Here is a 57671-nt window from a genome sequence, read left to right on the forward strand (position 1 = left end):
CTGGCCATTGAGGCAACCAAACCAGACAGCGCATTTTCCGGCCTTGGCGATCACCAGAGTGAGCGGGCTTACAACCAATCCCGGTGCCAAGGCCTTTGCACCCCACCTGCTAAAAACTCACGAATGCCGGGCCAATAACGCTTGCAGCATGCGCGCTTACGGAATGGAGCCGAAGGCGCAATGTAGTGGGTGTCGCCGTGCCTGCACTGGTTATGTTCTTCTTCGTGTTAGCAGCGCCTGCCCAGCCACCCCGAAGAATCAATGTGGATAAAATAACCGAAGTCCTCAGAGGACATGACGGATCGCGCATCAGTGAGCCCAACACCACAATACGGACAACACTTAATTTCGACTGCTGTAGTCCAGAGCGTATCACCCACTTCCTCAAGATATTGATTTTCCTGTAAGTCATCCTCTGTTGCTACCCGCTCAATAACCAAACACCAACCAAGGTCTTCAGAGCCAAAACGGGCTGGCCCCCAACAGATTGAAACGCCATCACTCGGCATCTCGTCACAACAGTGTATGAGATTTGACAGGCTATCCATTTATTTCATCCACAAATATCTGGTCCTCTACGGCATCTGCAATGGCGCGATCCAATCGTGTAAGCAAATCTTCGAATGACTCTTCAGGCCGGCGGACTAACATTGCAAGGCATTGATCTTCATCAGATGCAGTCGCCGCACAGCTAACCGGGCCAACCCTACCAATAGTGATTTCGCCTGAGCCATCAATCAGCAGTTCAATATTCTCGAGTTTCATATGACGAAACCTGACTCTTTGTGAACATAACGCTGAGGTAACCGGCGCCGGAGCGCAGCGGAGGGAACCAAAAGCGGTACGCTTTTGGCGTCCGGTTGACCGCCTGGTTAATGGCCGTTCACCACCGCGGTTGAGTCTGGAATCAAAAGCCGCATGCCCTCTCCCGGACAACTTGCACCAACTCAACGGATGCGACAGGGACCAGAACGCAAAAGCCGCCGGCCCGATTACCGTTTGAGACGGACGGCCCCGAGACTGGGGCACGCCATGAATACCAATACCGCAGACTATTTTGGCAACCAAACCCGACAGCGAATTTTCCGGCCTTGGCGATCATCAGCATGAGCGGGCTTTGCACCAAACCTGATGCCAAGGCCTTTGCACCGCACCCGCCAAAAACCCACAAAAGCCGGGCCATTAACGCCATTGTTTAGCGGCGCCCCGACAGGGGCGTCCGGTGGAGGCCGAAGGCCGGAACGAACTACAACTACTGGTTATGTGGTGCGCGGCCCAAACATGATGATTGCCATACCCAACAACGCAACACCTGAGCCAACCAAGTCCCATGCCGTTGGCCTTACTCCGTCGACGGCCCACAGCCAAAGTATCGCCATAAAAATATAAACACCACCATACGCAGCATAGACTCTGCCAGCGGCGGTGGGATGCAGCGACAGCAGCCACGCGAATGCCGCAAGACTTAGCGCGCCTGGCACCAAAAGCCAAATAGTTTTGCCCTCGCGAAGCCAGAGATAAGGCAAATAACAGCCGACAATTTCTGCCAATGCAGTAACAAGGAAAAGGCCAACAGTTTTCAGCTCAGGCAAAAGAACCTACTCCTTGGCAGTAACACATAACGCTTTTGTTCAGCGGCGACCTTTTTGCAGCGAAGCGGAGAAAAAGGGCGTCCGGTGGAGGGCCCTCAGGCCCGGAACGAACTGGAACTACTGGTTAGGCAGGGCTAAGCCAGCCATGCAACTCAGGAGCCACCGTACTTAAGAAAATACCCAGGGTCAGCCAAGCCAACCCCACAAGCGATGTCAGTAGATCTGCTGTATGTAAAGACTCCAAATCCGACCGCAACGTCCTTTCCAATCGTTCGGTACTCTCTGCAACCTCTTTTCTATGTTTTTCATGATTGTCTTTGAGCTCTTTCAGAGCTGTGCTTTGTTGTGACTGCGTAGCCTTGAGACGGTCGAGATTATCGACTATTGCTTGAACTCTTTTTTCAATTGAGTGTTCGGGATTGTCGGGGGTCCAAACCGTTGCATCGGCGCTCATTGTCGCCCTTGCCGCAATCGAAACACCACCTAGATTCACAGTGCGACCTTTCCATCTAGGGAAGCGCTTAAGCCATCCAATAAAGAGATCTCGAAGTAATGTTTGGCCGAAGTGTGCTCGAATTTGCAACAGCCCTCTTGCGGCGAACACCATGCCTATAAATTGAAGGGCGAAACCCGAAATTCTTATAGATGCTTCACTCTGCCACGTAACCATACCCAACAGCAGCGTGGCCACGACGACTAGCAGCCCCATTAAGACGACTTTGCCTTCGGCTAACCAAGCCCATAGTGCGCGCAGCCACCTTACCAATCTGAACCCTCCCAATTTCCTCGTCTAGTATTGCCTAACGCCAGCAATAAACGGCGCCCTGACAAGGGCGTCCGGTGGAGGCCGCAGGCCGGAACGTATTTGATTGCCTTGTTAGCTGCGAACAGCCGAACCGGAATGAAACCCGATCTTTGGCAACCAACATGACAGCCTGCACCGGCGCCCCTCTGGCACCAGCAACCGCTGATGCACTGTGATTAAAACCACCGCCTGCGATGCGGTGAATGAACCTGAACTTCAGAGTAGCAGGTAAGCAAGGAACCAGGTTTCGACGGACAGCCCCGCAACGCAAACACCTACCTTTATACCAACACCAAAACACGCTGAGCTACCAGCAAGACGACGAACTTTGACGGCCTTGGCAGAACACCATTGATTCGGGTTTTGCTGCCAGATTTCGGCCGAGGCCCAATGGCACCCCAGCCAACAAAACGGATCGAGGCACTACCAGCTAACAGCTAATTATACGAACGAGTTCGTATATCCCGCGTTCGTATAACTCCACACCAAACGCGCCCAAAATCTCATACTTTCCCAAACAAAAACAAAGGATTAACCATAATCACCACGGCTACCGCCGGAGTTATACGCCCTCTTTCGAGCCACCCCCTGCTCCAATCCCGGGGCGTATAACTCCGCCCATCAAAATCCTACTTTCCAACCATATCAGAAGGTTACATATATTTCCCATGCAAATTTCCGGAGTTTTGCGAACGCGTTCGTATAACTACAGCCCTAACCAAGGATTGACAAATTTTCACACCAATATACTGTATATCCATACATGCCAAGAGAGAGCTCAGGATATGGATATCCGCACCCCTATTTCACCGCAATCTACCCGTTTTCTTGATCAACTCAGGAATTTTATCCGGCTCCGGGGCCTGGCCTACAAAACCGAGATAACCTACGTATTCTGGATCAAACGCTTTATACGGTTTCATGGTCGAAAACACCCGGAAACCATGGGCACTGCGGAGGTAGAGGCATTTTTGTCTCACCTGGTACTGCAGGCGAATGTCAGCGTGGCTACCCAGCGAGTTGCACTGAATGCTCTGATTTTCCTGTACCGGGAGTTTCTGGGCACCCCCTTGGAAGAGCTCCAGTATGAGGCAGCCAGAAAACCCAAGAAGCTGCCAGTGGTATTCAGTCCGGATGAGGCCAGGCGGGTAATTGCTTGCCTGGAAGGCGAGTACAAACTGATCGCTATGCTGCTTTACGGTGCCGGTTTACGGATCAGTGAAGCGCTTCGGTTACGGGTCAAAGACATCGATTTCGGGATGCAGCAGTTAATTATCCGCGAAGGTAAAGGCGGTAAAGACAGGATCACACTGCTACCAGACCGGCTGATTGAGCCTCTTCAGAAACAGATCCACTCAGCCTTGCTGCAGCACAAGGTAGATATCGCCCGTGGCTGTGGCTCAGTGTATATGCCGGCTGGCCTGGCCAGAAAATACCCCAGTGCCAGCCAGGAACCAGACTGGCAGTATGTATTTCCGGCACCGGATCTTTCTATTGATCCGCGTTCTGGAAGACGGCGGCGCCACCACATGCTTGATCGAACGGTACAGAAGCACTTCAAGATCGCCATTCGCGCTGCGGGCATTCACAAGCCCGCCGGGAGCCACACCTTCAGGCACAGTTTTGCTACGCGGCTTCTGGAAGCGGGCTACGATTTACGCACCATCCAGAAGCTACTCGGCCATTCCGATGTCCGTACCACCGAAATCTACACCCATGTTGTTCGTAAAGGCGGCTTTGGTGTGCGCAGCCCGGTGGACGAGGCCTTTTAATAAAGCTCGTCTGTTCTCGCAGCCATAACAAAGTCATTTTTATGCAAACCGCCGATTTTGTGGGTCCACCAGCGCACGGTGGCTTTGCCCCACTCCAGCAGAATCGCAGGATGATGGTTTTCAGCTTCGGCCAGGTCTGCCACTTTGTTGGTGAAGGCCTGCGCTTCCACAAAGTTTTTGAAGGTGAAGAGCCGGCGTAACTGTTCCTCTCCATCTACCATCACATCTTCCCAGTCGGGGATGGCGCTCAGCAGCTCCTGTTTCTCCTGGCCGGTCACTTTGGGCGCATCTGCGCGGCAGGCCTCACAGGCGTGTTGGCTTAGTTTTGTCATGGCTGGTCCTCCTATCGGGTTGCTGTGTTCAGCGTGGGTGGCGTGAGAGGTTTTATCAAGTGGGGAGTTGAAATTTCGCCCCCACAAGAATACTGTATATATAAACAGTATTCGGATATTTCCCATGAGCGAAATACTCAGCAGCCTTCTGCAAGACGCCCGTATCTGGCAGGGCCACAAGCACAGAAAGACCACCCAGCCGGCGGAGTCGACAGGCTATCAGGTGCTGGATAACCAGCTGGGTGGTCTGGGCTGGCCGCGGGGTGCGTTGAGTGAGTGCCTGCTCGACACCTGCGGCATTGGCGAGTTGCACCTGGTACTGCCGCTGATGCAACGGATATCAGCCGCCAGCAAAACCATTTTCTGGCTGAACCCGCCGCACACGCCTTACGCTCCCGCACTCGCCCGTGAAGGGGTAGGTCTGGGCCACCTGGTGATGATCAACACCCGGGATCAGGGGGACTTTTTATGGACCATGGAAAACTGCCTGCGCTCCCCGGTTACCGGGCTGGTGCTGGCCTGGCCGGGCAAGCTCGCCAGCCGGGATGTCCGGCGTCTGCAACTGGCGTCAGAAGCCGGCGGCAATGTGTGTGTGTTATTCCGTAGCCGCCGGCTTTCAGACCAGAACTCTCCGGCAGCCTTACGGCTGGAACTGGCCCCCGGTGAACATCAGGAACTCAAGGTAAACATTATCAAACGCCGCGGTAGCTGGCCGGGGCAGCGTTGTTCCATTGCTCTCGGGCACCGGGCCAACATTGCTGTTCAGGATTCCTCCCGCGTCGTTCAGGGGCCCTGGCCCGAGGCCCGGGGGTAGCCCTGTGCTCTGGCTTTACCTGCACTTCCCTCACCTGTTGCTGGACCACGTCCGCCGCAGCCAGGATGCCACGGGCGCCCTGGCGATTGTAGACGGTGCCGGGCAAGGCGTTGTTCAGGCCTGCCCCACCGCCCGGGACCTGGGTATTACCCCGGGTATGCGCCTGAAAACAGCTCTCGGCCTGGCTCCGGATCTCAACATACTGCGGGGAGATGCAAAACAGGAGGCCTGGTTGCTGGAGGACCAGGCCCGCTGGCTGTATCACTATGCCGCACACATCACCCTGGCAGCACCGGATGGCCTCTGGGCAGAAGTCAGCAGCCTGCAGAAGCTGTACGGCGGTTTGCCGGCCATCTGGCAAACGGTGGAACAGGCGTTAACCGAACGCCAGCTCACCGCTTGGGTGGCTATTGGCCACACGCCGCTGGCCGCCCGGTTACTGGCCCACACCGGCAAGGGCGAATGCACCACAGACAAGGGCCATATCCTGACGGCGCTTGGCAATCTGCCATTACAGGCTGCGGGCTTTGACAAGAAATCCTGCACCCGCCTGCAGCGCCTTGGTCTGAACACCCTGGGTGAGGTATTTGCCCTGCCTGCTCCGGAACTGGCTCGGCGGTTATCGCCGGAGCTGCTGGCCATTATCCAGAAAATACAGGGCACCCGGGCCGATCCAAAGGCACCCTGGCAGCCACCCCACACGTTCCGGCAGCGGGCGGATTTTATCCAGGAGGTGGAGCACGCTCAGGGGCTGCTGTTCTCGCTGCAGCGGATACTGGCAGAGCTGGAAGAAGACCTGTGCTGGCGCCAGCAGGATACCGACACCCTGCTGTTGGTGTTGCAGCACCGGCATGAAGAGCCCACCCGTTTACGTATCCGCACCACCGGGCCAGAGCACCGGGCCGAGGTTTTTCTGAAACTGATACAGCTGAAGCTGGACCAGCAACCGCTGCGGGCTCCGGTCACCGGCCTTGTTCTGGCGGTTAAACGCTTTACCGGCCGAGAGGCGCCGGGGGGCCAGGACCTGCTGGGCGAAACCCAGGATCTGAACGAGGCCTGGCACACACTGATCAGCCGCCTGCAGGCCCGACTGGGTGAACAGGCCCTCAAGCAACTGGCGCCAATGGACGATCACCGGCCGGAACATGCCTGGTCTGCCAGCGAAGTACGCAAACCCGGAAAGCGCCAGGACAGCGCTTCGGCGATACTTCCCCACCGCCCCTTGTGGTTGCTGAAAGGCCCCCGGCCACTGGAACAAACGCCGGTAGCCTGGCATTCCGGCCCGGAACGCATCAGCGGTGGCTGGTGGGATGGCCAGCGGGTACACCGGGATTACTACATCGCCCGGTTACCGGGCGGCGAGTTGGCCTGGGTGTTCCGGGATGTTAACGATGGCTGGTTCATACATGGATGGTTTGGTTAATGGCAGGCAGCTACGCAGAACTCTTCTGTTTCAGCAATTTCACCTTCCTCACCGGGGCCTCACACCCCCATGAGTTGGCGGAACGGGCCCTGGAGCTTGGCTATCACGCCATCGCCATCACCGACGCCTGCTCGGTGGCGGGTATTCCCAGGGCCTGGGCCGCTTTAAAAGACAGCCCGGTAAAGCTGATTACCGGCAGCTGGTTTGAATTGGAAGATGCCCCCGCCGGCGCGGCCACGCCCCGCTTCATCCTGCTGGCCCAGTCCCGCAAGGGCTACGGCCAGCTGTGCCAACTGATCACCACCGGCCGGCGCCGGGCAGAAAAAGGCCAGTACCAGCTGTTTGCCCGGGATATTGAAACCCACGAGCTGAATCACTGCCTGTGCCTGTGGCAACCACCTTCCACGGCGGCGGCCAGCTACAAACAAGCCGTGGCGTGTGGTGAATGGTTGCAGCGGTTGTTTGAACAACGCCTGCGCATTGGCGCTACCCGCACCCTGGAGGCAGGTGAGGAGCAACAGCTGGCCCGGGTACGCGCGCTGGCTGAACACTTGCAGCTAGCCGTTGCAGCAACCGGCGAAGTGCACATGCACGCCAGGGAACGCCAGCCCCTGCAAGATGTACTCACCGCCCTGCGCCACCACGCCACGGTCGAAAACGCCGGCCACTGCCTGTTCCAGAACGGCGAACGCTACCTGCGCCCACTCCTGGTGCTGCAACGCCTGTTTCCGCAGGCCTGGCTTCAGGAAACCGTAAACATTGCCAACAGCTGCAGCTTCGAGCCCGGCAGCCTGCGCTATGAGTACCCGCCTGATCTTGTACCGGAAGGCGAATCCCCGGCGGCCTATCTCAAGCGCCTGACCCGGGAAGGCGAACGCCGCCGCTACCCCGAAGGTACGCCGATGAAGGTGCAGGCGTTAATCCGCAAAGAACTAGGGATGATCTCGGAGTTCAACTACGAGCACTACTTCCTCACCATCCACGACATCGTGGCCTTTGCCCGCAGCCGGGGCATTTTATGCCAGGGGCGCGGGTCGGCCGCCAACTCGGCCGTCTGTTACTGCCTGGGCATTACCGAGGTGAACCCGGCCAAGGTCGAGCTGCTGTTTGAACGCTTCATCTCGAAAGACCGGGACGAGCCACCGGATATCGATGTGGATTTCGAGCACCAGCGGCGGGAAGAGGTCATCCAGTACATCTACCAGCGCTACGGCCGGGAACGGGCGGCGCTGGCCGCCACGGTTATCCGCTACCGCTACCGCAGCGCCATCCGGGATGTGGGCAAGGCACTTGGCTTTGATGCCGCCCTGGTGGAGAAACTGCTGGATGGCATCGACTGGCGCGACAAAACCACCAACTGGCGCCAGCAGATACTGGACAAGGGGCTCACCCGCAACCCGAAAGTGGCGGAGCAGTTCTTTACCCTGGTGAACACCTTACTGGGCTTTCCCCGCCACCTGTCTCAGCACGTAGGCGGTTTTGTTATCAGCGCAGGGCCACTGGCGGAACTGGTGCCGGTGGAAAACGCCGCCATGGAAGGCCGCACGGTCATCCAGTGGGATAAGGACGACCTGGAAAGCCTGGGCCTGATGAAAGTGGATGTACTGGCTCTGGGCATGCTCACCGCCATCCGCAAGGCACTGGAGCTGATCAGCGAAGAAAAAGGCCAGGCCTTCACCATGCAGGACGTGCCCCAGGAAGACCCGGACACCTACGCCATGCTGCAAAAAGGCGACAGCATCGGCGTATTCCAGGTGGAATCCCGGGCCCAGATCAACATGCTCCCGCGCCTGAAACCGGAAACCTTCTACGACCTGGTGATCGAAGTCGCCATCGTGCGCCCCGGCCCCATTCAAGGCGATATGGTGCACCCCTATTTGCGCCGCAAACACGGCCTGGAACCCGTCAAATTCCCCAACGATGCCGTCCGGCAGGTACTGGAGCGCACATTGGGCGTGCCCATCTTCCAGGAACAGGTGATCAAACTGGCCATGGTCGCCGCCGGCTTTACCGGAGGCGAGGCCGACAAACTGCGCCGGGCCATGGCCGCATGGAAATCCCACGGGGACTTAACCCCGTTCCGGGACAAACTCATCACCGGCATGCTCGAACGGGGCCATGATCCGGACTTTGCCGAGCGCCTGTACCAACAGATCTGCGGTTTCGGCGGCTACGGCTTCCCGGAATCCCACGCCGCCAGCTTCGCTTTACTGGTCTACGTCTCTGCCTGGATAAAACGCCACCATCCGGCCGCCTTCTACTGCGCCCTGCTCAACAGCCAGCCCATGGGCTTCTACTCCCCCAGCCAACTGGTGCAGGATGCCCAACGCCATAACGTCACCGTACTGGCACCAGACGTAAACCACAGCCACCGTGAACACACCCTGCAAGGCCCGGAAAAACACCTGCGCCTTGGCCTCCGGATTATTCAGGGACTGTCTTCCAGCGGCGCCGACCGTATCCACCAGAACCGCCCGAAAAACGGCTACCAAAGCGCCGCCGAACTGCGCACCCGCGCCGGCCTCAACCAACGCGACATGGAACTCCTCGCCGGCGCCAACGCCATGCCCGGCTTTACCAGCAACCGCCACCAGGCCTACTGGCAACTGCTCGAACACGAAAAACCGGCAGAACTCTTCGCCAACGAAACCATGGCAGACTACCAACCCGAACCCTGCCACCTGCTCCCGGAACCCACCGAAGGCCAGAACGTCCTCGCAGACTACAGCAGCCAAGGCTTAACACTACAAAGACACCCCCTCGCCCTGCTCCGCGAACAAGGCCACCTGAGCTACTGCCTCACCGCCGACCAACTAAAAACCACACGCCCCGGCATCCCCGTACAAGTCGCCGGCCTGGTAACCGGCCGCCAACGCCCCGGCACCGCCTCCGGCGTAACCTTCGTCACCCTCGAAGACGAAACCGGCAACATCAACGTCGTCGTCTGGCTCGAAACCGCCCGCCGCCAACGCAAACCGTTACTCACTGCCCGCTTGTTACACGTAAAAGGCGTTATCGAAAAAGAGGGAGACATCGTGCATGTCATGGCCGGAAAACTGTCTGACCTGAGCCACCTGATTAACTCGTTACCAGTTAGCTCCAGAGATTTTCACTGATCACCCGAGAACGAACACCACAAGGCAAATTTTTCTGCACTCTTATGGCTTACAGTTCGGAGTTCAGAAGCATCGGGGTGCGGGGCCTTCCAAAAATGTGCGGAGCCATCGATGGCGGAGCAGAAGCGCCACACGGATGTGCCGCAGGAGCGGTTTTTGGAAGGCCCCGCCACCCCGGTGCCAGCCCCCAAACTAGCAGGCTACAAAAAAGAAAACCCCGCCGAAGCAGGGTTCTCTATAACTACAGCAGTGAAAACAATCAGCTCAGAAGCTTGATCATCACACCCGCTGCAACCGCAGAGCCGATAACACCGGCCACGTTCGGGCCCATTGCATGCATCAGCAGGAAGTTCTGCGGGTTGGCTTCCAGGCCCACCTTGTTGGAGACCCGCGCCGCCATGGGTACCGCGGATACACCCGCGGAGCCTATCAACGGGTTGATCGGTTCCTTGGTGAACTTGTTCATCAGTTTCGCCATCAGTACACCAGAAGCGGTGCCCACACCGAAAGCCACGATACCCAAGCCCAGGATACCCAGGGTCTGGCCATCCAGGAACTTGTCCGCCATCAGCTTGGAGCCAACGGACAGACCCAGGAAAATGGTCACGATGTTGATCAGCGCGTTCTGGGCAGTATCGCTCAAACGCTCTACCACGCCACACTCACGCATCAGGTTACCGAAGCAGAACATACCCAGCAGCGGAGCCGCATCGGGCAGGAACAGAACCACGGCAATCAGCACCACCAGCGGGAAGATGATCTTCTCTTTCTTGCTCACCGGGCGCAGCTGACTCATCTTGATCTTGCGTTCCTGCTCGGAGGTCAGCGCCTTCATGATGGGTGGCTGGATCATCGGCACCAGCGCCATGTAGGCGTAGGCCGAGACCGCAATCGCGCCCAGAAGGTGGGGAGCCAGAACACTGGATACATAGATGGACGTCGGGCCGTCAGCACCACCGATGATACCGATGGCCGCCGCTTCCAGAATGGTAAATTCCAGAACGCCGGTCCAGTCCAGCAGGGCTGCACCCAGAACCGTACCGAAGATACCGAACTGAGCCGCTGCACCCAGCAGCAGAGTCTTGGGGTTTGCCAGCAGCGGGCCGAAGTCGGTCATCGCGCCTACACCCATGAAGATCAACAGCGGGCCAACGGTACTGCCGATTACCACGGAGTAGAAGTTGTACAGCATACCGTTGCCGTAGCCGTAATCCTGGGCGATGGAATTGGCCATGGCCATTTCGGAGTAGCTGGCTTCCTTGACCGCTTCCTTGAAGATATCTTTCAGCTCCGGGGTCACCGCCTGGCCGGCCTGGTAGGCCACGTCCAGGGGCGCCGCCAGGGCCGCCAGAATCTCCGTGGAGCCATTCTTCAATGCGAAGTGGATGGCATTCTCCGCCGCAGTCAGGGCCAGCCCTGCCTCCGGAATATTCGCCAGGATACCGCCGAACCCGATGGGGACCAGCAGCAGTGGCTCGAACTTCTTGTTGATCGCAAGATAGAGGAGCAGCAGGCCGATGGCGATCATCACCACCTGGCCGAGCTCGATATTGAACAGGCCACTACCTGTCCACAGTGTCATCATTTTATCCATGGAATGCTGGCCCTTATGCGATTGTCAGCATTTCATCATCAACGGAGACGGCATCCCCCTCCTTGATGAAGACTTCACCGATGGTACCGGCCTTGGGTGCGCGCACCTCGGTTTCCATTTTCATGGCTTCGAGGATAATCATCACATCGCCCTCTTCCACGGTGTCACCCGGAGAAACGTGCACTTTCCAGATGTTGCCGCCCAGAGGGGCCAGTACAGGCTCGCCTTCGCCAGCGGCCGGAGCAGCGGCCGCCGGTGCAGAAGACGCACCGCCCTGGCCTTCGATCTGGCTGATTTCGCCACCTTCGTTCACGGCCACCACATACTTCTGGCCATTCACTTCCACGGTGTAGGTCTCAGGACCTGCGGCTTTCTTGGCCGGTGCTACGTCGTCAGCACTCGGTACCGGCTCGAACGCATCCGGGTTGCCACGGTTTTCCAGGAACTTCAGGCCAATCTGCGGGAACAGGGCGTAGGTCAGAACGTCGTCCACTTCCTGCTCGGCCAGCTTGATGCCCTTTTCCTTGGCGATGTCTTTCAGCTCGGCGGTCAGCTTGTCCATTTCCGGCTCGATTTTGTCAGCCGGGCGGCAAGTGATCGCTTCTTTGCCATCCAGAACCCGCTCCTGCAGTTCCTTGTTGAACGGCGCCGGTGCGGAACCGTACTCGCCCTTCAGGATGGCGGCGGTTTCCTTGGAGATCGACTTGTAGCGCTCGCCGGTCAGTACGTTCAGTACCGCCTGGGTGCCCACAATCTGGGAGGTCGGGGTTACCAGCGGGATATAGCCCAGGTCTTCACGTACCTTGGGAATCTCGGCCAGCACCTGGTCGAACTTGTCGCTGGCGTTCTGCTCTTTCAGCTGGCTTTCCATGTTGGTCAGCATGCCGCCAGGAACCTGGGCAATCAGGATGCGGGAATCGACGCCTTTCAGGCTGCCTTCGAACTTGGCGTACTTCTTACGCACTTCGCGGAAGTAAGACGCGATTTCTTCCAGCAGGTTCAGGTCCAGGCCGGTATCGCGGTCGGTCCCTTCCAGGATCGCCACAATCGCCTCGGTGGGCGAATGGCCGTAGGTCATACTCATGGAGGAGATGGCCGCATCCACGTTATCAATGCCGGCTTCGGCGGCTTTGATTGCTGTGGCGGTGGACATGCCGGTGGTGGCATGACACTGCATGTGAATGGGGATATCCAGCTCTTTCTTCAGACGGCTGACCAGGTCGTAAGCCACGTAAGGCTTCAGCAGACCGGCCATGTCCTTGATGGCGATGGAATCGGCACCCATGTCGGCGATTTCCTTGGCCAGCTCAACCCAGTTCTCGATGGTGTGTACCGGGCTGGTGGTGTAGGAAATCGTACCCTGGGCGTGCTTGCCGGTCTGGCGAACAGCCTTGATGGCGGTGGCCAGGTTGCGGGGGTCGTTCATCGCATCAAAAATACGGAACACGTCTACGCCGTTTTCGGCGGCACGGTCTACAAACCGCTCTACCACGTCATCCGCATAGTGACGGTAGCCCAGAAGGTTCTGGCCGCGCAGCAGCATTTGCTGGGGCGTGTTGGGCATGGCTTTTTTCAGCTCGCGGATGCGATCCCAGGGGTCTTCACCCAGGTAACGGATACAGGAATCAAAGGTAGCACCACCCCAGGATTCGAGGGACCAGAAACCGACTTTGTCGAGTTTCTCGGCAATCGGCAGCATGTCATCCAGCCGCATGCGGGTGGCCAGCAGGGATTGGTGGGCGTCACGCAGAATTACGTCCGTAATCCCAAGCGGTTTTTTCGTGTCAGTCATCGTGTCAGCCTTCTGTTAAAAGGTTCTAATCTGTACCAGGGTCACTTCTTGTGGCGTGCCCGGTATTGTGCAATCGCCTTCTTGATGGCCTCGGCGGTGTCAGGGTCAACCGACGTGGGCGCCTTCGGCTTGGCACGTGGCGTTCTGGCCGGGGTTGCCGGCTCTGGCGGCGCAAACCGCAGAATGATTTTGGACATCAGGCCGGTCGCGAATACCAGGATAACCAGGAACACGAACACGAAACCCATGCCGGCGATCATCAGCTCAACGGCTTGTGACATCAGGTCATTCATAGCGAACAGCTACCTGTATTGGTTTGTGTGATTTCCCCGGATTACTACTAGCCCAAACAAGACCAAAGTCTTATGGCCTGAAAAAGCAAAACGGGAGGCAAAATCCTGCGTAATTTACCGGTTTCATTGATCAGGAGCAACCTAAAGGACACATTTCTATAGGGAGTTTCCGAGCGCTCCGGCCTGAAAAGACAACTGAAGCGCCACTTTATTCAAAGCGCGATTACGCGAAGCGAACGCGTATTTTCCTGCCTTTCACCTTACCTGCTTCAAGCCTGGCGAGCGCCTTATCTGCCCACTCTACCTGCACCGCAACAAAGCACTGGAAATCGAACAGATCAATTTTGCCTACCGCAGAGCCGGGAATGCCTGCGTCACCGGTGAGCGCTCCCAGAACATCACCGGGGCGAACCTTTTCTTTGCGGCCTCCGGCCAGGCACAGCGTTTTCATTGGCGGGCGTACCGGGCGCACCCGTTCTGCCAACAGCCCGGCCGTATCACCCCACTCCGCGGACTTTGCCCGATCAGCTTCCAGACGGGTTATCTTGTGCCCCTGCTTCGGCGTGCACAGCGTAATCGCATGGCCTTGCTCCCCCGCCCGGCCGGTACGCCCGATTCGGTGGGTATAAACTTCCGGATCCCGCGCAGGCTCGGCATTGATCACCAGCGGCAGGCCTTTGATGTCCAGCCCCCGGGCCGCCACATCCGTAGCTACCAGCACGGTGCAGCTTTGGTTAGCAAACTTCACCAGCGTGCCATCCCGGTCTTTCTGGTCGAGGTCACCGTGTAAAGACAAGGCAGCAAATCCCAACCGGGAAAGCTCGTCGGCCAGCTCATCACAGTCGCGCTTGGTGGTACAGAACACCAGGCTGGCCGATGGTTGGAAACGCGAAAGCAAGGCCGCCACTGCAGCAACCTGCTGATCCGGCGCGATTTCATAGAACAGCTCTTCAATATCCGGCCCGGATTCCTGCGCCTCAACCCGCACATCTTCCGGCTCGGACTGGAAGCGTTCACTGATGGTACGGATCGCGTCTGGCCAGGTAGCCGAAAACAACAGTGTCTGGCGATTACGTGGCGTCTGCGAAAGAATTGAAGTCATCACTTCTTCAAAACCCATGTCCAGCATCCGGTCTGCTTCATCCAGCACCAGGGTTTTCAGGCGGTCCAGGTTCAAGGTGCCCTTGCGAAGGTGGTCCTCCACCCTGCCCGGTGTGCCCACCACAATATGGGCACCGTGGCTAAGCGAACCAATCTGCGGGCCGATGGGCACACCGCCACACAGGGTAAGCACCTTTACATTTTCCTTTGCCCGAGCCAGCTCCCGAAGGGCCTTGGCCACCTGGTCTGCCAGCTCCCGGGTAGGACACAGCACCAGCGCCTGTACCGCGAACTGCTTCGGCTGCAGCTTTTCGATCAGCGGTATGCCGAAGGCCGCGGTCTTGCCGCTGCCGGTCTGGGCCATGGCAATCACATCCCGACCAGCCATGGCCGGCGGCATGGCTTTTACCTGAATACCGGTTGGCTGCGTGTAATTCAGCCGGTCAAGGTTGGCCTGCATTGCAGGCGACAGGCCCAGCTCTTTGAAAGAAGACATAAAAAATCCGTGAGGTGAGGTAAACGTGGGTTATTGAGTGCGCACTGACGGCGTATACTGAACAGATAATTGCTGAAGTTTATCACGAATCCACGGAGTCACTGATGGCGTCTTTGCAGGAACAACTTATGAAAGCCGGGCTGGCTGACGAGAAAAAGGCCCGGGCCATTCGCAGCGAAAAGCGTAAACAGCGGAAACAACAGCCGAAAGGCGCTGCCCAGGTGAATGAAGCCGAAGAGCGCGCACGCAAGGCGAGGCAGGAACAGGCCGAAAGGGATCGTCAGCTGAACCTGGAACGGCAGAAAGAAGCCGAGAAAAAAGCCATCCAGGCCCAGATTCGCCAGCTGATCGAAACTAACCGACTGGATCGCAGCCGGGGCGAGACGTCTTACCAGTTTGTTGACGGCAAGAAGATCAAGAAAATCCTGGTGGACGACAAGATGGTTGACCAGCTTTCGAGGGGGCGGCTGGCCATCGTCGCCCTTTGCGAAAACTACGAAGTTGTCCCGGACAAGGTGGCACGCAAGATTATGGAACGGGATGAAGCTGCCATTATCTCAATGCATGAGCGGAAACAGGACGACGCCGGCGAGGACGATCCGTACGCGGGTTATGAGATCCCTGACGATTTGATGTGGTAACAGAAACAAAAAGCCCCGCACTTGGCGGGGCTTTTTGTTTAATATGGCGCGGCTGGGAGGATTCGAACCTCCGACCGCCTGGTTCGTAGCCAGGTACTCTATCCAGCTGAGCTACAGCCGCTTGAAACTGATTGGCGAAAATTGGCGCGGCTGGGAGGATTCGAACCTCCGACCGCCTGGTTCGTAGCCAGGTACTCTATCCAGCTGAGCTACAGCCGCACAATCTTTCGCAGTGGTTGAATGCTACTTCAACCGGTTCTCGCCTTTCCGCTAGGAAATGGCGGAGAGGGAGGGATTCGAACCCTCGGTACGATTGCTCGTACGGTTCCTTAGCAGGGAACTGGTTTCAGCCACTCACCCACCTCTCCTTGAGAACGGGGCGTATACTACCATAATTTTTCTGTTTTCATAGGGTTGACACGATATTTTTCTAACCGATTTTCCCTATTATTAAAAAAGCCGCTCAGGTTTCCCTTGAGCGGCTTTCTTTCTGATCAACGATTGCCCGGTTCCGGCTCGTCAGAGCCTTTTTCGGACTGAATCCGCTGATAGATTTCTTCGCGGTGAACGGCAACATCTTTAGGTGCGTTAACACCGATGCGAACCTGGTTCCCCTTCACTCCGAGAACGGTAACGGTAATTTCGTCACCGATCATCAGAGTTTCGCCAACGCGGCGAGTCAAAATCAACATATCCCTTTCTCCCTATTCCAAAGCTACCTGTTCCGACTACATTTCTATGTACTTATTGCTTTTATAATGAGATCACCGCGAAGTCTAAAGGCGGAATAATACTTATACAATCTCCAACCTCTATAGATTTCCTCAATGACCTTCAGGAGGAAGCAAAGGGCACCCTGCCCTCACATTCCTTCTTCTACTACCCCGGACTTGTCCAGCTCGAAGGCACTGTGCAGTGCGCGAACGGCCAGTTCGAGATATTTCTCGTCGATCACCACGGAAATCTTGATTTCCGATGTGGAGATCATCTGAATATTGATGCCTTCGTTAGACAGCGCTTCGAACATTTTAGTTGCAACGCCGGCATGGGAACGCATGCCAACACCCACAATGCTCACCTTCGCAATCTTGGTGTCGCCGCCCACTTCACCGGCACCGATTTCGGTGCTGATGCCGCGCAGAACGTCCTGGGCACGCTTGAAATCATTACGGTGAACCGTGAAGGTGAATGCGGTTTTGTTATCCTCACCCACGTTCTGGACAATCATGTCCACCTCGATGTTGGCATCGCTCACCGGCTTGAGAATTCGCAGGGCGCTGCCCGGGGTGTCAGGCACTCCGGAGATAGTCAGTTTGGCTTCATCACGGTTAAAGGCAATGCCGGAAACAACCGGTTGTTCCATGGCGTTCTCATCCTCAAAAGTAATCAGGGTACCCTCGCCTTCTGCGAAGCTGGACAGCACCCTTAATGGAACATTGTATTTACCTGCAAATTCGACGGCCCGTATCTGGAGCACTTTCGAGCCCAGGCTGGCCATCTCAAGCATTTCTTCGAACGTAATTCGCTCAAGCCGGCGCGCGCTGTCTACTACCCGCGGGTCGGTCGTATAAACGCCGTCAACATCGGTGTAAATCTGGCACTCGTCCGCCTTCAGCGCCGCCGCCAAGGCAACGGCTGTGGTATCGGAACCACCGCGGCCCAGCGTGGTGATATTGCCGTGCTCATCAACACCCTGGAAACCGGCAACCACAACAACCCGGCCTGCATCCAGATCCGCGCGCATGTTCTGCTCGTCGATATCTTTAATGCGTGCCTTGGTATGGCTGCTGTCCGTCAGTATCCGCACCTGGGAGCCGGTATAAGACCGGGCATCACAGCCGCGCTTCTGCAGCGCCATAGACAACAGGGCGATAGTGACCTGCTCACCGGTGGAAACCAGCACGTCCATTTCGCGGGGCGTGGGCTCTTCCATAATGTCGTTGGCCAGGGCAATCAGGCGATTGGTCTCGCCGCTCATAGCGGAGACCACCACCACAATGTCGTGACCATCTTTGCGGAACTGACACACCTTGTCAGCGACCGCTTCAATCCGTTCGGTTGTGCCGACGGATGTACCACCAAATTTCTGAACCAACAGAGCCATGCTTTCCCAAACTCCGAATCGGGCCTTACAGCGGAGCCAGGCTCCGCCAGTCAAATAAAGCGGGCGGAATTATAAACCTCCGCCCGCTTCCGAAAACAGTTGCTTATCCGATATTTTGCTCGACCCAGCCCGGAACTCCGGCCAGGGCATCTGCCAGCCTGGACGGATCGTTACCACCGCCCTGAGCCATATCCGGGCGACCACCGCCTTTACCATCTACCTGGGCACACAGATGCTTCATCAGGTCGCCAGCTTTGATGCGGCCAGTGGCTGACTTGGTTACGCCGGCAACCAGCGTCACCTTGCCATCGTCCACAGTGGCCAGAACCACCACACCCTCGCCCAGCTTGTTCTTCAACTGGTCAGCGGTTTCCATCAGGGCCTTGCGGTCTGCGCCTTCCAGCTCTGCTGCCACAACCTTCAATCCGGCAACCTCAACCGCGTTACCAGCAAGGTCGCTACCGGCGGAGCTGGCCAGCTTGGCCTTCAGGCCATCCATGTCTTTTTCCAGCTGACGGTTGCGGTCGAGAACCTGCTGAACTTTCTCCACGACAGTCTCGCGGGTGCCCTTAACCAGGCGGGCGGTTTCACGCAGGGTTCGCTCGGTGGCGTCCAGCCATTCCAGTGCGCCGAAGCCGGTCACCGCTTCAATACGGCGAACGCCGGAGGAAATACCGCTCTCGGAGGTAATACGGAACAAACCGATATCGCCGGTGCGGGATACGTGGGTACCGCCACACAGCTCAACAGAATAGTGATCGGTACCCATGCTCAGAACCCGAACCACATCGCCGTACTTCTCGCCGAACAGCGCCATAGCGCCCTTGGCCTTGGCCGTTTCCATATCGGTAACGTCGATCTCAACCGGGGTGTTTTCCAGTACCTGCTCGTTCACCTGGCGTTCGATTTCTTTCAGCTGCTCGGCAGTGACCGCCTCGAAATGGGAGAAGTCGAAACGCAGTTTGTCGGGGTCTACCAGGGAACCTTTCTGGGTTACATGCTCACCCAGAACATTGCGCAGTGCTGCGTGCAGCAGGTGCGTGGCGGAGTGGTTACGCTTGGTGCGTTCACGGCGGGCGTGGTCAATACGCGCGTCAACTTCCAGCCCCGGGAACAGCTCACCTTCTACCAGCGTGCCCACGTGCAGGTGGTTATCGCCTTCTTTGCGGGTGTCGGTTACCTTGAACCGGCCACCGCTCCAGGTCAGCAGGCCGGTGTCACCCACCTGGCCGCCGGATTCTGCGTAGAACGGAGTACGCTCCAGCACCACAACACATTCGTCACCGGCTTCGGCGGTTTTCTCTTCGCCATTCACCAGAACGGTGCGGATTCGCTCGTGGCCGTCGATGTGATCGTAACCGGTAAACTCGGTTTTCCCTTCGATGGTGATGCCTGCGGCGTTGTAATCAATGCCGAACTTGCTCGCAGCCCGGGCGCGGTCACGCTGGGCTTCCATGGCCTTTTCGTAGCCTTCATAGTCCAGGGTCAGGCCGCGCTCGCGGGCGATGTCGTTGGTCAGGTCTACCGGGAAACCGTAAGTGTCGTACAGGGTAAAGACGGTTTCGCCGGGAATTTCAGTACCCTTCAGCTCGGCAATATCCTGTTCCAGCAGGCGCAGGCCTTTGTCCAGGGTCTTGGCGAACTGCTCTTCTTCTTGCAGCAGTACTTTTTCGATCTGCTTGCGGCTGCTGACCAGTTGCGGATAGGCATCGCCCATCAGTTCAACCAGGGCACCGGTAAGCTTGTAGAAGAACGGTTCGTTCGCACCCAGCTTGTTACCGTGGCGGGCTGCACGGCGGATGATCCGGCGCAGCACAAAGCCACGACCTTCGTTGGACGGCATCACGCCATCGGCAATCAGGAAGGCACAGGAACGGATGTGGTCGGCCACGACGCGCAGTGAGGCCTCGGTAGTGGCTGCACCACCCAGAATCCCGGAAGCGGCTTTCAGCAAATCCTGGAACAGGTCGATTTCATAGTTGCTGTGAACGCCCTGCAACACCGCTGCAATTCGCTCCAGACCCATACCGGTATCCACAGAAGGCTTGGGCAGGTTCAGCATCTCGCCATCGGCGGTGCGGTTGTACTGCATGAACACCACGTTCCAGATCTCGATGTAGCGGTCGCCGTCTTCCTCCGGGCTACCGGGAGGGCCGCCAGCCACGTCCGGGCCGTGGTCGTAGAAGATTTCGGTGCAGGGGCCGCAGGGGCCGGTGTCACCCATCTGCCAGAAGTTGTCGGAGGCGTAGCGCGCACCCTTGTTGTCGCCAATGCGAACAATGCGGTCTGCCGGCACGCCAACTTCTTTGTTCCAGATATCAAAGGCTTCGTCGTCTTCGGCGTAAACCGTTACCCACAGCTTTTCCTGGGGCAGGTTCAGGTGCTTCTCACCGGTCAGGAAGGTCCAGGCAAAGTTAATGGCTTCGCGCTTGAAGTAATCGCCGAAGCTGAAGTTGCCCAGCATTTCGAAGAAGGTATGGTGGCGGGCGGTATAACCCACGTTCTCCAGGTCGTTATGCTTGCCGCCGGCGCGCACACACTTCTGGGACGATGTTGCCCGGTTATAGTCGCGCTCTTCACGGCCAAGGAAGGTATCCTTGAACTGGTTCATGCCAGCGTTGGTGAACAACAGTGTCGGGTCGTCTGCCGGTACCAGGGAACTGCTCGGCACAATGGTGTGACCTTGCTGTTTGAAATATTCCAGAAACGCCTGTCGCAACTCTGCGGTTTTCATAGACCTTTGATACCTTTGAAATAGCAATACTTACATGCGTGTGCAAATCCGCTACTCTAGCACACGCCGAGAACAGGAAAAACGTGAAACCTCACAGGAGACCCCATGCCCCGACGCTTTCATGACGCCGAGCAACTGCTGCCACCGGCAACCGCCCTCAAGCGGGCTCTGGCGATTATTTACGATGGCCTGATCAGTATTGCGGTTCTGCTCGTTGCCACCTGGATTTATACCATGATTGCCGGGTGGATTACGGGCTGGGACAAGTACGAACAAATGGCTGAAGCCGGCCAGCTCTCGGGCGATCCGGGGCTCACCTTCGTGCTCTTCCTGGTGCTGTATCTGTTCTTTGCCTACTTCTGGACCCGCATTGGCCAGACCCTGGGCATGCAGGTATGGCGGGTTCGGATCGAAAACCTGGACGGCACGTCAGTCAGCTGGACCCAAGCCCTGTTTCGTTACGGCACAGCCTCGGCGGTGGTTTTTCTCACCATGCTGGCAAGCCATTACATCGGTACCGTTACCCTGCTGATCAGCGTTCCCGCTATTATCGCCCTGTTCTACCCGATCAACGGACTGTCACTGACCGACCGGGCATCCAACAGCGTTGTGGTTCAGGTAGAAAAAGCCGCGAAAAAGTAAACCTTCAGGGCCGGTTCAGCCGGCCCTTCTCATCAACACTGCACCTACCACGGCATTGATGGCAATCGGCGCCAGCACAGCAATCATGGGATTAAAGCCGTACACCATGCTCATGGGCCCGAGCAGATCCTGCATGTACTTGAACAACAAGCCCACCAGCAAGCCGGTAAACACCCGGAAGCCCATGGTTACAGAACGCAAGGGGCCGAACACAAAGGAAATGGCCACCAGCACCATCACCGCAGTACCCAGCGGCATCAGTGCTTTCTTCCAGAACGCCAGCCAGTACTGTGCCGCAGTCAGCCCCTGCTCCCCCAGATAGGTGGCGTAGGTATACAGGCCACTCATCGACAGGTTTTCCGGCTTCACAATCAGCACACTCAAGACATCCGGAGACAAGCCGGTATCCCAGCGCAGGGTTTCATGGGCTTCCCGCACCGTTTGCTCACCTTCCATGCGGGTCACCGCCACGTTCTCCAGCAACCAGTGATCACCCTGGAACACCGCCCGCTCGGAAAAGCTGGACTGTTCCAGCTGGCGCTGATCATCAAACCGGAACAGCGAAACCCCTACCAGGCCACCATCCGGCTGCACCGCATTCAGATGCATAAAGGTATTACCTTCCCGATGCCAGACACCGTGGGCCGATGCCACATTCTTGCCAGCCCCCAGGGCAATAGCCTTGTCGCTCTGGGCGAGCCGTTTGGTGTTCGGTGCCACGTATTCACCAATTGCCACACCCAGCAACACAATAATCAGCGCCGGCTTCATGGCAGACCAGACAATCCGCTTCAGCGACACCCCGGCGGCGCGAATCACCGTCAGCTCCGACGAACTCGCCATGGCCCCCAGCCCAACCAGGCACCCCATAAACGCCCCGAGCGGCAGGTAATCGTAGATCCTGCGGGGCAAGGTGAGCGCCACGTACCAAAGCGCCTGCACCGTCTGGTAATCGTTGCGGGTGTCTTCCAGCTCGGCAATGAAGGCGAAGATTACGTCCAGCGACAGCACTACCACCATCACCAGGAACATGGCACCACCAACGGTGCGCATTACATAGTTGTCGATCTTACGCACTGGCGCGGCCCTCCTTCTCCAGCCGGCGGCGATGCAGCCAGGCCGGCCCGAAATGCAGCCATAACCCTAGCGCCAGGAACAGCGCGTGCACCCAGAGCATGCCGATCCACTCCGGCACCTTGCCGTCTGCCAGTGCGTCCCGGGCCACGATCAGAAGGCCCAGATAGGTGATGTACACAAGCATTGCGGGCAAAAGATGGAAGAACCGGCCCTGCCGGGGATTCACCCGGCTCAGACGAACCGCCAGCAGGGTAACGATCGGAACGATTAACGGCAGGGAGAAGCGCCAGTGCAACAGGGCGCGATCTTCAAGGTTGTCTGATCGCCAGAGATCCAGCGTACTGATGCCCTCTTCCAGCTCGCGATCACCCGCTTCGCCGGCCTGGATCTTGAGGCCATAGGCCTCGAACCGGGTTACGTTGTAATTCAGCTGCCCCGGCATGCCCTGAAAGCGGCCGCCTTCTTCCAGAATCAGGAACCGGCTGCCGGTTTTCTCGTCGATCAACTGCGAGCCGGTCTCTGCTGTGATCAGGGTAACGCCTTCACCGTTGCGCCCATGCTCGGCAATAAACACACCTTGCAGCTGACGCTTGTCGTCACTGAGCGCTTCGGTATAGGTCACCCGGGTACCGGAGCTGAGATCCTGGAACCGCCCGGGCGCGAGCATTTCAAACTCGGTGGCTTTGCGCTGTTCGTTGAAAATATGCTCCACCTGCTTCATGCCCCAGGGTGAAATAAACAGGCTCATTGCGCCCACCACCAGCATCACCGGCAGCGCACCCACCAGGGTTTTCTGCAGCAGCTCCCGCTCGCTGACACCGCAGGCGAACAGTACCGTCATCTCGCTTTCCAGGTACATCCGGCCGTAGGCCAGCAGAATGCCGATAAACAATCCCAAAGGCAGGATCAGCTCCAGAAAGCCGGGGAAACGGTAGCCCATAATGGCAAACAACACGCCCGCTGCCAGCTCGCCCTCAGCCGCACTCGCCAGGTACTTGATAAACCGGCCGCTCATGAACACCAGCAACAAAATGCCGGAAACAGCAAGCATGCTGACCATGATCTGGCGGATGAGGTAACGGAAAATGATGCTCAAACTGATCTCTCTGGCCGCGCCCTTTCAGGAGATGGAGGATAAGAGGAACTGCGCGTATTCTATGTAACCTTGGGAATGAATGACAGTACAGGAACAACTCGTTAAAGCCATCGTAACGATAAGGCCTTATCGCTTGATTATTCGCGGCTTTGCCCCAATCCTTATTAACATTCGATCAAACCCGCCCGGCGCGGACCTAAACAGAATAACCTGACAACGGGAGTTGCCATGAATTTCAGCCTGAGCAGTAAAGCCATTGCCGCCACCAAAACCGATTGCCTGGTCATCGGCCTCCCCGAAAAAGGTACCTGGCCTGACACCACAACACAGGCAGACGAAACCCTGGGCGGGCTGATCAAGCAACTCGAAAAAGCTGGCGACCTGACCGGCAAGAATGCTTCAGTTAACACCATCCCGCTGGTCGACCAGCCCTGGCAGCGCCTGGTTGTGGTCGGCACCGGCAAAGATGCAGACCGCACACCGGCCAACTTCCGCAAAGCCCTGATCGCCATGATGGGCGCCCTGAAAGACGGCCCGTCCAAAAACGCCCTGATCTGCCTGGCCGACACTGCGCTGCAGGGCGAAGATGCTGTCAGCAACGAAGAAGCGCGCCTGAACCTGATTGGCCGCATCCTGGAAGACCAGCTGTACAGCTTCACCGGCTTCAAGAGCGAAAAGCCTGCTGCCCGCAAGCTCAACAAAGTGACTGTACAGGCCTCCGGTGCCGGCAAAGCCCTGAAAGATGCCTTCAACCTGGGCCTGTCCACCGGCCGCGGCATGAACTTCACCAAGGATCTGGGCAACACCCCGCCCAACATCTGCCACCCGGTATGGCTGGCCGAACAGGCACAGGCCATGGCCAAGGAACACGACTGCATCAAGACCGAAGTGCTTGATGAAAAGCAGATGGAAAAGATGGGTATGAACACCATCCTGGCCGTAGGCAAAGGCTCCAAGCAGCCCCCGCGCCTGATCGTGATGGAATACCGTGGCGGCAAAGCCAAGGACAAGCCCTACGTGCTGGTCGGTAAAGGCATCACCTTCGACACCGGCGGCATCAGCCTCAAGCCCGGCGAAGGCATGGACGAGATGAAATACGACATGGGCGGTTCCGCCAGCGTATTCGGCGCCATGAAAGTACTGGCTGAAACCAGGCCCAAAATCAACGTAGTCGCGGTGATTGCGGCCGCCGAAAACATGCCGGATGGCGGCGCCTCCCGACCGGGCGACATCGTAACCACCCTGAGCGGCATGACCGTTGAAATCCTCAACACCGACGCCGAAGGCCGCCTGGTACTGTGCGACGCCCTCACCTACGTGAAGAAATTTGACCCGGCTGCCGTAGTCGACATGGCCACCCTCACAGGTGCCTGCATCATCGCCCTGGGCAACCACGCCACCGGCCTGCTGTCCAACAACGACGAACTGGCCAACGAACTGCTGGCCGCGGGCGAGCGCACCGGCGACCGCGCCTGGCGCCTGCCGCTCTGGGACGAATACCAGAGCCAGCTCGACAGCAACTTCGCCGACATGGCCAACATCGGCGGCCGCCCGGCCGGCACCATCACCGCGGCCTGCTTCCTGAGCCGCTTCGCCAAAGACTACTCCTGGGCCCATCTGGACATCGCCGGCACCGCCTGGAACTCCGGCAAAGCCAAAGGCGCCACCGGCCGCCCGGTACCCCTGCTGGTCGACTACCTGATGTCCCATGCAGGATAACCAGCCAACCCCTACCCCGGAGCCCGGCAGCCCAGCTGCCGGCCCCTCCGGCCGGGACGAAAAGAACCAACGCTACTGGTTCCATATCCTCGCCCAGAACACCCCCGCCGCCCGCAACCTCCACGCCGCCAAACTCGTGGACAAAGCCTGGCAGCAGGGCGACCGCGTGTGCATCCTCTGCGACACCGAAGACCACGCCAAAGAACTCGACGACCTGCTGTGGAACTTCACCCCCGAAGCCTACATCCCCCACAGCATCGCCAAAGACCCGACTACCCCCTGCACCGACCCTGTCGGCATCCTGCTCTACCCGCCGGCCGCCACGGACTGGGATACCGTTATCGTGCTGTCCTCGACCTTGCCCGACGACGCCGATCAGTACCGCCGCCTGGCGCTGGTGGCCCATAACGATCCGGCGGTATTGAACCTCGCTCGGGGGCATTATAAGCAACTGCGGGTGTTGGGGATTGAGGCTCGGGTGCATGATATGCGGCGGCGGTGATTTTTTTGCCACTAAATCCGCGAAAGGACACTAAAGGTAAAGACTTTTTTGCCACGGAAGACACGGAAAAACACGGAAAGATAAAATTTATTAGCCACGGACACTCACGGAACCACACGGACAGCAAACGAAAAGCAAAACTCACCAGCGACCAGCAAAAAGTTCGACCTGTGGGGTTGGGGACAGGCTTTCCAAAAATTTCGTAGGCCATGGATGGCCGGAGACAAGCGCCACATGGATGTGCCGCAAGGAGCGCTTTTTGGAAAGCCTGTCCCCAACCCCACACTGCACCAAATCAGCAGGCTACGTTTCACAGAGGTTCGCCGCATCAACAGCGACCATGTATAATCGCCCAATTCAGAATTTCTCTATGTGAATCAACCAAAACGGTCACTGCATAATCCCATGGAAAAAACCTACCAGCCAGAAAACATCGAGCGCCAGTGGTACGAAAACTGGGAATCCAAAGGCTATTTCCGCCCCAGCGGAGAAGGCGATTCCTACAGCATCGCCATCCCGCCACCCAACGTGACCGGCAGCCTCCACATGGGCCACGCCTTCCAGCACACCATCATGGACACCCTCACCCGCTTCAAGCGCATGCAGGGCCGTAACGCATTGTGGACCGTCGGCACCGACCACGCCGGCATCGCCACCCAGATGGTGGTTGAGCGCAAACTGGCTGCAGAAGAAGACAAAACCCGCCACGACCTTGGCCGGGAAGAATTCATCAAGCGTATCTGGGACTGGAAAGAGCACTCCGGCGGCACCATCACCCGCCAGATGCGCCGCCTGGGCAACTCCGTGGACTGGAGCAACGAACGCTTCACCATGGACGATGGCTTCTACAAGGCCGTGCAGGAAGTGTTTATCCGTCTGTACGAAGACGGTCTGGTGTACCGCGGCAAGCGGCTGGTGAACTGGGATCCGAAACTGCACACCGCCATCTCTGACCTTGAAGTCGAGAACAAGGAAGAAAAAGGTTTCTTCTGGCACCTGCGGTACCCCCTGGCCGACGGCCAGAAAACCCGGGACGGCAAAGACTACGTGATCGTCGCCACCACCCGCCCGGAAACCATGCTGGGCGACACGGCCGTGGCCGTGCACCCGGACGACAAGCGCTACCAGCACCTGATCGGTCAGCATGTACTGCTGCCACTGGTAAACCGCCGGATTCCCATCGTGGCCGACCACCACGCCGACCCGGAAAAAGGCTCCGGCTGCGTGAAGATCACCCCGGCCCACGACTTCAACGACTACGCTGTGGGCAAGCGCAACAACCTGCCCATGATCAACGTGATGACCCAGGATGCGAATATCCGGGACATCGCCGAGGTCTTCAACTCAGACGGCACCGAGAACACTGACATCGATGGCGCCCTGCCTGCCGCCTACGCTGGCCTGACTCGCGAGGCCGCCCGCAAGCAGATCGTGGCAGACATGGAAGCCGAAGGCCTGGTCGAGAAAATCGAAGACCACGTACTGAGCGTGCCCCGCGGTGACCGCTCCGGCCTGATCATCGAGCCGATGCTCACAGACCAGTGGTTCGCCGATGCCAAGACCCTGGCCAAGCCCGCCATCGAAGCTGTGGAAGACGGCCGCATCCAGTTTGTGCCCAAGCAGTACGAGAACATGTACTTCGCCTGGATGCGCGATATCCAGGACTGGTGTATCTCCCGCCAGCTCTGGTGGGGACACCGGATTCCGGCCTGGTACGATGCCGAAGGCAACATCTATGTGGGCCGTAACGAAGACGAAGTACGCCAGAAACACAACCTGGCGGCAGAACTGGAACTGAAACAGGACGACGACGTTCTGGACACCTGGTTCAGCTCCGCCCTGTGGACCTTTGGCACCCTCGGCTGGCCGGAAATCACCGAGCGCCTGAAAACCTTCCATCCCACCGACGTGCTGGTGACCGGTTTCGACATCATCTTCTTCTGGGTTGCCCGGATGATCATGATGACCATGCACTTCATGAAAAACGAAGATGGTACCCCGCAGGTGCCGTTCAAGACCGTTTACGTGACCGGCCTGATCCGAGACGAGCACGGCGACAAGATGTCCAAGTCCAAGGGCAACGTCATCGACCCGCTGGATATGATTGATGGCATCAGCCTGCCGGACCTGCTTGAGAAGCGCACCGGCAACCTGATGCAGCCGAAGCTGGCCGAGAAAATCGGCAAGCGCACCGAGAAGGAATTCCCGGAAGGTATTACCGCCCACGGCACCGATGCCCTGCGCTTCACCCTGGCCGCCATGGCCACCACCGGCCGTGACATCAACTGGGACATGAAGCGCCTGGAAGGCTACCGAAACTTCTGCAACAAGCTGTGGAACGCCGCCCGCTACGTGTTGATGAACACCGAAGGCGAAGACTGCGGCGTGAACGACGAGCCGGTGGAACTGTCACTGGCTGACCGCTGGATCATCAGCGAATTGCAGCACTGCGAGCAGGAAGTGATCCGCCACCTGGACCAGTACCGCTTCGACCTGGCCGCCTACGCCCTGTACGAGTTCATCTGGAACGAATACTGCGACTGGTACCTGGAGCTGTCCAAGCCGGCCCTGAGTGACGACAACGCCAGCCCCGAAGCCAAGCGCGGCACTCGCCGTACCCTGGTTCGCGTGCTGGAAGCCGTCCTGCGCCTGGCACATCCGATGATGCCGTTCATCACCGAAGAAATCTGGCAGCGCATCGCGCCGCTGGCCGGCAAACAGGGCGACAGCATCATGCTGCAGCCCTACCCGCAGCCGGACGCCAGCAAACAGGACGCCGCCGTGGCCGCGGATATTGAATGGTTGAAAGGGGTGATCGTTGCCGTGCGGAATATTCGCGGTGAGATGAACATCTCTCCGGGCAAGCCGGTGCCGGTGCTACTCAAAGGCGGCAACGCCGACGATCAGCGCCGCCTGAACGACAACCGCCAGTTCCTGATGTCCCTGGCCAAGCTGGAGAAGCTGGAATGGTTCGAGGGCGACAAGGCCCCCATGAGCGCCACCCAGCTGGTGGGCGAAATGGAAGTGCTGGTGCCCATGGCCGGCCTGATCGACAAGGACGCCGAACTCAAGCGCCTGGTCAAGGAGCTGGAGCGCCTGAACAAGGAAATCGGCCGCCTGGAAGGCAAGCTGAACAACGAGAAGTTCACCGCCAAGGCTCCGGCTGAAGTGGTCGAGAAGGAAAAAGAGAAACTGAAGGATGCTCAGGGCAGCCTGCAGCGGCTCAGTGCACAACGGGCTGAAATCGAGGCCATGTAAGGCCATGATTGCCATACTCGGCGCCGGCTCCATGGGCCGGCTCTGGGCCGCAACGCTACCTGCCGGGCAGGTAGCGTTTGTGCCCCGCCCGGGCCAACACCCGGATGAACCTGTCCACTACCGCTTTCAGCCCATCGATGGCAAGCCATTCGGCGTCACTGTTTCCTGGCTTCAACCCGGCCAGTCACCAGGCCTGTTACTGGTAACCACCAAAGCCGGCGATACCCTCGAGGCCCTCACGTCTGCCCTACCCTCAACGCCATCATCAACGCCCATCGTGTTGTTCCAGAATGGACTGGGGAGCCAGCAACAGGTTGCCGAAACCCGGCCTGAAAGGCCTGTGCTCGCGGCCTCCACCACCGAAGGTGCCAACCGGCCGCAGCCAGACCTGACCGTTCACGCCGGTCGCGGTACCACCTGGCTTGGGGCACTTAACCCCGCCGGGAAAGCCCATGTGGAACGGGTGTCGCAACAACTTTCCGCCAGCGGCCTGGCAGTCCAGCCGGAGCCGGATATTCTCGGCAGGCTCTGGCAGAAACTGGTTATCAATGCCGGCATCAACGCCTTTACCGCCCTGCTTGACTGCCCCAACGGTGAGATCCTGGGCCAGCCGTTCTATCTGAAATGGATTGATCTTTTGTGCCAGGAAATCAGCCAGCTTCTGGATGCCGCGGGGCAACCTTCAGCTGCACCGGAAATCCTGCGGGAAACCATCGAAGCCGTGGCCCGGAAAACCGCTGCAAACACGTCGTCGATGCGGGCTGATATGCTGGCGGGAAGAGAAACCGAGATAGACTTCATCAACGGCTACCTTGCCCGTCTGGGCCATCGATACAACATTGCCGCACCGGTAAACCAAATGCTCACCGAACGGGTAAAACAACTCAACTGATCACTACAGAAGGGAGTTCAAACCATGGGCAATCGCCTGTCAAAGATCTACACCCGCACCGGAGACGATGGCTCTACCGGCCTGGCCGATGGCAACCGGATTGCCAAGAACGCCCAGCGAGTGGAAGCGATGGGAACCGCCGATGAGCTGAACTGCCATATCGGTATTCTGGTGGAAACCTTACCGGCGGAGGACGCGCTGATTGAGGTACTTCGCCGCATCCAGCACCACCTGTTCGATCTGGGCGGGGAATTTGCCATTCCGGGCAGCAAAGTCATCGGGGATGACCACATCACCTGGCTGGAAACCACGCTGGACCATTACAACGAAGGCCTGCCTCCCCTGAAGAATTTCATCCTGCCCGGCGGCTCCACTGCTGCGGCTCATTGCCACATGGCCCGCGCTGTTTGCCGGCGCGCCGAGCGGGTAGTTGTGGCCCTGGGCCACGAAGACTCCATCAACACCGCCTCCCGCCACTACCTGAACCGGCTGTCTGACCTACTGTTCGTAGTTGCGCGGGTACTGGCCCGCCTAGACGGCGCCCAGGAAATTCTCTGGGAGCAAAAAAAATCCGGCCTCTGAGGGCCGGATTCCTGCCTGCCGGGCATCATACAATCCCGGCAATCACCAACAGCGCGATGGCGCAGATCCACACCAGCATGCTGCGGCTGAGCAAATCCCGCATGGCCCGAATGCTACGGCCACCGAATTTCGGCCAGTCATCCGCGTATACCTGGCCGAACCGTTCCGGATCCAGGGCATAGCCCGTCAGGGAACCGCTGGCAGCGGTCATCAGCACACTGTCTGCCGGCTTGCCGAACCCCGGTACCACCAGACGGATGGATCGCGACCAGCCCGCCAGGTCCCCAGCCACGCCAAAGGTACAAGCCAGCAAACGAGACGGCACCCAGGCGGTAATGTCTGCCGCGATGGCAAAGCGCTGCCGGGCCGCCGGCTGGGGCCACTGCTCTGCCAGTGCCACCAGTCCACGGGCAATGACTGCCAGCCAGATTCCACCAACCACATACCAGAACACCACCAGGAAAAACCGCTCGAACACCGATACCATCAAGGCACGGGAAACCGACAAATGCATCACTTCTGCGCTTTGCGCACTGCCCCGCTCATCCTCCGGCAAACGGTCTTCGATATGATGCCAGGCGCCCTGCATGTCACCGCGGCCCCAGGCCTCGGTGTAGGCCTCCAATACGGGGCGCCAGCCGGGCACGCCCATCATCAGAACCAGAACGATCAGTTCCACGGGGTAAACCACAACACGAATACCACCGTAACCGGCCGCCAGAACCAGGGCCCCCAATAACACGGCGGGGCCGAGAACCAGTAAAAGGCCTAAAAACAGGGAACCCTCTTTGCCGGCCTTGCTGCGGGTTCCTATATGCAGCCAGGATCGCCACAGGTCGTCACTGGATAACAGACCGAGCCGATCAAGGCGCTGCCGGATCACATAGGCGAGCAGAAAAACCACCAGTACCATTCAGGCATTCTCCGTTGTGCTTAAAACGCGATGGAAGTGCGCCCACTGGAAGGCCTCACCGGGGTCCGTCTTTCTGCCCGGGGCAATATCGCAGTGGCCGGTAATCCGCTCTGCCGTAATCGCAGGCCAGGCTGCCCGAACCAGGGCAGCCAGTCGGGCCAGGGACTGATACTGGGCATCGGTGTAGGGCACGTCGTCTGCCCCTTCCAGTTCGATACCGATGGAAAAGTCATTGCACTCTTCCTCGCCCTCAAAACAGGAGCGCCCGGCATGCCAGGCGCGGTCGAGGCAGCTGACAAACTGAACCACCGAGCCGTCTCTGCAGATAAGCCCATGGGCGGAAACCTGCAAATCTGCAATGGTCTGGAAATAGGGATGGGCGTGAGGATCCAGCCGGTTACAGAAGAATTCCTCGATATGGCCACCGCCAAACTCGCCCGGCGGCAAGCTGATGTTGTGTACCACCAGTAACGAAATGGCAACACCCTCGGGGCGGGGGCCGAAATTCGGGGAAGGACACCAGCGGACATCCGGGAACCGGCCCGTCGTTCGAAGCTGTTCGACCCGGGCGTTGAAGTGTTGATCAGGCAATGTGCATCCAGATACGCAATGGGTGACTCGATCCGGAGATTGAATCACAAAGTCCATTCCGATGCCACGGAGTCGCCTGCAGCGGTCAGTCCTTGCGACTGTAACGCAGGTTGTCGATGATGGATTCCAGGGCCCGGTCAAAAATCAGGCCATCGTCCAGCATGCCGACCAAACCGGTCTGCATGGCTGTCGCCAGTTCTTCCCGCTGATACTCGGCCACCTTGGCACCACTGCGGTTCACGAAGATGTACTTGCCGGTAGCCTTGATAAACGCTGCCAGCTTGCAACGCAGGCGGGTGTCTTCGTCGCGCTTGAGCTCCACCCAGGAACCAACCCGCATCTGATCCGCCCGGGCAAGCCATTCCGGATCAATGGAAGCTTCGGGCTCCGGCTCTGGCGCAACGTCCGGCTGGGGAACAGGCTCCGGAGCCAAGGCGACTTCTGGCTCGGCCTGGACAGCCGGCTCAGGTTCTGAAACCTCAGGCAGCTCGTCCATAACCGGCTCGTCTTCAACCTCTACCGGTGCGGTTACCAGCTTCTGGAACGCACCTACGTGGGCCAGTTCCAGATCGCGAACGGCATTGTCGGTAGCAAACGGATCCCAGGAAATTTCCTTGAGCGCTGCCCGCAGGTCTTCCACAACGCCCGGAATCGCCCTCAGCAACTCGGCACGGGTAGAATCGGTAATCGGGCTCGGGTCTACCGTCCAGATCAGCCGTGTGGCCAGTTCGCAGGCATCTTGCCACTGAGGGCTTTCTTCGCCCTGACGCAGCATGATCCACTGCAGATAGCGGGTGCACGGGCCGTCCAGCAATGCTCGGATAGCCTCGGGAATGTCCCGGCCTTCGGCCTGCTCCAGCATGACATCTTTTGCCGCCTGGCTTGCCCTTTCCTGCCGTGCCCGGCCCTCTTCGGCATCACGCAAGCGCTGCTCGACCAGCTCACGGCGGCGACGGTCCAGGTCCATGAAGTGGCCGAAGTCTTTCAGCAGTTCTTCAAACAGGTCGACGCTGTCGGTGAACTCTGCCAGCACCCGGCCGACCACTTCTTCGATTTTTTCCCGCAGCGGGTCACGCATGCCCGGCCGCTTTTCATTCCAGCCGATTGCCGCCAGCGCCAGTTCGTTCAGCAGCTTGCGCGCCGGATGACCACCGCGGTTGAAGAAATTGCGGTCGCTCAGGGCAACTTTCAGCACCGGGATCTGCAACCGGCCAATCAGCGACTTCATCACCGGGTGCAGCTGACGGTCGTCCAGGATGAAGTCAAACAACATGCCCACCAGGTTGATCACATCGCTGTCGACCTGGGTGACAGAAACGCTGGAACCTTCAGCGGGCTGTAATACCGGCTGCAGCTGCTCCCGCAGGGGCATAACCTGCTCAACCTGTGCCTCATCCCGGCTGAGTGCCTGCAGCTCGGTCAGGCGAGCCAGCAAACGACTGGTGTCCAGCACATTGCCGCCAGCGGCGGGCCGGGAAACAACACCGGCATCGCCACCCTGCCGCAGCAAAGCGCTCAATTCGTTGAAGGTAGCACTGGCCAGCTGGCTGCCGGCATCGTCGGCAGGAGCCTGGGGCATTGCCTCGGCCTGCTGCGGCGCGGCGGGCGGAACCGGCTGACTGGCTGGCCTTGAAGGCGCCGGCGCACGGCCGACCGGGGCATTCTTCATACCCGGCATCACGCCTTCGGAAATCAGTGTCTGGTTACATTTCTGGTAGAACTGCTCCAGCTTGTCTGCCAGCAAGCGCTCGAACAGTTTCAGGACAACCAGCTTGGCCCGGATATCAATATCCAGGTCTGAACAGGCTTCAGCGATACCGCCGCAAATAACCTCGGCGCTCAGGGGAATCTGGTCATCAGCCAGCTCCAGCTCGGGAACCAGGTGCCGTACCCGGGCCGCAAGCATGCGAACCTGCTCCTGGTGGCGGTTACGCAGGCGATTGGTCAGGCTTTCAACGGCTACCTGCTCTTCAAGCTCGGAATGCTCGACCAGGCTCAGGGTGTCCTGGTTAACCTCTTCCAGGGAGCCGCCGGAACGCACCGGCTTGAACCGGCCCAGCTCGTTAAAGGCCTGGCTGACATACTGCAATACGGAAAGGGACATCGCCCGGCGGCGCAGCCGGAGCTCCCGCATGGCATCAAAATAGGCGGATTGATCTTTGTTGGAACCGGCACGGTCGGCCAGGGAGAACAGGCTGTCGTCCGCCTGCTCGAAAAAGCTGGCGAGTACGGTTTTCAGTTCCTGACCCGCAGTGTCACGCAACCTGACCAATGCAGCAGGCAACGTAAACCGGCCCGCCGGCCTGTGGCCAGCTAATCGGACAACCTTGCTATCGTGCGCCATGGACGTGCTCCGGGATCGAATCTGCGTGACAAACTTATATTACTCCGCAGCTCTATGATACGACCAGTTGCCGTCACCTTGTGTCAGTTTTTGTCACCATTTGTTTCCAACACAAGACGTTGAAATTCATGGTGACATTTTGTGAATTGCCGGGGTAGCAGTAGAATTGCCCCGCAGCCGTTAATTCCACCCCACTGACCAGCGGAAAAACACCATGATTGCCCCCGAACTGCTCCGACAGGCCCGTATTGAATCCGTAGCCCACAGCCTCCGGGAAGACATCGGGGACGGCGACATCACCGCCATGCTGATTCCGGCAGACAAAACCGCCCGCGGCCGGGTCATCACCCGCGAGAACGCCAGGCTGGCCGGTGTGGAGTGGGTCAACGAAGTCTTCCGGCAGGTAGACCCGGGCGTAGAGCTGGAGTGGCTGTTCAGGGACGGCGACGATGTGCCGGCCGATGCTGTACTGTTCCGCATGCAGGGCCCTGCCCGCTCGCTACTGACGGCTGAGCGGTCTGCCCTGAACTGGCTGCAGACACTCTCTGCAGTCGCCACCCAGTGCGCCGGCTACGCGGCCAGGGTTGCCCATACCAAGGTACGCTTGCTGGATACCCGAAAGACCCTGCCCGGCCTGCGGCTGGCGCAAAAATACGCGGTGACCTGTGGCGACTGTGACAACCACCGGATCGGCCTGTGGGACGCTTTCCTGATCAAGGAAAACCACATCGCGGCCTGTGGCTCTATCGCACGGGCCGTTGCTGAAGCGCACCGCATTGCGCCGGGCAAACCGGTTGAGGTGGAAACCGAGAATATGGACGAGTTCACCCAGGCCCTGGACGCCGGTGCCGACATTATCATGCTGGACGAGTTTTCACTGGAGGATATGGTTGAAGCGGTCAAGCTGACTGCAGGCCGCGCCAGGCTTGAAGCCTCCGGCGGCATTAATGAGCAAACCCTGATGCCAATTGCCGAGACCGGAGTGGACTACATTTCGATCGGCGCCCTGACCAAAGACGTCAAGGCCATCGACCTGTCGATGCGGCTGGAATAACCCGGCCCGTTACCCATGCTCAGGACCGGGTCAGCAACCGGTCCATTTCTTCCAGCGCCTTCACCAGGCCCTGCCCGGATTCCGGACGCCCCCGGAAATGCTCTTCCGCCATGGGCGCAATCCCGGACGCAGACGGCAGCGGATGATTGTGCTCAACCAGCACTTTCATGCGCTCCAGAAACACAAACTGCAGCCACTGCGGAAACTCCATGGTATCCAGGCAAAATGGCTGGGTGCTCTGAAACGCCTCTTGTGGTGGCGGCTCGGCCTGCCAGACTCCCAGCTGCCGGAGTTCGATCTCTATCTGCAGCAGTCCGTCAGTCAGCAGGTCGAGGTGTTGGTTTTCGTCACTCATGGGTTCTGATCAATCCTGAAGCGGTTCCAGCTCCACCGACTCCCCGTGCAGCACCCTGTAGAGGTCTTCGAACTGACGGGTCAGGCCGTGTTTCGGAGCCATATGAATGAGTGGCTGCCGCCTCTGGTGGGATTCTTTCATCTTCACCGAGCTGGAAAGCCTCACCGGCAATACCGGCAAACCTTCCTCCAGCAGCTCTTTAACCAGCTGTCGCGGCAAGCTGGCCCGGGGCTGGAACTGGTTGGCAATGATACCTTCAACCACCAGTTCTTCGTTATGATCTTCCTGCAACTCCCGGATTTCGTTGAGAATGTTATAAAGCGCCTGGCGGGAGAAATCGTCGCAATCAAACGGAATCAGGCAACGCTGGGCCGCAATCAGCGCCGAACGGGTATAGAAATTCAGGGCCGGGGCTGTGTCGATGTAGATTTCATCGAACGACTCGCTGAGTTTTTTCAGATACTCCCGCAACTTGTAGATCTTGTGCTTGGCTTCAAGCTTGCGCTCGAGAAAATCCAGTTCCGGACTGGACGGCAGCACAAACAGGTTATCAAACGGCGTGGCATGCACAAACTCGTCCGGGCGCCGGTTGAACATGCTGAACGCCACGGTTTGCTCCATCAGGTCCGCCACGGTATCCCGCAGTTCAGATGCAGGCTTGCCGAGCAGGTAATGACTGGAGTTGCCCTGTGGATCCAGGTCTACCACCAGCGTGCGCTTGCCCCGGGCCGCACTGATGGCCGCCAGGTTACAGGTGATGCTGGACTTGCCCACACCACCTTTCTGATTGAATACAACCCGTCTCATGTTGTCTCTCCAGTAAACACTTGTAGTTATTGATCTGTGACTACCAGCCCATCACGGTTTTAACAAAGGGGATGGTGAGCCGGCGCTGGGCCTGCAGCGAGTTCTCATCGAGAGAATCCAGGATGGCCAGCAGCTCGCCCAGCCTTCGGGGAGCCCGGCGCATGATGAAGCTGGCGACTTCGTCGGTCATCACCATGCCTCGCTGTTCCGCCCGGGCCACCAGGATGCGCATGCGGTCTTCATCCCGGTACACGCCCAGCTGCACCAGCAGGCCGTGGGCCAGCCGGGAACCGAGATCCGCCAGGCCAAAGGGTAACGAGGCGGGCACTTCCGACATCGACACCACTAACAAACCGCGGCGATCCAGGATCCGGTTATACAGATGGAACACCGCCTCTTCCCAGCGAGGATCGCCCGCCAGCTTGTCCAGGTCATCCAGACAGACTACATGACGGGTCTCTAACCCCGATAATGCATCCGGGCCAAATGGCAACAACTCTTCGATGCTGATACACACGGCACTCTGGCCAAGCTGCTCTGCCTTGTGGCAGACCGCCTGTAACAGATGGCTTTTGCCGGTATCGGAATCGCCACAGATCACCATCACCGGCAGGTCGTGGTTTTGCTCACACAGGGTTTCCAGCCTGCGGGCGGCATCGCGGTTACGGTCGCCGTGGAAATTGTCAAAGCGGGCATCGTCACGCAGCCGGACACCTAGGGCCATCTGGGAGGCAGTAGTCATGATCGCTTCATCCTTAAGGCCCGCAAGCTCCATACAATCACATAGTGGCAGCCGCTGAAGATGGCAGAACCCGCCACCAGCCAGACGCCCGCATCAATCACCCAGGGCTGCATCGGCCAGCCCGCCAGCAGGATGATAATGGCCAGGGCCACCAGGATCTGCACCAGCGTGTTGATCTTGCCGGGCACACTCGGCGCCATTTCGAACCGGCCAATGCCGTAATGAAACGCCAATGCCCCGCCAACAATCGCAATATCCCGCGCCAGAACCAGCACAAACAGCCACACCGGCAGGATACCGGTGATGGTAAGCATCAGGTAGGTGGTAATCAGTAACGCCTTGTCGGCCAGGGGGTCAGCAATGGCCCCTACCCGCGTGCGCCAGTTGAAATAGCGGGCGAGAAAGCCATCAACGCCATCGCTGATGGCAGCCACGAGGAAAATCAGCAATGACAACCGGTAGTTGCCATCCAGCAGCGCACCTGCAAACGGAATGATCAACACCATCCGCATGAAAGTCAGGGCATTGGGAATCCAGCGCCACTGTGTTGATTTCACCCGGCTGCCTCCGTCAATTTATCAGCCGTCTTCACCACTGCTGACAACCGGGGACGGCTGCCAGCGATAGTTAAGCACCTGATAGAGGGATTCAAAGGCCTGTTCGGCATCCTGCTCATCGGCGGGCTGCGTCTGTTCGGACTCACCTTCAACCGGTACAAAGCGCGGATCAAGCGCAATGTACTCTTTCAGCTGCTCCAGCTCGCCGGTAAACGCAATCCGCGCGGTCAGCCGTTCGCCGCGAATGCGGGCAGCACTCACCGAGACTACCGGTGTCAGGCCTTCAAGCACCTTGTTGATCCGCCCGTAGTCCGCCAGTGTGGATACCCCGTCAAACACCACGTCCACCTTGGGCGAGTCCCCGATTTCACCGGCTGAAACCGCATAGCGGCTGGCGTACCGCTCCGCCCAGTGATCGACCACCGCCTGGGCCAGGTCATCCGGATTACCGGCAGATACCGAACGCTCGGCAGCGTCCATACCCATGCCGTCCACAACCCAGCCGGCGCGCCACTGGCCGCCAGAGCGGCTCACCCGGACCAGGGCAAGGACGTCATAGGAGACATCTTCAGATGCCTTCTGGATGCGCCCGATAAATTGCCCCCAAAGATCAGACAGCAACGCCCGGTCACTGCCCTGGTTCTCGGACGGAAATTCGATCGGCAAGCCCCGGACACCAGCCGCCTGCCGGAACGCATCACGCCACTCGGCACCGGCGCCGGAGCGGGTCAGCAAACTGCGACTACCGCGATCCTCTACCGCCACCCAGGCGAGGGTCAGTGGGCGGTTAGCACCCCAGACCGGCGCACCAATCGAGGCCAGGGCCCGGTTAACGCCAACGGCACCAAAACTCATCCGCAGCCGTGACTGGCCAGCCTCGCTGCCAACCTGGTAGGCCTGCAACAGGCTTTCCGCCTCGGACAACACCTGATCAATGCCTTCTCGCTGCAATACATCCCGACTGCCGGACACCCGCACCATTACCTGGCGCAGACCATCGGCATAGCCCTGCTGCAACGCGGCGGAAGAGCCGCCCTGCACCGGAACGTCGGCGTTGTACAGCCCGGATACAGAGACTGCCGCGGCCGGAGTGGCCAGGGCCAGCAATGCAGACAATACTGGCCAAAGCAGCCAAGGCCTGGAATTTTTCCGTCGTGATTCAGTCATGTAACACCCTGCCGTTCCCATGAATGGCGCACAGGATACACCATCACCATTGACTAGAGTAGCAAGAGCCCCTGTTGCAGGTTCGCAATAAAGGCAGGCAATTCCCGAGACTAAGCGGGAATTCCATTTGGAGCCCCCGTGCGCACCTGTTAAAATCCGCCGCTTGACCCACAGGCCAACGGTTAACATTCCATGAGCGAACAGAAGCCCTCCCTTACCTATCGTGACGCCGGCGTTGATATCGATGCCGGCAACGAACTGGTCAACCGCATCAAGAATACCGCAGCCAGGACCCGTCGTCCTGAAGTGCTCGGCGGTCTTGGCGGTTTTGGTGCGATGGTATCCATCCCGGCAGGTTACAAGGAGCCGGTACTGGTATCCGGCACCGATGGCGTGGGCACCAAGCTTCGCCTTGCCATGCAGCTGCAAAAGCACGACAGCATCGGTATCGACCTGGTGGCGATGTGCGTGAACGACCTGGTCGTTGGCGGTGCCGAGCCCCTGTTCTTCCTGGATTACTACGCCACCGGCAATCTGAATGTCGACATTGCAGCCCAGGTAGTAGAAGGCATCGGTAAAGGCTGCGAGCTTTCCGGCTGTGCCCTGGTAGGCGGTGAAACTGCCGAAATGCCGGGCATGTATGAGGGCGACGACTACGACCTGGCCGGCTTCTGCGTAGGCGTGGCCGAGCGCAGCGAGATCATCGATGGCAGCCGTGTACAGCCAGGCGATGTACTGCTGGCCCTGGGCTCCTCCGGCCCGCATTCCAACGGCTACTCGCTGATCCGCAAGATCATCGAAGTCAGCAACGCGGACCTCAGCCAGCCCATGGGTGACAGCACCCTGGCCGATGCGCTGATGGCCCCGACCCGCATTTACGTGAAAAACCTGCTGCAACTTATCCGCGAAGTCGATGTGCGCGCACTGTGCCACATCACCGGTGGCGGCCTGCCGGAAAACATTCCCCGGGTACTGCCGGCCGGCACCGTTGCCGCCATCGATACCCGCAGCTGGGAACTGCCCCCGGTGTTCCAGTGGCTGCAGGACGCAGGCGGCGTGGCCGCTGAAGAAATGTACCGCACCTTCAACTGTGGTATTGGCATGATCGTGTGTGTACCGGCTGACCAGAAAGACCTGGCCGTCGATACCCTCAATGCCATGGGCGAGAAAGTCTGGCAGGTTGGCGTTATGGAAGCCGCCGATGCCAGTGATGCCGAGCCGAAGGTGCGCTACGCACCGGAGCTGCTGAAGGCATGATGGCAGACCCAGCACCGCTACCGACCATTGTTGTTCTGGCTTCGGGCAGCGGCACCAACCTTCAGGCCCTGATAGACGCCAGCCGTGAACGGGATTTCCCCGGCGAAATCCTCGCCGTTGGCTGCAACCGCCCCGGTGCCTTCGCGCTGGAGCGGGCAGCCCAGGCAAACATCAAAACCTTCGTGGTGGACCATAAGAAGTATGGTTCCCGCGAAGAGTTTGATGGCGCCCTGATGGCCGAGCTGCGCCGCCTGAACCCGGACGTGATCGTACTGGCCGGCTTCATGCGCATCCTGACCGCCGACTTTGTGCGGGCATTCCGGGGCCGGATACTGAACATCCACCCTTCCCTGCTGCCAGCCTATACCGGCCTGAATACCCACCAGCGGGTGCTCGATGCCGGCGACAAGGTACACGGCGTATCCATTCACTTCGTTACCGAAGAACTCGATGGTGGCCCGGTAATCGCACAGGCCGAAGTCGCGGTTCAATCGGACGACGATGCAGAATCACTGGCCGAGCGGGTACAGCAGCAGGAACATGTGCTTTACCCCATTGTGGTGCGCTGGTTCTGCGAAGGCCGCATTCAGCTGACCGCCGACGGCGTCCAGTTTGACGGCAAACTTCTGCAACACCCCATGCGGCTGACAGCCAGCTGAACAGATTGTCATCCTCCTGAGCACCGGGAGCAGCTAGACTGTCGCAAGCATAGACAGAGAAAGAGGCAACCGGATGCAAAGAAACCCAGACGTCACCAGAACTTCCGCCCTGCTGGCCGGGCTTTTGTCCGGCCTGCTTGCACTCTCCGCCAGCGCTGCCGACGCCAGCCCTGAGCTTACCCCGTACGAAGCCAGCTACACCGCTTCCATGTCAAAGGGTGTCAGCCTGAACGGCGAAGGCGTGCGCACACTGACCGACCAGAGCAACAACGTCTGGCTGTACCGTACAGACGTTGACTCCTTCATTGCCGATATCGACGAATCACTGATCTTCAAGTGGCAGGACGGCCAGGTCATTCCCCTGCGCTATCGCTACCGGTTGTCAGGATTTCTGATTAAAGATCGCGAACAGGCCATCGATTTCGACTGGCAGAAAGGTATGGCCAGGGGCTCTTACCGGGGCGAGTCGTTCAACGTTGAGCTGAGGGAAGGCACCCTGGACCCGCTGGGCTACCAGCTGCAACTGCACCAGGACCTGAAAGCAGGCAAACGGGACGTCACCTACCATGTGCTCGACAAGGGTGACTACGATGAAGACCGGTTCTCGGTGATTGATGAAGACAGCCTGAGCGACCGGGGCCGCACCATGAACACCCTGAAAGCGGAAAAGGTTCGCGGCGAGAATGCCCGACGCCAGACCCTGATGTGGTTTGATCCGGCCCAGGACTACTTGCTAGTCCGACTGCTACAGGTAGAGCCGGACGGCAGCGAATACGAACTGAAGCTTAGAGATGCCCGGGTTCAGGACTGACCGGCCCGGCCGAACTCCCGCCATACCGCTTTGACCTCATCCGCAATGATGCGCAGGCCTTCCGCGACCTGTGCATCATCCTGGGAGTAGGTAACCCGCAAGCATTCGTGACGATGCTTCCAGTCGTCATCCGGCAGGCCCGGGAAGAAATAGTGCCCGGACACCACCAGCACACCCCGCTCTTTCAGGCGCTGATACAGCTCCAGGCTGGAAATCGGCAAATCCGGAAACCATAGCCACAGGAACATGGCACCTTCCGGTTTGTGGATGTACCAACGGCAGCTGTCTTCGCCCATAGCGTCACGGAACGCTGCCACGGCCTTTTCCATTTTCGCCTTATAGAAGGGGCACACCACATCCCGGCTGAGGGACAGGATTTCGCCAGACCGAACCAGTGGCTCCGCCAGCATGGCGCCAAAGCTGCCAGTGGCCAGGTTCATGATGGCATTGATGCCGGACAACGCCTTGATAATGGGTTCTGCGGCAATCACCATACCGGTGCGGGCAGCCGGCAAGCCGAGCTTGGACAGGCTCAGGCACAGAATGATCTGCTCGTTCCAGGTGGGCTGCGCATCCACAAACAGCAGGCTCGGGAACGGCGTACCGTAGGCGCCATCGACAATCAGCGGAATATCCTGCTGCCGGGCCATTTCTTCGAGCCGGGCCAGCTCTTCATCGGTGATGACATTACCGGTGGGATTGGTGGGCCGGGAGACACAGATCGCACCAGTTTCACCCGTAACCTCCACCGCATCAAAATCCACCCGGTATTTGAATTCGTGGGCATCGGTAAATGAAATGTCCGGCTGCACGGCCCGGAACAAGTCTGCATCAATGCCCGCATCGGCATAGCCGATGTATTCCGGCGCCAGTGGCAGCAGGATGTGCTTGCGCTGGCCCTCGCCATATTCACCGCCAAACATGTTGAACAACATGAAGAAGGCGGCCTGGCTGCCGTTGGTCAGGGCGATGTTTTCCGGCTTCAGGCCCCAGTTGTATTCCTTGTTCAGCAACTCCGCCAGCGAGGCAATGAACTGCTTCTCACCCTGAGGGGGATCGTAGATACCCACCAGCCGGCGCACCTGCTCTTCGTCTGCCGCCATACCCGCCAGGATTTCCTGCACCCGCTCTTGAATCTCCGGGATGTGCCCGGGATTACCACCACCCATCATGATCATTCCCTCGCCGGAGGCCATGGCATTGCCAAGGTCATCCATCAGGGAGGTGATACCGGCGTCGGCGGTAAATTTACGACCAAAAGCAGAGAGTTTCATGGCAGTTATCCGTTCAACAGGCAATTCAACAGGCAATTCAACAGGTAGCTAACAAGTTTAGTCTGAGCCGGAACGGCTCAGCTATCGAGGGAAATACCGAGATTGCTGACGCCGTCGTTGGCGGCCTCGGCCTTGAGTTCGGCAATGAAGTCTTCCCGGGGCGTGCGCTGGCGCTTGAGGGCGAGCACGGTGTCACGCTGGAACAGCTTATCTTCTTTGAGCAGGGGATGGTGCTCGAACATGCGGATCAGTTCATCGTCATCCATGCCCTCACCTTCGGACATTTCGACGAAGTCCATCACGGTCTTGGTGGCCAGCTGCGATGCTTCGGTTGCCCGATGCTTGTTGGGGTTCAGGCGGTTGAGCAGGGCCTGCTCCAGCAACTGGTAGAAGTCGAAGGCCGGGTATACGCCGTAGGCATCGTACTCGCCGACATTCGGGCTCAGGGTTTCAAGCTTGCTCAGCAGCTGGGGGATGGCCGCTTCGGATGCGTCTTTTTGCAGCATGCCCCAGGCAAGGTCGAGCAGCTGGCGCATTTTGCCGCCGCTTTTCATGCCTACGGCGTCTGCAAACAGGGCGTAGTTGGGGAAGGCCCGTTCGGCCAGGGTCAGCAGGAAGGCGCATTCGCGCCAGCCCTGCAGTTGTGAGACGGCTTTAAGAAACTGGTTGGCGTTCATGTCCTGGGCAGGGTCACGCCGGTCTGGCCAAGGTACTTGCCGCCGCGGTCTTTGTAGCTGGTTTCACAGATTTCGTCGGATTCGAAGAACAGCATCTGGGCCACACCTTCGTTGGCGTAGATTTTCGCCGGCAGGTTGGTGGTGTTGGAAAATTCGAGGGTTACCTGGCCTTCCCACTCCGGCTCCAGCGGGGTGACGTTCACGATGATGCCGCAGCGGGCATAGGTGCTTTTGCCAAGGCAGATAGTGAGCACACTTCTGGGGATGCGGAAGTATTCTACGGTGCGCGCCAGGGCGAAGCTGTTCGGGGGGATGATGCAGACGTCGCCGGTGTAGTTGACGAAGCTGTTTTCATCGAAGTTTTTGGGGTCTACGGTGGCGCTGTGGACGTTGGTAAAAATTTTGAATTCGTTGCTGCAACGTACGTCGTAGCCGTAGCTTGAGGTGCCGTAGGAGATGACTCGGCCTTTTTCGTTTTCCCGAACTTGTCCGGCTTCGAAGGGTTCGATCATGCCGTGTTGTTCGGACATCCGGCGGATCCACTTGTCGGATTTGATGCTCATGGTGAATTCTCGTTTCCAGCTGGGAAAAATTGGGGCGTAGTTTACCTTGTCCCTTGGTGCCTGTCGAAGGCTTCCAAAAAAGCTACGACGGGGGCTGCGGCATCAGGCCCTTCTGTCCAAAAACCGCTACGAGCACCCGCAAGCGGGTCCAGCCAGCAATCACAGATTGCTGTCGTTCGGCTGCGCATGAAGCTCCGCTTCATAAACGCTTGCCTCACCCCTGTGCGCTTCTCTCCGGCCATCCATGGCCTCCGACATTTTTGGACAGAAGGGCCTGATGCCGCGAACAGACTACGGAGCTGGAGTCCCTCTATACCTGATTCTGGTCAATGCTCCGTTACAGATACACTGGAAATCGTCCCACCAAGATTCCGCTCCCGGGTAGACAGCTCAGCACCCACCCTTCTCACGATATCAAGATACCGCCTCGCCACTTCGGAATCTGGCTCAGCAACAACCGTGGGTGAGCCGCTGTCGGTCTGTTCCCGGATGGTCATGTGCAGGGGCAGCTGGCCCAGCAGGACGGTTTGGTATTCTTCTGCGATGCGTTCGCCGCCGCCGTGGCCGAAGAGGGGTTCTTCGTGGCCGCAGTTGGAGCAGATGTGAACGCTCATGTTTTCGACGACGCCGATCACCGGGATGTCGACTTTGCGGAACATTTCGATGCCTTTTTTGCCGTCCAGCAGGGCGATGTCTTGCGGGGTGGTGACGATGACGGCGCCGGTTACCGGGACTTTCTGGCCGAGGGTGAGCTGGATGTCGCCGGTGCCCGGGGGCATGTCGACAATGAGGTAGTCGAGTTCATCCCACAGGGTTTGCTGGAGCAGTTGCATAACGGCGCCGCTGACCATGGGGCCGCGCCAGGCCATGGGGGTTTTGTCGGTGGTGACGAAGGCCATGGAGTTGGCTTGCAGGCCGTGGGCTTTGATGGGTACGAAGTATTTGTTTTCGCGTACGTCCGGGCGCTGGCCTTCGGGGACGCCGAGCATCATGCCGATGCTGGGGCCGTAGATATCGGCGTCGAGGATGCCCACTCTTGCGCCTTCGGCTTGCAGGGCCAGGGCGAGGTTGACCGCTGTGGTAGATTTGCCCACGCCTCCCTTGCCGGAGGCTACCGCGATGATGTTTTTCACGCCCGGTACGGCCGGGAGGTCTTTGTTGATTTTGCAGGCGTGGATTTTCTGGCCCACGTGGACTTCGGCGCTTTCAACGCCGGCGACAAATTCCAGGGCATTGGCGACGATCTGTTTCAGGCCGCCGGCGATGCCTTTTGAAGGGTATGGCAACTCGACCATCAGGGTGACTTTGCCCTGTTCGTCTGCGCTCAGGCTTTTTACCGCGCCCAGTTCGTAGAGGTCTTTGTTCAGGTACGGGTCCCGGTATTCTTTTACGGCGGCCTCAAGGGCCTGTTGGGATATCTGGGTCATCGGGGTCTCCGGAATAAGCACATAAGCTTGATTGCAGGTGAAAAATGATGGCTTGGAAGGTATCATCTGTGGCCGTTTCTGACCATACGGGGTCTTCACCTGGAGCAAGCGGTTGCCGATGCTCCTGGGCCCTGTTTGTCTTTCCAACCCGTATCAACATAAGGTTCGGACATCACCATGACGCAAGCGAGCAAGCAACAGCGCGATATTCTGGTTACCAGCGCCCTGCCCTACGCCAACGGGCCCATTCACCTGGGGCACCTGCTGGAATACATTCAGACCGACATCTGGGTGCGCTACCAGAACATGCGGGGCCACAACTGCTACTACGTTTGCGCCGACGATGCCCACGGTACCGCCATCATGCTGCGGGCCGAGCGTGAGGGCATTACCCCCGAAGAGCTGATTGACCGGATTCGCCAGGAGCATCAGGAAGATTTTGCCGGCTTCCACATCCGCTTCGACAATTACTATTCCACGCACTCGGAGGAGAACCAGTATTTCTCCGAGTACATTTACCGCCAGATCCAGGAAAACGGGAATATTGCGACCCGCAAGATTACCCAGTTCTTCGATCCTGAAAAGGAAATGTTCCTGGCGGACCGGTTCATCAAGGGCACCTGCCCCAAGTGCAAGACTGATGACCAGTACGGCGATAACTGTGAAGCCTGTGGTGCCACCTATACCCCGGCGGAGCTGATCAACCCGCGCTCTGCGGTCTCCGGCGCTACGCCGGTGGAGAAGGAATCCGAGCACTATTTCTTCAAGCTGCCGGAGTTCCACGACTTCCTGAGCAAGTGGACCCGCAGTGGTGCCCTGCAGCCACAGGTGGCCAACAAGCTGGCCGAGTGGCTGGATGCCGGGCTCCAGGAGTGGGACATTAGCCGTGATGCGCCCTACTTTGGTTTCGAGATCCCGGATGCCCCCGGCAAGTATTTCTATGTCTGGCTGGACGCCCCGATTGGCTACCTCGCCAGCTTCAAGGACCTGTGCAACCGGGAAGGCATCGATTTCGAACATTTCTGGAAGAAAGATTCCACCGCCGAGGTGTACCACTTCATCGGCAAGGACATCATCAACTTCCACGCCCTGTTCTGGCCGTCCATGCTGCACGATGCCGGTTTCCGTACCCCGACCGCGGTTTGGGCCCACGGCTTCGTGACGGTAAACGGCAAGAAAATGTCCAAGTCCCGCGGTACCTTCATCATGGCCCGCACCTACCTGGATCACCTGGACCCGGAATACCTGCGTTACTACTTCGCCGCCAAGCTGACCGGTGGCGTTGATGACATGGACCTGAACCTGGAAGACTTTGCCGCACGGGTGAACTCGGACCTGGTCGGCAAGGTGGTGAACATCGCCAGCCGCAGTGCCGGTTTCATTACCAAGCGCTTCGACGGCAAGCTGGGCAAGGTCACCGAGCAGGACAAACTGAAAGAGTTTATCGATGCCGGTGAGCAGATCGCCGAGTTCTACGAAGCCCGCGAATTCGGCCGCGCCATGCGCCGGATCATGGAGCTGGCAGACATTGCTAACCAGTATGTGAACGATGAGCAGCCCTGGGTGATTGCCAAGCAGGAAGGCCAGGACGACAAGCTGCAGGCCATCTGCACCAACGCCCTGAACATGTTCCGCCTGCTGATGACTTACCTGGCACCGGTGCTGCCGAAGACAGCAGATGCCGCGCAGTCGTTCCTGAACTCCCGCCTGGACTGGAACAACCGCGCCGCCCTGCTGGAAAATCACGGCATCGACAAGTTCAAGCCGCTGATGAACCGGGTGGATATGGCGCAGATTGAGAAAATGCTGGACGCTTCGAAAGAAGAAATGCCGGCAGCCGTCGGTCAGCCCTCAGCGGCGCCGGCCGCAGACCTGGAACCTGTGGCTGAGGAAATCGAATTCCCCGACTTTGCCAAGGTGGACCTGCGGGTCGTTAAGATCGTCAAAGCCGAGCATGTGGAAGGCGCAGACAAGCTTCTTCGCCTGACACTTGATATAGGCCATGGCGAACGCAACGTGTTTGCTGGTATCAAGTCCGCCTACAAACCGGAAGATCTGGAAGGCCGTATGACCGTGATGGTGGCCAACCTGAAACCCCGGAAAATGAAGTTCGGCATGTCTGAAGGTATGGTTCTGGCCGCAGGCCCGGGTGGCAAAGAGATTTTCATCCTGTCTCCGGATTCCGGCGCCACACCCGGCATGCGGGTAATGTAAGCAGCAAGGCTGAGACGCTCCGATGACAGAGTATTTGCTGATACTGGTCAGCACCATTCTGGTGAACAACTTCGTGCTGGTGCAGTTTCTGGGACTGTGCCCCTTCATGGGGGTTTCCGGGAAACTGGAAACCGCCATGGGTATGTCGCTGGCGACCACGTTTGTGCTGACTCTGTCGTCGGTGTGCAGCTATCTGGCCTATACCTATCTGCTGGCACCGCTGGACCTGGCTTTCCTGAAAACCATCACCTTCATCCTGGTAATTGCGGTGGTGGTTCAGTTTACCGAAATGGTGGTGCGCAAAACCAGCCCCTTGCTGTACCGGGTACTCGGTATTTTTCTGCCGCTGATTACCACCAACTGCGCGGTTCTGGGCGTGGCCCTGCTTAACCTGAATAAAAACAACAACTTCGTTGAATCCGTGCTGTACGGCTTTGGCGCAGCGGCCGGTTTCTCCCTGGTGCTGGTGCTGTTTGCGGCCATGCGCGAGCGGATTGCCGTGTCTGATGTACCGGTTGCCTTTCGTGGCGCCGCCATTGGTATGATTACCGCAGGTCTCATGTCGCTGGCGTTTCTGGGCTTTACCGGCCTGGTTACGGTCTGACGGAGCAGTTGTTTTATGTGGACAAGCTTTCTGATTGCCGTTGTGGTTCTGCTGGCACTGGCGCTGGTCTTTGGCGGGTTGCTGGGGTTTGCCGCTGAGCGGTTCAGGGTTGAAGGCAATCCGCTGGTAGACCAGATCGATTCACTGTTGCCGCAGACCCAGTGCGGCCAGTGCGGCTTCCCCGGTTGCCGCCCCTACGCCGAAGCCATCGCCCACGGCGAAGCCATCAACAAGTGCCCGCCAGGCGGCGAAAGCACCATCAAGGCCATGGCAGACCTGCTGGACGTAGAACCCCAGCCCCTGGACGCCGAACACGGCGTTGAACACGCCAAGCGTGTCGCAGTCATTCGTGAAGATGAATGCATCGGCTGCACCAAGTGTATTCAGGCCTGCCCGGTAGACGCCATCCTCGGGGCCGCCAAGCATATGCACACCGTCATCGAAAGCGAATGCACCGGCTGCGACCTGTGCGTAGAGCCCTGCCCCGTTGACTGCATCGACATGGTCACCCTGGAACCGAATATCCGCACCTGGACCTGGACACCACCGAAACCCAACCTGATTGCCACGGACCGCCAGGGAGCCAGCACCTGATGACTCAGCTGTGGAATTTCGCCGGTGGCATTCATCCGCCGGAAAACAAGCACCAGTCCACCACTCGCTCCATTCAGCAAGCAGGCATTCCTGAGCGACTGGTTCTGCCCCTGCAGCAGCACATCGGGGAGCCTGCAGAAGTGGTCGTCAACGTTGGCGACCAGGTACTCAAAGGCCAGGTTGTGGCCGATGTTACTTCAGGAATGGGCGTGCCGGTACACGCCCCTACCTCCGGCACCATTGAAGCTGTCGAGCAGCTGCCGGTGCCGCACCCATCTGGCATGTCCGACTGGTGCGTGGTTCTGAAGCCTGATGGCGAAGACCGGTGGACAGAGCTGTCCCCGATTTCCGACTACAAGCTGATGGACCGGGAACAGGTTCTGCAGGTCATCCGGAATGCCGGCATTGCCGGTATGGGTGGCGCAGGCTTCCCCACCGACATCAAGCTGCGTCCGCCAAGGGACCGCAAGGTTGAAACCCTGATCCTGAACGGTGCCGAATGCGAGCCCTACATCACCGCCGACGACTTGACCATGCGCGAGCATGCCGCCGAAGTGGTGTCCGGCATGCAGGTAATGGCCTGGATTCTTCGCCCTGCCCGCTGCGTGATCGGCATTGAAGACAACAAACCTGACGCCATTGCCGCCATGCAGGCAGCGGTTCAGGGCACACAAATCGAAATTGCGGTGATCCCCACCAAGTATCCTTCCGGTGGTGAAAAGCAACTGATCGAAATCCTGACCGGCCTGGAAGTACCCAGTGGCGGCATTCCTGCAGATGTCGGCGTGATGTGCCAGAACATCGGTACCTCGCTGGCTGTCTCCAGGGCGGTTTTTGAAGGCAAGCCCCTGATTTCCCGCGTGGTCACCCTGACCGGTGAAGCACTGCAACAGCCCGGCAACGTAGAAGCGCTGATCGGCACACCCATAAGTTATCTGCTGGCACAGGCCGGGCTGCGGCCGGAACAGCTCAACCGCCTGGTGCTGGGCGGGCCCATGATGGGCTATACCCTGCACTCAGATGACGTGCCGGTGGTAAAAACATCCAACTGCGTGATTGCAGCAACTGCCGGGGAACTGCCAGCTCCACCTCCGGAACAACCTTGTATCCGCTGCGGCCAGTGTGCGCTTGCCTGCCCCATGGAGTTGTTGCCACAACAACTGTTCTGGCACGCCAAGGCCGCCGAGTTCGAGAAAGCCGAGCACCTGAACCTGTTCGATTGTATCGAGTGCGGCGCCTGCTCCTACGTGTGCCCTAGCTCAATCCCGCTGGTGCAGTATTACCGGTACGCCAAGGGCGAAATCCGCCAGCAGCGTGCAGAGCAGCTGAAATCCGACCATGCCCGGGAACGTTTCGAAGCCCGCCAGGCCCGCCTTGAGCGGGAGCAGCAAGAGAAGGAACAGCGCCGAAAGGAACGGGCCAGGGCCGCTGCAGAAGCCCAGGCAAAGAAACAGGCTGAAGCAGAACAGGCGGCACAGCAGGGCGAAGCCGTGGACGACCGTGCCGCCAAGGCCGCCCTGGTGCAGCAGGCGCTGGAGCGGAAAAAGGCCAAGGCCGCCAAAACCGCAGAAGCGGCTGCAGCTACGCCTGCACCGTCTCAAGAGACTGCATCACCCGACACTACAGGGGAAGAGCAGGCGCTGCCGGATATCGAGGCACTGGAGAAGCAGCTTATGCAGGCTCAGGGCAAGCTCGATACCATGCAAGGCATGCTGGAAGAAGCCCGAGCCCAGCAGGCCGACAACGTGGACAAACTGGAGCGGGCCGTGGCCAAGAACCACGACCGGGTACAGCGAGCCGAACAGGCCCTGGCTGATGCCCGAAACGTTCTCGCTGAGCAAACCGGCTCCGAGGCATCCGAATAACCCATTGCAGGCTTATTGTTCATGGCATTAGTTCAACAGTCGTCACCCCATGCCCACAACGCCCGCCCTACGTCACGGGTCATGCTCTGGGTCATTCTTGCCGCCCTGCCCGGCCTGCTGGCCCAGACCCTGTTTTTCGGCTGGGGTAACCTGATCAATGTGGTGTGGTGTATCGCACTGGCACTGGCGGCCGAAGCCGCCATTCTGAAACTCCGCGGCAAGCCGGTGGCGTTTTTCCTGAAAGACAATACCGCGGCGGTAACCGGATTGCTGCTGGGCCTGTCCCTGCCGCAGTTTGCCCCCTGGTGGGTCTCCGGCATTGCGGTGATTACCGCCATCGTGGTGGCCAAGCAGCTATACGGCGGGCTCGGCTCCAACCCGTTCAATCCGGCCATGGTCGGCTATGCCCTGGTGCTTATTTCCTTTCCGGTGGCCATGACCACCAACTGGGCACAGGCGGCGACCCTTTGGGGCAATGCTCCCGGATTCGGCGAAACACTCAGCAGCATTTTCTCCGCCAGTCAGACAACGGTCGACGGCTGGACCATGGCTACCCCACTGGATGAGTACAAGCACAAGATTGCCAGCCACACCGCCGCTGAAGTGCTGCAACACCCGACATTCGGCGAGCAGATAGCTGCAGGCTGGGAATGGGTCAACCTGGCCTTCCTGGCCGGTGGCCTGCTACTGGTCGGCCTGAAAATCATCACCTGGCATATTCCCGTGGCGTTTCTGGCAGGTATCGCCCTGATGAGCCTGGCCTTTGGCAGCAACCCGGACCAATACGCGCCCCTGCAACTGCACCTGCTGGCCGGCGGCACCATGCTGGGTGCCTTCTTTATCGCGACCGACCCGGTTTCGGCGGCAACCAGCCACCAGGGCAAGCTGATTTACGGCGCCGGCATCGGGGTGCTCATCTACCTGATTCGCAGTTGGGGTAACTACCCGGACGCCGTCGCCTTCAGCGTACTGCTGATGAATTTTGCCGTTCCGTTTATCGATCATTACACGCCGCCCAGAACCTACGGCCACCACAAGCCCCGGCGCGGCCTGCCGGGCAGGAACGGAGGCTGACCATGAGCACACTGACCACCTCCATCCGTCGCAGCGCTATCGGCCTTGGCCTGTTTGCCGTACTGACCGGCGGCACCATTGCGCTGACCCAGGGCCTCACCAAAGACCGGATTGCCGAGCAGGCCGCCCGGGCCGAGGCAAAAGCCCTGTTCGAGATTATTCCGGAGAGCCGCCACAACAACGACCTGCTGAACAGCGCGGTTGCCCTGCCGGCTGACGAGAGAGCAACGGAAGCCGGGCCGGTACTGGCATGGGTAGCCCGGCAGGATGGCCGCCCGGTGGGCCTGATCTTTCCGGCAGTGGCCCCCGATGGCTATTCCGGTAACATCCACCTGCTGGTAGGCGTAGACCTGGACGGCACGGTACTGGGCGTTCGGGTAACCAGCCACCGGGAAACACCGGGGCTGGGCGATCGTATCGAAACCCGAAAATCAGACTGGGTTTATGATTTCAATGGCCGCTCCCTGAACAATCCCAAGCCCCGGGAGTGGAACGTAAAGAAGAACGGTGGCGTATTTGACCAGTTCACAGGAGCCACCATCACGCCGCGCGCGGTGGTGAAAGCCGTCCAGAAAACGCTGGTGTATTTCCGCAAACACCGGGCCGATATCCGCGAGGCCATTGCCGCCCATCCGCTGTCTGAGGAGCACTCCTGACATGGCTACCAAAACCAACGGAGAGATCATCAAAGACGGGCTGTGGCACAACAACCCGGCGCTGGTTCAGGTGTTAGGCCTGTGCCCCCTGCTGGCGGTGACCAGTACCGTGGTCAACGCCATCGGTCTGGGCATTGCCACCCTGCTGGTGCTGATTGGTTCCAACCTGTCCGTCTCGGTGATCCGGAACTTTGTCAGTGAATCCGTCCGGTTGCCGGCCTTCGTGATGATCATCGCCTCGTTTGTGACCTGTGCAGAACTGCTGATGCAGGCTTTCACTTACGAACTGTACGAAATTCTCGGCATCTTCATCCCGCTGATCGTTACCAACTGTGCCATTCTCGGCCGCGCCGATGCCTTTGCCTCCAAGAACTCACCGCTGCCGGCCATCCTGGATGGTGCCATGATGGGCCTCGGCTTCCTGGCGGTCCTGGTTGTGCTCGGCGGTATGCGGGAACTGCTCGGCCAGGGCACCCTGTTTGCCGACATGCACCTGCTGCTGGGGCCCATGGCAGCCGATTGGGTAGTACGGCCCTTCAACCAGTATCCGGGTATGCTGTTTATGGTGCTGCCGCCCGGCGCTTTCGTAGGCCTTGGCCTGCTGATCGCGTTGAAGAACGGCATCGACAATTACCTGAGCGAACGCCGGAAAGCGGCAGAGCCGGTGGCCGCCACCACAGGCAGCAAACGAGTCCGGGTAACCGGCAACATTTCCTGAAGCTGATTTCGCCTTCCTATGAACAAACAGAAACGCATCGAGATATTTACCCGCCTGCGGGATGCCAACCCCAACCCGACCACGGAGCTTAACTACAGCAATCCGTTCGAGTTGCTGATTGCCGTGATCCTGTCGGCGCAGGCCACCGATGTGGGGGTCAACAAAGCCACCGACAAGCTGTTTCCGGTAGCCAACACCCCGGAAGCTATCTATGCGTTGGGCGTGGACGGCCTGAAGGAGTACATCAAGACCATCGGCCTGTTTAACAGCAAGGCCGAGAACGTCATCAAAACCTGCAAGATCCTGATGGAACAGCACGGCAGTGTGGTGCCGGATAACCGCGAGGCCCTGGAAGCACTGCCCGGAGTCGGCCGGAAAACCGCCAACGTGGTACTGAACACCGCTTTCCGTCAGCCTGCCATGGCGGTAGATACCCACATTTTCCGGGTCTCCAACCGTACCGGTATTGCGCCTGGCAAGAACGTACTGGAGGTGGAAAAGCGGCTGATACGACTGGTGCCCAGGGAATTCCTTATGGACGCCCATCACTGGCTGATCCTGCACGGCCGCTACACCTGTACCGCCCGCAAGCCCAAATGTGGTGCCTGTATTATCGAAGACCTTTGCGAATTCAAGCAAAAGCGGGACTATCAGTAACCAACACTCGCGTCCCCTCAGACACGAAAAAGCCGGCATTCGCCGGCTTTTTCATCACTCCTTCCAGAAACTCAGTTCTGGCCGAGCATTTTGTTTTTCAGGTCTTTCTGGGCCGGCTTGTCCGACAGCCAGATACCAAACAGGGCCTTCTTGAACTCCAGGTCACCTACGGTGTCTTTCTGCTCGCCGTTCTTCAGCACATGCACACCTTCACCCGGCGCATAGACCAGGTCAAAGACGTCGCCTTCCTTGATTTCTTCCTGGAACACGGACATGAACTGGTCGACATCAGACTGGATGGCTGACAGGTCACCGTCGGTGGATGACTTGAAGCCGTCCATGGTGGCTTCGGTCATGCGCTCGCTGGTGATCATGCCGGAGGTGATATGCAGGGTGATTGCCTGAGGCTCGTCGGCGTTAATCACCGCCTGCCCGTCACTGACTTTCTCGGCAACGTACAAGCCACCAACGTACAGATCCATGAACCACTTGGAGCGGGTACCTGCACCGTTCAGTTGCAGTTCCTGGCCCATGGCGGAATAGGTGTCCGGAACATCCACACCGCTTACGGTCAGGGCGTGGGCAGGGGTGGCCAGGGCGCCGGCGAGAATCAGAGATGCAAAACCTGCTGTAAGAGTCTTCTTCATAGTCCTTTCCTTCCTTAAGATCGTTATTATTGAATGCTTCATTCGCACCGGGTCGACACCCGAATTCCGCCCGGTGGCCCATTCTAACAACGAAGTTCCGGTGGCATTTACCACCTGGTTCTCATTTGATGCCACATTAAACAAAAGCCGGCCATGTGACCATGACCGACTTGCCTGTGTGGTGCGTCAGATGTGTTAGTTAAACAGCAAGTTACCCGACAGACCGTCCTTCTCCAGGATTTCCCGCAAGCGACGCAGGGCTTCTACCTGAATCTGCCGTACACGTTCGCGGGTCAGGCCAATCTCCTGCCCCACCTCTTCCAGGGTACTGATGGGATAACCCCGCAAACCGAAACGGCGAGACAGCACTTCCTGTTGCTTGTCACTCAGCTGGTCTATCCACGTTTCCAGGCTGGAGCAGATATCGTCATCCTGCAGCACATCGGCCGGATCAGACGCACCTTCATCGGCCACAGTGTCCATCAGGGACTTGTCACTCCCCACACCTATAGGCGTATCCATGGAGGCCACCCGTTCGTTCAGCCCCAGCATACGCTTTACGTCTGCGACCGGCTTATCCACCATCCGGGCAATCTCTTCCGCCGTCGGCTCATGGTCCAGCTTCTGGGTGAGCTCCCGGGCCGCACGCAGGTACAGGTTCAGTTCCTTGACCACGTGAATCGGCAAACGGATGGTGCGGGTCTGGTTCATGATCGCCCGCTCGATGGTCTGGCGGATCCACCAGGTGGCGTAGGTAGAGAACCGGAAGCCCCGCTCCGGGTCGAACTTCTCGACCGCACGAATCAGACCCAGGTTACCTTCTTCGATCAGATCCAACAGGGTGAGCCCGCGGTTCACGTAACGCCGGGCAATCTTGACCACCAGCCGAAGGTTACTTTCAATCATGCGCTTGCGACCAGCCTCTTCGCCCTTACGGGCCAGGCGCGCAAAGTACACTTCTTCTTCGGGTGTCAGTAAGGGAGAGAAACCGATTTCGTTAAGGTATAACTGGGTGGCATCCAGCTGCTTTGCGCTGGTGAAGTATTTGCCCTGGGCCGGAATATCCTCTTCGGTTTCCGCCACCGGGTCTTCAGCCGTGGCCTTATCAGGCTTGTCCTCGGCCAAGATATGATCGTCTGCGTCTTCCATCTCTGCAACGCGATCAATGATGATGTCTTCTTGCTCTGCTGACATTACGTTACCCCGCCTCTCAATAATCCTGTTTTCGCCCGATACTTCTTGTTATTGCGGGCTTTCAATGTTGGTTTTCTTCAGGACAGTTGCTTGTTGGCTGGCAATCACCGTTGCCATTCTTGTTCTTGTCTTGTGCGGTATCAGTCAGGACGTCGGGTAATCAACGAGGGAACTTCCGGCTCCCCTGATTTATCGTCTGGGCAGGTATCGGGACGGGTCTACCGGATTGCCATTCTTGCGAATTTCGAAGTGCAACATCGGTTTGTCTGTCCCTGTACTTCCCAGCTCGGCGATTACCTGTCCGGCTTTAACATCCTCCCCTTCCTGCACCAGAATCTTGCGGTTGTGTGCGTAGGCGCTCAGATAATGTTCGTTGTGATTCACAATAATCAGGTTACCGTAACCAAGCAACCCGCTTCCCGCGTAAACCACATTTCCATTAGCTGCAGCCTTCACAGCATCCCCGGGTTTTCCGGCAATATCAATACCTTTATTGACTTTTCCGGATGTGGAATATCCTGCAATAACAGTGCCACCGTGCGGCCAGTGCCATCGCACATTGGCCACCGTCTGACTGCTGCCGGAAGCCGAACCGGCCGGACGGGTAGTGCGGGTTGAAGGAGGCTTTGTCGCCTTCGGGCGCTGGGTTATCGCCTTGGGGCGCGGGGCGGGAGCGGTGCTGCGCGGGGCAGATGCCGTTCTGGTGCTTTCGGGAATCCGGCCTTTCTTGTCCAGTCGCAGCACCTGGCCCACCTGCAGGTTCCAGGGCGGCGCCAGGCCATTGGCATTACCCAGCTCGCGGTAGTCCCGGCCATAACGCCAGGCGATTCGGTACAGGTTCTCGCCCTTCTTGACCACATGGGTACCCCAGTAAACCGGGGGGTTGTACAGATTGTCCTGATAGATGGCGTTCGTGTTACAGCCGGATAGGGGCAACAGGAGGGCGAGCAGGAGCAAGGCGGCTGCTCGCGCCAGGCGACCGGGGCGCCTGCAGCACGGGGTTCCTGTCAAAGCCGAAGCCCTGACACGGAATGCTGCTTGATGGCGCCCGTTAAAGAGAGTCACGTATAAAAAATGCCTGATTATGATAAAACCGTATAAGAAGCCATCCGTCCAGGATGCAATTTCTCATGTTTCAGGACTAACTTGTTAATATATCGCACAATTCACAATCGAATCCAAGTTACCCGGCACACAGGATTGTTACCTTCTGAAACAATCAAATTGTGCACCAGGTAACACTTTTCCCGGTTTACTAACCAGCCTTACCCTGCCTTTGAGCAGAGAAACGACCTGCATACTCGAGGGCCAGCACCAGCACCAACCCAGCCAGGGCCATCATCGCTGCAACGACAACCTGCGGGTCCTGCCCGGTTAAAGCGGCCCAGCTGTCCGGTGCAACCGGGGTCTGGCTCAAGGGTACCTCCTGGCCTTTGCTATTGGTGCGCCAGCTCAGGGTTTCCTGCCAGGGCCATACCTTGCTCAGGGCACCGATCATAAACCCGGTCAGCAGCGCCAGCACCGTGTCGTGGAAATGCCGGAATGCCAGGGTGATCAGCCGGGCCACAGACAACAGCCCGGTCAGACAACCCAGCAGAAACAGCCCCAGATGGGCCACATCGAATGACTTTATGGCGGCCAGTACCGGCGAGTACATACCGATAATCACCAGCAAAAAACTGCCGGATATGCCGGGCAGGATCATGGCACAGATGGCCAGGGCCCCGGCTCCGAAAAATGCCAGCTGTGAGGGTGCCACTTCACTGGCCGGCAGCGTGGTTACCCACCAGGCAAACACAATTCCGGCACAGAGAGGCAGCAGCAGGAACGGCGAAAAACGACGGACCTGGCGCCCCACGTGCCATACCGAGGC

Annotated in this window: 53 protein-coding genes and 3 tRNA genes (1 of these 56 running past the window's edge); 24 read left to right on the top strand and 32 right to left on the bottom strand. The window is 58.7% G+C overall.

The window, feature by feature from the left end; genetic code table 11:
• Positions 1-540 precede the first annotated feature (540 nt).
• From AC13DJ_RS14700 to AC13DJ_RS14710, 3 genes are all read right to left on the bottom strand, one after another.
• Positions 541-765 carry a hypothetical protein gene (locus AC13DJ_RS14700; RefSeq protein ID WP_089676070.1) on the bottom strand — a complete coding sequence of 75 codons (225 nt, stop codon included), beginning with the start codon at positions 763-765 and terminating at the stop codon, positions 541-543.
• Positions 766-1259: 494 nt separating this feature from the next.
• Positions 1260-1592, bottom strand: a complete 333-nt coding sequence (locus AC13DJ_RS14705) for a YnfA family protein (protein WP_482933008.1) — start codon at positions 1590-1592, stop codon at positions 1260-1262.
• Positions 1593-1716: 124 nt separating this feature from the next.
• Entirely contained in the window at positions 1717-2301 is a 585-nt protein-coding gene (locus AC13DJ_RS14710) for a hypothetical protein (RefSeq protein ID WP_482933009.1), read from the bottom strand.
• A gap of 881 nt (positions 2302-3182) precedes the next feature.
• Here AC13DJ_RS14710 and AC13DJ_RS14715 point away from each other — a divergent pair.
• Positions 3183-4169, top strand: a complete 987-nt coding sequence (locus tag AC13DJ_RS14715; RefSeq protein ID WP_482933010.1) for an integron integrase — start codon at positions 3183-3185, stop codon at positions 4167-4169.
• On the opposite strand, the gene AC13DJ_RS14720 is transcribed toward AC13DJ_RS14715, so the two are convergent.
• Positions 4166-4501: a 4a-hydroxytetrahydrobiopterin dehydratase gene (locus AC13DJ_RS14720; RefSeq protein WP_482933011.1), complete on the bottom strand. Its 336-nt coding sequence runs from the start codon at positions 4499-4501 to the stop codon at positions 4166-4168. The genes AC13DJ_RS14715 and AC13DJ_RS14720 overlap by 4 nt on opposite strands.
• Before the next feature lie 124 nt (positions 4502-4625).
• On the opposite strand from AC13DJ_RS14720, the gene imuA reads away from it, so the two are divergent.
• The 4 genes from imuA (at position 4626) to AC13DJ_RS14740 (ending at position 10130) form a co-directional block, all read left to right on the top strand.
• Complete coding sequence (gene imuA / locus AC13DJ_RS14725) at positions 4626-5315, top strand: translesion DNA synthesis-associated protein ImuA (RefSeq protein WP_482933012.1); 690 nt, start codon at positions 4626-4628, stop codon at positions 5313-5315.
• A 4-nt stretch (positions 5316-5319) separates the two neighbouring features.
• Positions 5320-6738: a Y-family DNA polymerase gene (locus AC13DJ_RS14730; protein WP_482933013.1), complete on the top strand. Its 1419-nt coding sequence runs from the start codon at positions 5320-5322 to the stop codon at positions 6736-6738.
• Positions 6738-9854, top strand: coding sequence for an error-prone DNA polymerase (locus tag AC13DJ_RS14735; RefSeq protein WP_482933014.1), 3117 nt, complete (start codon positions 6738-6740; stop codon positions 9852-9854). Before AC13DJ_RS14730 ends, AC13DJ_RS14735 begins: the two co-directional genes overlap by 1 nt.
• Before the next feature lie 111 nt (positions 9855-9965).
• Positions 9966-10130, top strand: a complete 165-nt coding sequence (locus tag AC13DJ_RS14740; protein ID WP_161628526.1) for a hypothetical protein — start codon at positions 9966-9968, stop codon at positions 10128-10130.
• On the opposite strand, the gene AC13DJ_RS14745 is transcribed toward AC13DJ_RS14740, so the two are convergent.
• The 4 genes from AC13DJ_RS14745 to dbpA form a co-directional block, all read right to left on the bottom strand.
• On the bottom strand, positions 10114-11448 hold the full coding sequence (locus tag AC13DJ_RS14745) for a sodium ion-translocating decarboxylase subunit beta (RefSeq protein WP_482933015.1): 1335 nt from the start codon (positions 11446-11448) through the stop codon (positions 10114-10116). The genes AC13DJ_RS14740 and AC13DJ_RS14745 overlap by 17 nt on opposite strands.
• A 13-nt stretch (positions 11449-11461) precedes the next feature.
• A complete protein-coding gene (oadA, locus tag AC13DJ_RS14750) occupies positions 11462-13240 on the bottom strand; it encodes a sodium-extruding oxaloacetate decarboxylase subunit alpha (RefSeq protein ID WP_094625655.1) in 1779 nt (592 codons plus the stop codon).
• 41 nt (positions 13241-13281) lie between these two features.
• Positions 13282-13533 carry an OadG family protein gene (locus tag AC13DJ_RS14755; RefSeq protein ID WP_094625654.1) on the bottom strand — a complete coding sequence of 84 codons (252 nt, stop codon included), beginning with the start codon at positions 13531-13533 and terminating at the stop codon, positions 13282-13284.
• Positions 13534-13756: 223 nt separating this feature from the next.
• Positions 13757-15130: an ATP-dependent RNA helicase DbpA gene (gene dbpA, locus AC13DJ_RS14760; protein ID WP_232902328.1), complete on the bottom strand. Its 1374-nt coding sequence runs from the start codon at positions 15128-15130 to the stop codon at positions 13757-13759.
• 104 nt (positions 15131-15234) lie between these two features.
• Between dbpA and AC13DJ_RS14765 the strand changes: the two genes are divergently transcribed.
• Positions 15235-15771 carry a DUF2058 domain-containing protein gene (locus AC13DJ_RS14765; protein ID WP_482933016.1) on the top strand — a complete coding sequence of 179 codons (537 nt, stop codon included), beginning with the start codon at positions 15235-15237 and terminating at the stop codon, positions 15769-15771.
• A 44-nt stretch (positions 15772-15815) separates the two neighbouring features.
• Here the strand turns inward: AC13DJ_RS14765 and AC13DJ_RS14770 are convergent.
• The 6 genes from AC13DJ_RS14770 to alaS form a co-directional block, all read right to left on the bottom strand.
• Positions 15816-15892, bottom strand: a tRNA-Arg gene (locus AC13DJ_RS14770).
• A gap of 21 nt (positions 15893-15913) precedes the next feature.
• Positions 15914-15990: transfer RNA gene (locus AC13DJ_RS14775), tRNA-Arg, on the bottom strand.
• Positions 15991-16049: 59 nt separating this feature from the next.
• Positions 16050-16139 (bottom strand) — tRNA-Ser (locus tag AC13DJ_RS14780).
• Between the two features lie 126 nt (positions 16140-16265).
• Entirely contained in the window at positions 16266-16463 is a 198-nt protein-coding gene (gene csrA, locus AC13DJ_RS14785) for a carbon storage regulator CsrA (protein ID WP_022989559.1), read from the bottom strand.
• Positions 16464-16633: 170 nt separating this feature from the next.
• Complete coding sequence (locus AC13DJ_RS14790; protein WP_094625651.1) at positions 16634-17875, bottom strand: aspartate kinase; 1242 nt, start codon at positions 17873-17875, stop codon at positions 16634-16636.
• A gap of 103 nt (positions 17876-17978) precedes the next feature.
• Complete coding sequence (alaS, locus tag AC13DJ_RS14795) at positions 17979-20609, bottom strand: alanine--tRNA ligase (RefSeq protein ID WP_482933017.1); 2631 nt, start codon at positions 20607-20609, stop codon at positions 17979-17981.
• A gap of 105 nt (positions 20610-20714) precedes the next feature.
• On the opposite strand from alaS, the gene AC13DJ_RS14800 reads away from it, so the two are divergent.
• Positions 20715-21251 carry an RDD family protein gene (locus AC13DJ_RS14800; RefSeq protein ID WP_022989562.1) on the top strand — a complete coding sequence of 179 codons (537 nt, stop codon included), beginning with the start codon at positions 20715-20717 and terminating at the stop codon, positions 21249-21251.
• A 15-nt stretch (positions 21252-21266) separates the two neighbouring features.
• On the opposite strand, the gene lptG is transcribed toward AC13DJ_RS14800, so the two are convergent.
• Positions 21267-22328, bottom strand: coding sequence for an LPS export ABC transporter permease LptG (gene lptG, locus AC13DJ_RS14805; protein WP_482933018.1), 1062 nt, complete (start codon positions 22326-22328; stop codon positions 21267-21269).
• On the bottom strand, positions 22321-23424 hold the full coding sequence (gene lptF / locus AC13DJ_RS14810; protein WP_474541063.1) for an LPS export ABC transporter permease LptF: 1104 nt from the start codon (positions 23422-23424) through the stop codon (positions 22321-22323). The genes lptG and lptF overlap by 8 nt, the downstream gene beginning before the upstream one ends.
• A 228-nt stretch (positions 23425-23652) precedes the next feature.
• Here lptF and AC13DJ_RS14815 point away from each other — a divergent pair, with 228 nt between their 5' ends.
• The 5 genes from AC13DJ_RS14815 to AC13DJ_RS14835 all read left to right on the top strand — a co-directional run bounded on the left by AC13DJ_RS14815 (position 23653) and on the right by AC13DJ_RS14835 (position 30377).
• On the top strand, positions 23653-25143 hold the full coding sequence (locus AC13DJ_RS14815; protein ID WP_482933019.1) for a leucyl aminopeptidase: 1491 nt from the start codon (positions 23653-23655) through the stop codon (positions 25141-25143).
• The gene (locus tag AC13DJ_RS14820) at positions 25133-25645 is read left to right on the top strand and encodes a DNA polymerase III subunit chi (RefSeq protein WP_482933020.1); all 513 of its coding nucleotides are present in this window, start codon (positions 25133-25135) and stop codon (positions 25643-25645) included. Before AC13DJ_RS14815 ends, AC13DJ_RS14820 begins: the two co-directional genes overlap by 11 nt.
• A 405-nt stretch (positions 25646-26050) precedes the next feature.
• The gene (locus AC13DJ_RS14825; RefSeq protein ID WP_482933021.1) at positions 26051-28903 is read left to right on the top strand and encodes a valine--tRNA ligase; all 2853 of its coding nucleotides are present in this window, start codon (positions 26051-26053) and stop codon (positions 28901-28903) included.
• Positions 28904-28907: 4 nt separating this feature from the next.
• The gene (locus AC13DJ_RS14830) at positions 28908-29795 is read left to right on the top strand and encodes a ketopantoate reductase family protein (RefSeq protein WP_482933022.1); all 888 of its coding nucleotides are present in this window, start codon (positions 28908-28910) and stop codon (positions 29793-29795) included.
• 24 nt (positions 29796-29819) lie between these two features.
• Positions 29820-30377 (top strand): cob(I)yrinic acid a,c-diamide adenosyltransferase, encoded by a 558-nt coding sequence (locus AC13DJ_RS14835; protein ID WP_482933023.1) that lies wholly within the window; start codon positions 29820-29822, stop codon positions 30375-30377.
• Between the two features lie 25 nt (positions 30378-30402).
• Here the strand turns inward: AC13DJ_RS14835 and AC13DJ_RS14840 are convergent, their stop codons facing one another.
• The 3 genes from AC13DJ_RS14840 to AC13DJ_RS14850 form a co-directional block, all read right to left on the bottom strand.
• A complete protein-coding gene (locus tag AC13DJ_RS14840) occupies positions 30403-31290 on the bottom strand; it encodes a histidine kinase (RefSeq protein WP_482933024.1) in 888 nt (295 codons plus the stop codon).
• Positions 31291-31881: a 1,6-anhydro-N-acetylmuramyl-L-alanine amidase AmpD gene (gene ampD / locus AC13DJ_RS14845; protein WP_482933025.1), complete on the bottom strand. Its 591-nt coding sequence runs from the start codon at positions 31879-31881 to the stop codon at positions 31291-31293.
• A gap of 85 nt (positions 31882-31966) precedes the next feature.
• Complete coding sequence (locus tag AC13DJ_RS14850) at positions 31967-34225, bottom strand: DUF1631 domain-containing protein (RefSeq protein WP_482933026.1); 2259 nt, start codon at positions 34223-34225, stop codon at positions 31967-31969.
• Between the two features lie 214 nt (positions 34226-34439).
• Between AC13DJ_RS14850 and nadC the strand changes: the two genes are divergently transcribed.
• A complete protein-coding gene (gene nadC / locus AC13DJ_RS14855) occupies positions 34440-35279 on the top strand; it encodes a carboxylating nicotinate-nucleotide diphosphorylase (protein ID WP_482933027.1) in 840 nt (279 codons plus the stop codon).
• A gap of 19 nt (positions 35280-35298) precedes the next feature.
• Here nadC and AC13DJ_RS14860 read toward each other — a convergent pair whose 3' ends face one another.
• The 5 genes from AC13DJ_RS14860 to AC13DJ_RS14880 are packed head-to-tail and all read right to left on the bottom strand — an operon-like array spanning position 35299 to position 38907.
• On the bottom strand, positions 35299-35634 hold the full coding sequence (locus tag AC13DJ_RS14860) for a YqcC family protein (RefSeq protein WP_022990097.1): 336 nt from the start codon (positions 35632-35634) through the stop codon (positions 35299-35301).
• A 9-nt stretch (positions 35635-35643) separates the two neighbouring features.
• The gene (locus AC13DJ_RS14865; RefSeq protein ID WP_482933028.1) at positions 35644-36441 is read right to left on the bottom strand and encodes a ParA family protein; all 798 of its coding nucleotides are present in this window, start codon (positions 36439-36441) and stop codon (positions 35644-35646) included.
• A gap of 40 nt (positions 36442-36481) precedes the next feature.
• Complete coding sequence (hda, locus tag AC13DJ_RS14870) at positions 36482-37183, bottom strand: DnaA regulatory inactivator Hda (protein WP_482933029.1); 702 nt, start codon at positions 37181-37183, stop codon at positions 36482-36484.
• On the bottom strand, positions 37180-37740 hold the full coding sequence (locus AC13DJ_RS14875; RefSeq protein ID WP_022990094.1) for a CDP-alcohol phosphatidyltransferase family protein: 561 nt from the start codon (positions 37738-37740) through the stop codon (positions 37180-37182). Before AC13DJ_RS14875 ends, hda begins: the two co-directional genes overlap by 4 nt.
• A gap of 21 nt (positions 37741-37761) precedes the next feature.
• The gene (locus AC13DJ_RS14880; RefSeq protein WP_482933030.1) at positions 37762-38907 is read right to left on the bottom strand and encodes a DUF2066 domain-containing protein; all 1146 of its coding nucleotides are present in this window, start codon (positions 38905-38907) and stop codon (positions 37762-37764) included.
• Positions 38908-39099: 192 nt separating this feature from the next.
• Between AC13DJ_RS14880 and purM the strand changes: the two genes are divergently transcribed.
• The 3 genes from purM to AC13DJ_RS14895 all read left to right on the top strand — a co-directional run bounded on the left by purM (position 39100) and on the right by AC13DJ_RS14895 (position 41634).
• The gene (gene purM, locus AC13DJ_RS14885) at positions 39100-40164 is read left to right on the top strand and encodes a phosphoribosylformylglycinamidine cyclo-ligase (RefSeq protein WP_482933031.1); all 1065 of its coding nucleotides are present in this window, start codon (positions 39100-39102) and stop codon (positions 40162-40164) included.
• On the top strand, positions 40161-40823 hold the full coding sequence (gene purN / locus AC13DJ_RS14890; RefSeq protein WP_482933032.1) for a phosphoribosylglycinamide formyltransferase: 663 nt from the start codon (positions 40161-40163) through the stop codon (positions 40821-40823). The genes purM and purN overlap by 4 nt, the downstream gene beginning before the upstream one ends.
• 73 nt (positions 40824-40896) lie before the next feature.
• Positions 40897-41634: a DUF3108 domain-containing protein gene (locus tag AC13DJ_RS14895; protein ID WP_482933033.1), complete on the top strand. Its 738-nt coding sequence runs from the start codon at positions 40897-40899 to the stop codon at positions 41632-41634.
• Here AC13DJ_RS14895 and AC13DJ_RS14900 read toward each other — a convergent pair.
• The 4 genes from AC13DJ_RS14900 to apbC form a co-directional block, all read right to left on the bottom strand.
• Positions 41625-42908 carry a valine--pyruvate transaminase gene (locus AC13DJ_RS14900; RefSeq protein ID WP_482933034.1) on the bottom strand — a complete coding sequence of 428 codons (1284 nt, stop codon included), beginning with the start codon at positions 42906-42908 and terminating at the stop codon, positions 41625-41627. The two genes, AC13DJ_RS14895 and AC13DJ_RS14900, sit on opposite strands and share 10 nt — an antisense overlap.
• Positions 42909-42985: 77 nt before the next feature.
• Positions 42986-43585 (bottom strand): YjaG family protein, encoded by a 600-nt coding sequence (locus tag AC13DJ_RS14905; RefSeq protein WP_482933035.1) that lies wholly within the window; start codon positions 43583-43585, stop codon positions 42986-42988.
• Positions 43582-44148 (bottom strand): dCTP deaminase, encoded by a 567-nt coding sequence (gene dcd, locus AC13DJ_RS14910; RefSeq protein WP_022990087.1) that lies wholly within the window; start codon positions 44146-44148, stop codon positions 43582-43584. The genes AC13DJ_RS14905 and dcd overlap by 4 nt, the downstream gene beginning before the upstream one ends.
• A 326-nt stretch (positions 44149-44474) precedes the next feature.
• Entirely contained in the window at positions 44475-45575 is a 1101-nt protein-coding gene (apbC, locus tag AC13DJ_RS14915; RefSeq protein ID WP_482933036.1) for an iron-sulfur cluster carrier protein ApbC, read from the bottom strand.
• Positions 45576-45752: 177 nt separating this feature from the next.
• Here apbC and metG point away from each other — a divergent pair, with 177 nt between their 5' ends.
• The 8 genes from metG to nth are packed head-to-tail and all read left to right on the top strand — an operon-like array spanning position 45753 to position 53957.
• Complete coding sequence (metG, locus tag AC13DJ_RS14920; protein WP_482933037.1) at positions 45753-47789, top strand: methionine--tRNA ligase; 2037 nt, start codon at positions 45753-45755, stop codon at positions 47787-47789.
• 22 nt (positions 47790-47811) lie between these two features.
• The gene (gene rsxA / locus AC13DJ_RS14925; protein WP_022990084.1) at positions 47812-48393 is read left to right on the top strand and encodes an electron transport complex subunit RsxA; all 582 of its coding nucleotides are present in this window, start codon (positions 47812-47814) and stop codon (positions 48391-48393) included.
• Positions 48394-48408: 15 nt separating this feature from the next.
• On the top strand, positions 48409-48987 hold the full coding sequence (rsxB, locus tag AC13DJ_RS14930) for an electron transport complex subunit RsxB (protein WP_482933038.1): 579 nt from the start codon (positions 48409-48411) through the stop codon (positions 48985-48987).
• The gene (gene rsxC / locus AC13DJ_RS14935) at positions 48987-50852 is read left to right on the top strand and encodes an electron transport complex subunit RsxC (protein WP_482933039.1); all 1866 of its coding nucleotides are present in this window, start codon (positions 48987-48989) and stop codon (positions 50850-50852) included. Before rsxB ends, rsxC begins: the two co-directional genes overlap by 1 nt.
• A gap of 21 nt (positions 50853-50873) precedes the next feature.
• Entirely contained in the window at positions 50874-51926 is a 1053-nt protein-coding gene (gene rsxD, locus AC13DJ_RS14940) for an electron transport complex subunit RsxD (RefSeq protein ID WP_482936982.1), read from the top strand.
• Positions 51927-51928: 2 nt separating this feature from the next.
• Complete coding sequence (rsxG, locus tag AC13DJ_RS14945) at positions 51929-52582, top strand: electron transport complex subunit RsxG (RefSeq protein ID WP_482933041.1); 654 nt, start codon at positions 51929-51931, stop codon at positions 52580-52582.
• Between the two features lies 1 nt (position 52583).
• Complete coding sequence (locus AC13DJ_RS14950; protein ID WP_482933042.1) at positions 52584-53300, top strand: electron transport complex subunit E; 717 nt, start codon at positions 52584-52586, stop codon at positions 53298-53300.
• An 18-nt stretch (positions 53301-53318) separates the two neighbouring features.
• Positions 53319-53957: an endonuclease III gene (nth, locus tag AC13DJ_RS14955; protein ID WP_474540770.1), complete on the top strand. Its 639-nt coding sequence runs from the start codon at positions 53319-53321 to the stop codon at positions 53955-53957.
• A gap of 71 nt (positions 53958-54028) precedes the next feature.
• On the opposite strand, the gene AC13DJ_RS14960 is transcribed toward nth, so the two are convergent.
• From AC13DJ_RS14960 to AC13DJ_RS14975, 4 genes are all read right to left on the bottom strand, one after another.
• Positions 54029-54604: a chalcone isomerase family protein gene (locus AC13DJ_RS14960; RefSeq protein ID WP_022990077.1), complete on the bottom strand. Its 576-nt coding sequence runs from the start codon at positions 54602-54604 to the stop codon at positions 54029-54031.
• A gap of 195 nt (positions 54605-54799) precedes the next feature.
• Positions 54800-55798: an RNA polymerase sigma factor RpoS gene (gene rpoS / locus AC13DJ_RS14965; protein ID WP_474540772.1), complete on the bottom strand. Its 999-nt coding sequence runs from the start codon at positions 55796-55798 to the stop codon at positions 54800-54802.
• Between the two features lie 189 nt (positions 55799-55987).
• Positions 55988-56773: a peptidoglycan DD-metalloendopeptidase family protein gene (locus tag AC13DJ_RS14970; protein ID WP_474540778.1), complete on the bottom strand. Its 786-nt coding sequence runs from the start codon at positions 56771-56773 to the stop codon at positions 55988-55990.
• Positions 56774-57053: 280 nt separating this feature from the next.
• Positions 57054-57671, bottom strand: partial view of a DUF368 domain-containing protein gene (locus AC13DJ_RS14975; RefSeq protein WP_474540773.1) — the 3' portion only. It continues 357 nt past the right edge of the window; the window shows 618 of its 975 coding nt (coding positions 358-975); its start codon lies off the right edge, out of view — the gene reads right to left on this strand; its stop codon occupies positions 57054-57056.

This window comes from Marinobacter sp. L-46, from assembly GCF_056859535.1.

Coding starts and splice junctions, on each gene's coding strand:
- rsxA (WP_022990084.1), top strand. CDS start 47,812: ATGACAGAGTATTTGCTGATACTGGTCAGCACCATTCTGGTGAACAAC.
- AC13DJ_RS14740 (WP_161628526.1), top strand. CDS start 9,966: ATGGCGGAGCAGAAGCGCCACACGGATGTGCCGCAGGAGCGGTTTTTG.
- AC13DJ_RS14700 (WP_089676070.1), bottom strand. CDS start 765: ATGAAACTCGAGAATATTGAACTGCTGATTGATGGCTCAGGCGAAATC.
- hda (WP_482933029.1), bottom strand. CDS start 37,183: ATGACTACTGCCTCCCAGATGGCCCTAGGTGTCCGGCTGCGTGACGAT.
- rsxG (WP_482933041.1), top strand. CDS start 51,929: ATGAGCACACTGACCACCTCCATCCGTCGCAGCGCTATCGGCCTTGGC.
- AC13DJ_RS14895 (WP_482933033.1), top strand. CDS start 40,897: ATGCAAAGAAACCCAGACGTCACCAGAACTTCCGCCCTGCTGGCCGGG.
- AC13DJ_RS14790 (WP_094625651.1), bottom strand. CDS start 17,875: ATGGCTCTGTTGGTTCAGAAATTTGGTGGTACATCCGTCGGCACAACC.
- AC13DJ_RS14715 (WP_482933010.1), top strand. CDS start 3,183: ATGGATATCCGCACCCCTATTTCACCGCAATCTACCCGTTTTCTTGAT.
- nadC (WP_482933027.1), top strand. CDS start 34,440: ATGATTGCCCCCGAACTGCTCCGACAGGCCCGTATTGAATCCGTAGCC.
- dcd (WP_022990087.1), bottom strand. CDS start 44,148: ATGAGCATCAAATCCGACAAGTGGATCCGCCGGATGTCCGAACAACAC.
- csrA (WP_022989559.1), bottom strand. CDS start 16,463: ATGTTGATTTTGACTCGCCGCGTTGGCGAAACTCTGATGATCGGTGAC.
- AC13DJ_RS14745 (WP_482933015.1), bottom strand. CDS start 11,448: ATGGATAAAATGATGACACTGTGGACAGGTAGTGGCCTGTTCAATATC.
- AC13DJ_RS14830 (WP_482933022.1), top strand. CDS start 28,908: ATGATTGCCATACTCGGCGCCGGCTCCATGGGCCGGCTCTGGGCCGCA.
- AC13DJ_RS14840 (WP_482933024.1), bottom strand. CDS start 31,290: ATGGTACTGGTGGTTTTTCTGCTCGCCTATGTGATCCGGCAGCGCCTT.
- AC13DJ_RS14865 (WP_482933028.1), bottom strand. CDS start 36,441: ATGAGACGGGTTGTATTCAATCAGAAAGGTGGTGTGGGCAAGTCCAGC.
- rsxC (WP_482933039.1), top strand. CDS start 48,987: ATGACTCAGCTGTGGAATTTCGCCGGTGGCATTCATCCGCCGGAAAAC.
- nth (WP_474540770.1), top strand. CDS start 53,319: ATGAACAAACAGAAACGCATCGAGATATTTACCCGCCTGCGGGATGCC.
- AC13DJ_RS14900 (WP_482933034.1), bottom strand. CDS start 42,908: ATGAAACTCTCTGCTTTTGGTCGTAAATTTACCGCCGACGCCGGTATC.
- rpoS (WP_474540772.1), bottom strand. CDS start 55,798: ATGTCAGCAGAGCAAGAAGACATCATCATTGATCGCGTTGCAGAGATG.
- AC13DJ_RS14860 (WP_022990097.1), bottom strand. CDS start 35,634: ATGAGTGACGAAAACCAACACCTCGACCTGCTGACTGACGGACTGCTG.
- AC13DJ_RS14820 (WP_482933020.1), top strand. CDS start 25,133: ATGCAGGATAACCAGCCAACCCCTACCCCGGAGCCCGGCAGCCCAGCT.
- AC13DJ_RS14815 (WP_482933019.1), top strand. CDS start 23,653: ATGAATTTCAGCCTGAGCAGTAAAGCCATTGCCGCCACCAAAACCGAT.
- AC13DJ_RS14905 (WP_482933035.1), bottom strand. CDS start 43,585: ATGAACGCCAACCAGTTTCTTAAAGCCGTCTCACAACTGCAGGGCTGG.
- AC13DJ_RS14825 (WP_482933021.1), top strand. CDS start 26,051: ATGGAAAAAACCTACCAGCCAGAAAACATCGAGCGCCAGTGGTACGAA.
- AC13DJ_RS14755 (WP_094625654.1), bottom strand. CDS start 13,533: ATGAATGACCTGATGTCACAAGCCGTTGAGCTGATGATCGCCGGCATG.
- purN (WP_482933032.1), top strand. CDS start 40,161: ATGATGGCAGACCCAGCACCGCTACCGACCATTGTTGTTCTGGCTTCG.
- AC13DJ_RS14720 (WP_482933011.1), bottom strand. CDS start 4,501: ATGACAAAACTAAGCCAACACGCCTGTGAGGCCTGCCGCGCAGATGCG.
- AC13DJ_RS14950 (WP_482933042.1), top strand. CDS start 52,584: ATGGCTACCAAAACCAACGGAGAGATCATCAAAGACGGGCTGTGGCAC.
- AC13DJ_RS14765 (WP_482933016.1), top strand. CDS start 15,235: ATGGCGTCTTTGCAGGAACAACTTATGAAAGCCGGGCTGGCTGACGAG.
- metG (WP_482933037.1), top strand. CDS start 45,753: ATGACGCAAGCGAGCAAGCAACAGCGCGATATTCTGGTTACCAGCGCC.
- purM (WP_482933031.1), top strand. CDS start 39,100: ATGAGCGAACAGAAGCCCTCCCTTACCTATCGTGACGCCGGCGTTGAT.
- AC13DJ_RS14710 (WP_482933009.1), bottom strand. CDS start 2,301: ATGGGGCTGCTAGTCGTCGTGGCCACGCTGCTGTTGGGTATGGTTACG.
- rsxB (WP_482933038.1), top strand. CDS start 48,409: ATGTGGACAAGCTTTCTGATTGCCGTTGTGGTTCTGCTGGCACTGGCG.
- AC13DJ_RS14735 (WP_482933014.1), top strand. CDS start 6,738: ATGGCAGGCAGCTACGCAGAACTCTTCTGTTTCAGCAATTTCACCTTC.
- rsxD (WP_482936982.1), top strand. CDS start 50,874: ATGGCATTAGTTCAACAGTCGTCACCCCATGCCCACAACGCCCGCCCT.
- AC13DJ_RS14800 (WP_022989562.1), top strand. CDS start 20,715: ATGCCCCGACGCTTTCATGACGCCGAGCAACTGCTGCCACCGGCAACC.
- apbC (WP_482933036.1), bottom strand. CDS start 45,575: ATGACCCAGATATCCCAACAGGCCCTTGAGGCCGCCGTAAAAGAATAC.
- AC13DJ_RS14850 (WP_482933026.1), bottom strand. CDS start 34,225: ATGGCGCACGATAGCAAGGTTGTCCGATTAGCTGGCCACAGGCCGGCG.
- AC13DJ_RS14880 (WP_482933030.1), bottom strand. CDS start 38,907: ATGACTGAATCACGACGGAAAAATTCCAGGCCTTGGCTGCTTTGGCCA.
- oadA (WP_094625655.1), bottom strand. CDS start 13,240: ATGACTGACACGAAAAAACCGCTTGGGATTACGGACGTAATTCTGCGT.
- AC13DJ_RS14960 (WP_022990077.1), bottom strand. CDS start 54,604: ATGAAGAAGACTCTTACAGCAGGTTTTGCATCTCTGATTCTCGCCGGC.
- imuA (WP_482933012.1), top strand. CDS start 4,626: ATGAGCGAAATACTCAGCAGCCTTCTGCAAGACGCCCGTATCTGGCAG.
- dbpA (WP_232902328.1), bottom strand. CDS start 15,130: ATGTCTTCTTTCAAAGAGCTGGGCCTGTCGCCTGCAATGCAGGCCAAC.
- AC13DJ_RS14835 (WP_482933023.1), top strand. CDS start 29,820: ATGGGCAATCGCCTGTCAAAGATCTACACCCGCACCGGAGACGATGGC.
- alaS (WP_482933017.1), bottom strand. CDS start 20,609: ATGAAAACCGCAGAGTTGCGACAGGCGTTTCTGGAATATTTCAAACAG.